Below are 57671 nucleotides of genomic sequence, written 5' to 3'. Positions count from 1 at the left end.
ATGTGCGTTTCTATTGTCGGGTACGCTTGCCGATTCCGGATTTCTCGGTTCCTGTTTCGAGGGAAGTTGTGCCTATGCGGCGCTTTTCATGGTGCTGCCCGTCACATGGTTCGTGCTTTTTGCGCTTTATGTCATGGCATTGCTGGTCTGGAGACGAAAACCTTTCCGGAACGGAAGGCTCTGAAATAGGTAAGACGGCGCCGTCGCTACCGGACGTTCGTTGACAGCCACCGAGACTTGCCGTTAACGTCCCGCCTGCTGGGGGATTCGCTGCCATTGATATACGGGCCTGCCCGATATCATAGGCCTCTGAATGTGCATGTTTCCGATTTGCGCGTCGCTTAACGACGTGCATGGCGGAAAACAGGGAGACCAAACGATGCGGGCCGCAATTAATTCTCCATCGCTTTCTATCGATACCATGGACTATAAGGCCGAGTGCCAGTTCGCGCTGGAGCCGTCCATTCAAGGGCTGATCGAAAAAGCGGAAGACGCTGGCTGGAACCGCCAGCAAGCCGCGCTTGCCATCGTCGCGCTCGCCAGTGAACATCTGAGTGACCTGCTTCCAGGCCTCACCGTACCCGATCAACGCCCCCTGTCCTGACAGCCTCCCGCCCGCCGGAGCTGATCAGCACCCGGCATGATTGCCAAAGCATCCCGAAAATTAATTGAGCAGGCCGGAGTATCCCCCGTCGCGCCCGCACGGGCCTTCGATGCTCCGTCGCAAGCGCGAGGGAGAAACGCTCCAGGCGACCCCTTCCCCCCTCAACGCAGCCCGTAGTGTCCCCGTCACAGACCATCTCTAGGGCATTTCAGCTGCCCCTATAAGTATCGCTGCCACAGTGTTGACATAAGCGCCCGATAATGAGAACATAAAGTGAACATTATGGAGGTCAGCGATGAACGAAGCAGACGCAACCATAGAAAATGCCCTGTCCGTGGTCGCTCGCTCCCGCGATATGCGCGAGCGCGCGCTCGAGAGACGACGGGAATTGCAGCGGCGAACGGAAGTCATCATCGCCCGGCCGCTCTACGTGCTGAAAAAGAATGAAGGCCCGAAGCAATTGTCGCTGAAACTCGACAGCTAGATGGCAAAAAGCAAATCCCGTGCGGATTACCTCACACACGGGATTTTCAGAATGAAACGATCATTGTCTCGTCTTATTGCATGCGTTGCATTGCGGCTTCGGGTTCGCCAGTCGTCGCAACGGTTGCCGCCGGAAGGCGATCGGTCTTTTTCAGTATGACGATGGGCTTGTCCACCGGATCCGTCGGCGGAACGATGCTTGCAGTTTTGAATTCACGGTCGACAGCAGGAACGGAAGCGTTGATCTTTTCATGACCTGCGCACTCCGCCAACGCTGCACTGGCGGAAAAACCAAGTACAGCGGCGATAATGAGAACTGATTTCATGTCATTCTCCCTTCGCTTTCGTGGCGATCTCCCAATCTAAGGGGAGACGGTCCGGATTGAAAATCACACTTTAGAGACATCTAAAGCTCTCTGTCATTGCGGCAGTCGTCATCGGCGGCGATGGGTGAGGCGTGCCGCTTTATTTTTTCCGCAAATCCAGCGGATTTTGGCAAAGCGGCCTGCGGAATATCATCGCCACATAACTTCCCTTCAGGGAAATCAGGCTAGGCTTGTAAGTTGTGGCCTGTGCCGCGTTGGCGGCCTTTATCGTTCGTCCATCTGGAGAATTATGCTGCATGGCACGCCTCCTTCCATGAGCGATAACGAAAAAACACCGGTCTTGTTCCGCAGCGGCGAAACGGCGGACAATTGAAAAGATAAGGCACCGCCGCGTGCTTCGTCTCCACGCCGGTGATACGGTGGCACGAATAGTCGCGTGAAGGCGAAGTCTCGCCGCATAACTCCGGCCTCGCCACCTCATCCCGCTCCCGCTGAGAAGAGCGCTCCCAAACCCAACCATGACCCAAGGCTTGAAATTTTGCCCGAAACCGCTATATGGCTTTGCGAGAGGACGACCTCGGCCATTATGGCGACAGCATGCGGGACGGCCCGGTCACATACCGGAGAATAAATTGCGTTCCCTGCCCGATCGTATCCGCCACGCTCTCAGCTTCGAAATCATCGGCCTTCTGCTGGTCGTGCCGCTGGGTGCATTCGTATTTCACATGCCCATGGAAGACATCGGCATTGTCGGCCTGGTCAGCGCCACGCTCGCCACCGCCTGGAACTATCTTTACAATCTCGGCTTCGACCATGCCATGCAGCGCCTGAAAGGCACGACGCTGAAGACGCCTGCTATCCGCGTCGCCCATGCCCTGCTGTTCGAACTGGGTCTGCTGATCGTGCTGATGCCCTTCATCGCCTGGTATCTCAGCATCAGCCTTGCCCAGGCGCTGGTGATGGATATCTCGTTTGCGCTGTTCTACGTAGTCTATGCCTTCGTCTTCAACTGGGGCTACGACCGGCTTTTCCCGCTGCCGGAATGGCAGTCGCAGGACGCCGTCTGATCGACGGCGGCACCGGCGTGTGCGTCAGCGTAGCGAAGCCGTTAAAAAGCGGATGACTTCGCTGTTCAGTCGACGATGAAACTCCGCCCGGTCAAACCCCGGAATATCGCCGCATATCTGGGCCAGGGCTTTTTCCATCTCGGCGGGGCAAGGTGTTATGAACGAAAAATGCCCTGCCCCTTTCACCGTCTGATAGTCCGGTTTTGCCGGCAGGTCGTCGCGCAGCCCTAAAATATCCTCCGGCGCCACACCGTCGCCGCCGCGCTCTGAACTCCAGAGCTGAACGGGGATTTTGATATCTCGCAGATCGGCCCGCCCTGGAAAGGCGTTGAGGGGGTCTGCAACAACCACAGCCTTCACCCGCGCATCGTAGACCCGGTCCTCAGGCGAAGCAGACCTTTCCAGCATCTGAGCACACACTGCCGCCTGCCCATCAGGGCACGGCAATCCGGTATTTGGAAAATCCGGAACGCCGCCGGCAAGTACCAGCGCCGTATAACCGCCGCGCGAAAATCCGAACACCCCGATCCTTCCGGCATCGATAAAACGGGCATCGTTCCAGTTCGCCAGCATATGGTCGAGCAGGCGGACGATATCGGCCGGTCGTTCGGTCAGCGCGGAAAGATCGCCTGCCCGCTTCATGTCGATGGCGTTATCGCCGGGATGATTGATCGCCGCGACGATGAAGCCGGCATCCGCCAGCGCCGCCGCGGTATCCCGATGGCTGAAATACGTACCGCCGAAACCGTGGGAGATGATGACGAGCGGATATTGCCCATCGACAACAGGGCAATCACGCACCGCTTGCAGAGCGAAGGGGCCGATGCGGGTCTCCACCGGAGTCGCCGCGCAGGGCGACCACACCGCCGCCCTCATGGAAGGCTTGCCGCCTGCCGAGGGAATCTCGATCAACCGAAGACCGGCTGCCAGAACGGTGCCCGTTCCGCACATGGCGGAAACAAGGGAAAGGCAAAGCAACACCAGAAATCGCATGACGGACCCGCGGATCGGAAACATTGAATGCAAGGCCGTCACCAACAGGCCTCACCCACAACATAGAGCAATCTCTTGTAGCGGAAATGACCGTCGTCAGGACTTAGAGCGACTTCAGCGTCCACGCCACGATTTCGCGGGTGGCGGCGGCGAAGGCCTGATCCAGCGCTTTGACGAAATTGGCATTTCCGGAACCGCTGACGCGTGCGCTGGCGCGGAATACTTCCTGCGCCTTTACCGTGCCGTTGCGATCGTTCAACAGCTTCACCGAAATCTCGATATCGGCGGTGTTTTTTGCCGTATCGATTTCGAAGGTGCGAATATCGCTGACCACCTGGTAATCGATCGCCAGCCCCTGCCCCGGCCGTCCGACGCCACCGAGCTTGCCGGTATCCTCGAAGGCTTGCACCAGCTTGGATTGCACCATGCGCGGCAGGCGGTCGCTCCATTGCGAATTGCCGAGATATTGCACTTCCGAGCCGGAAAGGCGCACCACGATGTTTTCGCTATCAAGCGCTTTCAGCGCCGTCGGATCGGCGATCAGCAATTGCCGGCCTTTGAGCGACGGCCCCTGCGTTACAGTCGCCGAAGAGACGGAAAGGTCGAACGTATCGTTCGATGGGGTTCCCGCACAGCCCGCCATCGCAACCGCAAGCAGCGGAGCCAGAAGCAGGGCACGGCGCTTATGGCCGTTCATCAATCGTGTCATTGGCCCATACCCCTTTTAGCGCCTTGTTCTGCCGTCATATTGTTTCACGGTTTCGCCGCCGAAAATCAACCGCTGCGGATCGCGGTCGATATTGGTGATCGCATTGTTGAGATTGTCGACCGTCTGCCGCGTGCTGCCGATAAGCGCCTGGAAATCCTTCAGGCCCGAACTGGAGAAGCGCGTGAGATTATCGGCAATCGGCCCGATTCGGGCATTGAGATTGTCGGCCACGGCCTTGAACGAGGTCAAAGTCTCGCGCGCCTTTGCAAACAGCGAATTGGCATCGTCGGTTCCAAGCATGCCGTCCACCTTGGCAAGAATGCCATCGACACGGCTTGAGGCAAGGTTCAGCTTGCGGCCCATGTCGGTGAAATCGGAGACCGCCTGGTCGATATCCGCCCGGCGCGCGCCGACATCGTCGGCAATTCGCTTGAAGTTCGCCACGGCATCACGCGCATCGGCAGTCGCTGCGGAAACATCACCCACCACGGTGCTGACCTTTGCGGGATCGACCGACGCCAAAAGCTCATCCGCGCGCTTCACCACCGTCTGCACTTCCGTGCTCGCCGCCTCGAAGTTGCGCGCCGTGCTCTGCACCGTTTCCATGATGCCCTGAATATCGCTCGAAGCGGAAGCGACGTCCTTCGTCACCTTGTCGACATTAGACAGGATGGAATCGATCTTGCCGGCATCCACCGCCTTCACCAGATCTTCGACAGCGGTCAGCGTGCCGTCCAGGCGCACCGAGACCGATTGAACGGTGGTGGAAAGCGAACTGAGGCTGGCGATGAAACTCTTGATACCATCGGAATTTGCGGCCAGCGCATCGGAGAATTTCTCGGCGTTACGCACCGTCTGCGTCAGCGGCCCACGGGCATCCTGCACGAAACCCTGCAATTCGCCGATGGCGCCATCGGCGCGTTTCAGGATCTTGTCGGCGGTGGCAAGAAGGTTGGTGACGCTGGAAAGATCGGCCGTCAGCTCAGCGGGAACGCCGCTCTCCACCGATTTCTGCAGAATGCGCTCACCATCCTTGTTGCCGCCGGAAAGCTCGATATAGGCAGCGCCCGTCAGGCCCTGAATTTCAAGCACGGCGCGGGTGGAGGGGAAAACCGGCGCGTCCGCCTGCACTTCGGTAAAGGCGATGGAATAGGCCGGATCGTCACGGTCGATCGCAAGACCGCGCACCGTGCCGACAGGAATGCCGTTGAAGCGTACCGGAGAGCCGACGGAAAGGCCGTTCGCCGAGCCGGGAATACGCACCACGAGCTGGGCCGTCGGTCCACCCCGGCCGAATTCCGCCATCCAGTAAACGAAGCCGAATGCGGCGGCGATCACGATCAGCGTGAAAATTCCGACTATGGTGTAGTTCGCCTTGGTTTCCATGCTTCTTGTTACTCCACCGGATTTTCGTGTCTGTCGTCCGGAAGAACGACAGAGCGCGCCCGTTTGCCACGGAAATAGGACTGCACCCAGGGGTCGTCACAGGCAAACATGTCCTGCAATGTCCCTTCCACCAGCACCTTCTTCTGCCCTAGCACCGCAATGCGGTCGCAGACGGAGAACAGGCTGTCGAGGTCGTGCGTCACCATATACACGGTCAAACCGAGCGAATCGCGCAAGCGCGCGATCAGCATATCAAATTCCGCCGCCCCGATGGGATCGAGGCCGGATGTCGGCTCATCGAGGAAGACAAGGTCGGGATCGAGCGACAGCGCGCGCGCAAGCGCCGCACGCTTGATCATGCCGCCGGAAAGCTCCGACGGGTATTTGTCACCCGCATCGGGCTTCAGGCCCACCATCTCGATCTTGAGATAGGCAAGCTCGTCCATCAGCTTTTTCGGCAGGTCCAGATATTCCCGCATCGGCAGCTGGATGTTTTCTTTCACCGTCAGGCCGGAAAACAGCGCCCCCTGCTGGAACAGCACGCCGAGCCGCTGGTCTAGCATCATGCGGTCGTCTTCGCTGGCCTTGTCGTAATCGGTGCCGAGAATGCGGATTGCACCCGCCTGGCGTGGCAGAAGCCTCAAGATCGCACGCATCAGGACGGATTTACCCGCGCCGGATGGGCCGATGAAGCCAAGGATTTCACCGCGATAGACATCCAGATCGAGATTCTCAAGCACGTTCCTGCCGTTGAAACCGACAGTCACACCCTCGACGGAAAGAACCGTCTCACGGCCGTCCTTTGCAGTTTTTGTCTCTTGCGGCTTCTGGTCCAAAGTTTCCAACGCGCCCTCCTTAAAAATCGATGGCTGCGTAGAAGATGGCAAAAAGGCCATCCACCAGAATGACGACGAAGATCGATTTGACCACCGACGACGTGACGTGTTTGCCGAGCGATTCCGCCGAACCGCCGACCTTCATACCCTCAACCGCCGCAACGATGCCGATGATCAGCGCCATGAACGGCGCCTTGATCATGCCGGCGGCGATGGTAGATTCCTCGACTGCGCCGTGCAGACGCGACAGAAACACTTCGAAGGTGATGCCGGAATAGAGAAGCGTGACGATGGCGGCGCCGAAAAGTGCGGCGAAATTGGCAAGGATGGTCAGAAGCGGCAGTGCGATTGTCAGCGCCACGAGACGCGGAAACACCAGGACGCCAACGGGGTTGAGACCGATCACCTTCAGCGCGTCGATTTCTTCGCGCATCTTCATCGAGCCGATTTCCGCCGTGATCGCACTGCCGGAGCGACCGGCGATCATGATTGCGGTCAGAAGCACGCCGATTTCTCGCAATTGCAGGATGCCGACGAGATCGACGACGAACACTTCCGCGCCGAAGTAACGCAGCTGGAAGGCGCCCTGCTGGGCGATGATGGCGCCGATCAAAAACGACATCAGCATGATGATCGGCACGGCGCGCACGCCCATATGGTCGATCTGGTTGACGATGGCCGCCGGCGATACGCCGCGTCCGCGCCCGAGCTTCATCTGCGCGCCGCGCACGGCGGAACCCAGAATATACATGCCCGCGAGGAAATCCGCACCATTCTGGACGACAGCTTGTCCGATCGGCGAGAAGAAGCGCTCGGCAAGTCCCACCTTGGCGGCAGGCTCGCCCTCCATCGCCGCTTTATCCGGCAATTGGCCGATCAGATCCTCGATTCGCTCGTTTCCGGTAAGCGTGACGGTAACGCCCTTCGCTTCCATATCTTCGCGCAATCGCCGGATGACCCAGGCGCCGGTCGTGTCGATTGCCTCCACCGAGGAAAGATCGATCTCCACCGGACCGGCAGGGCCGCTTTTCTCGATGTTTTCGAGGCTTGCAAAAATGCCGGAAAGATTGCTGTTGCGCCAGGAACCGCTCAAGGCATACCGCTGGCCGCCGCCGGAGACGGCGCCGTCTTCGGTGATTGCGGCCGGGTTCGCCTGTTGCCGTATATCCTGTTCTTGCATAATGCTCCGAGCGAGTGCAGCCGTCACGAGATTCTTAAAGGTTTCATAACGGTTTGGCCTTCGGCAAGCCACAGTGACAGCCGACAATTCGCGATAAATTTGGCGTCATGTGTCTTTTAACGCCTGTCAGGAAGTGAAAAAACATGCCCCGTTACCTTCAAGCCACAACAGAACGTTTCGCCGTTGCTGGCAGCTTCACTATTTCACGCGGCACTCGCACACATGCGGATGTCGTAACGTGCACCATCCGCGATGGTTCCTTTACCGGCAGAGGTGAATGTGTGCCCTACCCGCGTTATGGCGAAAGCATCGAAGGCGTTATCGCCGATATCGAAGCGATGGCTGAGCAGATTGCCGGCGGCCTGACACGGCATGAATTGCAGCAGGTGATGAAACCCGGCGCCGCCCGCAATGCAGTGGATTGCGCACTATGGGACCTCGAAGCCAAGATGAGTGGCAAAAGTGCTGCCGAACATAGTCTCGGACACGCGGCAAAACCGCTCGTTACCGCCTACACTATCTCGCTTGCCGATCCCGAGACCATGGCGGCGAAAACGGCGGAAAACGCTGGCCGCCCGCTGCTGAAGATCAAGACCGGAACGGCCGATGACGAGGCGCGCCTGCGGGCCGTGCGCACCGCAGCACCTGATGCGCGCATCATCATCGACGCCAATGAGGGCTGGAACGACGGTAATATCGAATATTATCTGAAACTCGCAGCGGAACTGAACATCGCGCTCATCGAACAGCCGCTTCCCGCCGGCAAGGACGCCATCCTGGCCCGCATCGACCACCCGGTCCCCATCTGCGCCGATGAAAGCGTGCATTCCACCAAGGACCTCGCCGACCTGCGCGACCGTTACGATGCGATCAACATCAAGCTGGACAAGACTGGCGGTCTCACGGAAGCACTTGTCATGAAGGCAGAGGCGGAGCGGCTAGGCTTCATCATCATGGTCGGCTGCATGCTCGGCACCTCGCTCGGCATGGCTCCCGCCGTTCTGGCCGCCCAGGGAGCCGCCTTCTCCGATCTCGACGGCCCGCTGATTCTCAGGCAGGACCGGCAGCCGGGCCTCGTTTACGAGGGTTCGCTGGTTTATCCGCCGCAGCCGGAGTTGTGGGGATAAGAGCCGTCGTTCGGGTTTCGTGTGAAAGCACTACGCCGCACATCGCAATAGTCTTTGCAGTATCACGTAAACTGTATGACCAGCCTTGCCTCACACTCGACGTCATCCTCGGGCTTGTCCCGAGGATCTATCCACGTCGCGCGAAATCAATCGGTTGCAGATCCTTGGGACAAGCCCAAGGATAACGACAGAGAGCTGAAACATCCCGCGCTTAGGGATCGCCCTGCCTGTTGAACCAACCCAATCAGGCCGCGTGCTTGCCAATCAGACCTGGAATATCCACCGGCTCCATCTCGTCCGATGTCTGCGAAGGGACATCGCTCGTCTGCATCCAGGTGATCAGCTCGAAAGTGCCATCGGCATTTTCGGCAATCGCCGTGCAGCTTTCCACCCAGTCGCCGGTGTTGATGTAGCGGATGCCGTCCATGTCTTCCATCACGGCGTGGTGGATATGGCCACAGATCACACCATCCACATTGTTGCGGCGCGCCTCGTCGGCCACTACGCGCTGGAACTCGCCGATGAAGTTGACGGCGTGTTTGACCTGCAATTTCGCCCAGGCCGAGAACGACCAGTAAGGCAGGCCGATGCGGCGGCGCACCGCAGCAAGGACGATGTTGATCGCAATCGCCGCGTCATAGGCCCAGTCACCGAGATAGGCGAGAAGGCGGGCATTGCGCACCACCACATCGAACTCGTCGCCATGGATGATGAGATATTTCTTGCCGTCTGCCGCCTCGTGGATCATGCGCTCGGCCACTTCGATACCGCCGAAATGCATGCCCGGAAACTCGCGCAGAAATTCATCGTGGTTGCCGGGAATGTAAACGATACGTGTTCCCTTGCGGGCCTTGCGCAACAACTTCTGCACCACGTCGTTGCAGCCCTGCGGCCAGTACCAGCTGCGGCGCAGGCGCCAGCCGTCGATGATGTCACCGACCAGGATGATCGTATCGGCCTCGTGATGTTTCAGGAAGTCGAGCAAAAAATCCGTCTTGGCCGCCTTGGAACCGAGATGGACATCCGAAATGAAAAGCGTTCTGAACTGTCTGGTTTCAATTTGACCGGCCACGGATTTAATCCCCTTGTTCGGTTGCGTCCCTGCGGCTTTCTTCCCTCTCAGAACCAGACTCGTGTTGCAGCAACATGACAATGGCCGGTTTTTGTATGGAATATGACTGATGGCATCACGAAAACGCGAATAAGCCATGCCCGCATTTGCATAAGGGGGCGGCAAATAACGGCTGTACCACGGGAAAGTTTGTTGTATTCAGAGGGCCGGAATTGAACCAGACATGACGGTGGAAGACATGACCTCTCACGATAAGAACAACACGCCCGCCAACACGGCAAAGGCCGACATCGAGGAACAGGCGCTCTTTTTCCACCGCTACCCGCGCCCCGGCAAGCTGGAAATCCAGGCCACCAAGCCCCTTGGCAACCAGCGCGATCTGGCGCTTGCCTACTCGCCGGGTGTCGCCGCCCCCTGCCTCGCCATCCATGAAAATCCGGAAATGGCGGCGGAATATACCGCCCGCGCCAATCTCGTTGCAGTGATTTCCAACGGTACGGCAGTGCTTGGCCTTGGCAATATCGGCCCGCTTGCGTCGAAGCCGGTCATGGAGGGCAAGGCCGTCCTCTTCAAGAAATTCGCCGGCATCGACGTTTTCGATATCGAGATCGATGCGCCCGGCATCAACGACATGGTCTCCACCATCGCAGCGCTGGAACCCACCTTCGGCGGCATCAACCTTGAAGACATCAAGGCGCCCGAATGTTTCGAGGTGGAGCGTCAGCTGCGCGAGAAGATGAACATCCCGGTCTTCCACGACGATCAGCACGGCACGGCGATCATCGTCGCCGCCGCCGTCACCAACGCGCTGGAACTGGCTGGAAAATCGCTTTCGAGCGTCAAGATCGTTGCGTCAGGCGCCGGTGCGGCAGCCCTTGCCTGCCTCAACCTGCTTGTCGCCATGGGCGCAAAGAAAGAAAACATCTGGGTCCACGATATCGAGGGCCTCGTTTATGACGGCCGCAACTCGCTGATGGACGAGTGGAAGGAAGTTTACGCGCAAAAGACCGACAAGCGGGTTCTGGCCGACTCGATCGACGGCGCCGATGTCTTCCTCGGTCTTTCGGCGGCAGGCGTGCTGAAGCCGGAACTTCTGGAGCGCATGGCGGAAAATCCGCTGATCCTGGCACTTGCCAACCCCAATCCGGAAATCATGCCGGAAGTGGCCCGTGCTGCCCGCCCGGATGCGATGATCTGCACCGGCCGTTCGGATTTCCCGAACCAGGTCAACAACGTGCTGTGCTTCCCCTATATCTTCCGCGGCGCGCTGGATTGCGGCGCAACCACGATCAACGAGGAAATGAAGATGGCCGCCGTGCAGGCCATTGCCGAGCTTGCCCGCGAAGAAGTCTCGGAAGTCGCCGCCAAGGCCTATAGCGGCGAAACGCCGATCTTCGGCCCGAACTACCTCATTCCCTCGCCTTTCGATCCGCGTCTCATCCTGCGCATCGCGCCGGCCGTTGCCCGTGCTGCCGCCGCAAGCGGCGTCGCCGCCCGGCCGATCAGCGATTTCGAAGCCTATCTCGACCAGCTGAACCGCTTCGTCTGGCGTTCCGGCTTCATCATGAAACCGGTCTTCAACGCCGCCAAGGTTGCCGAAAAGAAGCGCATCATCTTTGCTGAAGGCGAAGACGAGCGCGTGCTGCGCGCCGCACAGGTGCTTCTGGAAGAAGGCACCGGCATCCCGATCCTCATCGGTCGCCCGCAGATCATCGAAACGCGCCTGAAGCGCTTCGGCCTGCGTATCCGCCCGAATACCGATTTTGCGGTGGTCAATCCCGAAGACGATCCGCGTTACCGCGACTACGTCGATGATTATTTCGCCCTGGTCGGCCGCGCTGGCATCAACCCGGAGGCGGCCCGCACCATCGTGCGCACCAACTCCACGGTCATCGGCGCGCTGTCGGTGAAGCGTGGTGAGGCGGATGCGCTGATCTGCGGTCTGGAAGGCCGTTACGACCGGCACCTGCGCGACGTGAACCAGATCATCGGCAAGCAGGAAAGCGTTCGCTCTTTCGCAGGCCTCAGCCTGCTCATCACCCAGCAGGGCGCGCTGTTCCTCACCGACACCTTCGTCAACAACGATCCGACCTCCGAAGAAGTGGCTGAAATGGCCATTCTCGCGGCAAAGGAAATCCGCCGCTTCGGCATCACGCCGAAGATCGCGCTCGCCAGCCACTCCAATTTCGGGTCGCGCGATTCGGAAAGCGCCCGCAAGATGCGCCGCGCCCTGAAGATCGTGCAGGCAGCGGCACCCGAACTGGAAGTGGACGGCGAAATGCAGGGCGGCTCGGCACTTTCGGAAGCGCTGCGCAAGCGCGCCATGCCCAACAGCGTGCTGACCGGCGAAGCAAACCTGCTGGTCTTCCCGAACCTCGATGCCGCAAACATCACGCTCGGCGTCACCCGCACGCTGACGGAGGGCCTGCATGTCGGCCCCATCCTGCTTGGCACGGCACTTCCCGCCCATATCCTGTCGCCCAGCGTCACCTCGCGCGGCGTTGTCAACATGGCGGCCTTTGCCGTCGTGCAGGCATCGCACCCTTCGGTGTGATGAAGGCGCATTAACGCAGTTTTGAACATGCTGTTGCCGCATTGCGGCAACAGCTTATGTTATCTTCCTGAAACAAGGATTTCCCGAAGCATAACACCCTCGCCACCGGCCGGGGACATCGAACGGATCGCACCATTGACCCGGCGCCGCAGCATTATCGGCCTACTGCTTCCCCTTGTTTTCATCGCCCCGGCCGCTGCTTTCGCGGATCAGGTCTGCGATACGCTTTATGCGCAGCTGCGCGAACCGCCGCGTGTCATCGGCAACACAGCCGAGGTGCGGCGTTACGCCAATGCGCTCACCCGCCAGAACATCGAGATCCGCAGGATCAGGAACGATCTGCGCCGTTACGGCTGTTCATCCGCAAGCGTCACCGTTTATGGCAGCCCGAATGCCGAACTCTGCGCGGAAATCAGCGACGCGATGGCGGATGCGCAGAGCGAACGCGATGCCATCATCCGTGACCGCGACGATGCCATGGCGGCCCAGGGCAGCGATGATGGCGACATCAGACGCCAGCGCATTCTCGCCGCCCTTGACGCCAATGGCTGCAGCGCCATTCCGGAAACGGAAGCGCGCCAGCCGACGGCACCCGATGTGACACGTTACCCCGACGCCTTCGGCGAACAGAGCAATCCGCCGGGACAGGCAGAGCTTTCGCCCTACCCCAATGCCGCTGCTGAAGGCGGACTCAGGACGCTGTGCGTGCGCACCTGCGACGGCTCGTTTTTCCCCATCGCTTCCAATGCCTCGCCGCTCGATTTCCGTGCGCAGGCCGAACAATGCCAGAAAATGTGTCCGGGTACGCAGACGGAGCTTTATTTCCACTCCATGACGGAGCAGGAAACGGCTGACATGGTCTCGGCTGAAACAGGAAAGCCCTACAAGGACCTGCCGACCGCCTTTGCTTATCGAAATGCCTCAACGAAAGCCCCAGGCTGCGCCTGCAACATGGCCGCCTATCACGAGGAGATGAAGCAGCAGGAGGCTGCGCGGCCGGAAGCTGAGAAACCCTATTCCAGCATCACGACCATTCCATCACCGCAAGGTGACACCCCCAAAAAACCAACCGAACTGCAGCAGGCCGCAAAGCCGCCGGAACAACCGGTTCCGGAACGCGACTATGACCCGAACAACAGCAGGGTCCGCGTCATCGGCCCTAAATTCCTGCCCGACCAGACAGGCCGGATCGACCTGAAGAACCCGGCGCTGAAGGGCATTCAGCCGCAGCAATAGCTCCCATCAGGCACACGGTATGGAGTTGGCAACGCTCTGTCTCACTCACAAGACGGTCGCGTGTTCTCTTTACCGCCCGCCCCAGCGATTGCGAAACACCAGCTCGTCCAGCGGCACGCGCTGGCGCCACCCCTTCACCGCCAGTTCCGGCTCGGTATAAAGTGTATCGACGCGGCCGAGGCATAGCCAGGCGACGATCTCGATGTGGTCGGGAATCTCCAGAATGGTGCGAATGTCGCTATCGTGGAAAATGCTGACCCAGCCGACGCCGATGCCTTCGGCGCGCGCTGCAAGCCAGAGGTTCTGGATGGCGCAGACGGTGGAATAGACATCGGTGCGCGGATTGTGGGTACGGCCCAGCACCACCTTGCCGCCACGCGTCGGATCGCAGGTGACGCAGATGCTGAGCGGCGCCTTGCGGATGCCCTCAAGCTTGAGGCTGCGGTAAAGCGCCTGCTGCTCCCCCTCGAACATCGCCGCCGCCTCGCCATTGGCGCGGCTGAAGGCAACCCAGGTTGCCTGCCTGACCGCACCGTCAGTGACGAGCGTGAAATTCCACGGCTGCATGAAACCGACTGATGGCGCGGAATGCGCCGCCTTCAGCAAGCGCTCGACCACATCTTCCGGCAATGGATCCGGAAGGAACTGGTCGCGCACATCACGGCGGGTTTCGATGGCACGGTAGATCGCCTCTCGCTCCCCCTCGGAAAACGGGTAGGCGGGCGAAAGCGCGTGATCGAATGCATTGGCGTCAAGCGAACTGGTCGCGAGTGGATCGGTCGGCATCGTCTATCCCCAACAATGCTGGCGCGCCGCCACGAAAACCGGCTCCGGTTTTCACCTGCACGACGCGCTGCTGCAACAACCTGCCGCCGTCCACGCGGTCTGGTCTATCCTGTCAGGCCGGTCTTCTGACTCGGCTTCATCCGCCCACTTTCGCCTTCCCGAATGGATTCAGTGGCATCAAGAAAAAGGGCATCCGCCTCACAGCGCTGGGCACGTTCCGGTCTTGCACCGGATTCCCGATTCTCCCGCCCTAAAGGGCAGGCACCTGACGAAGAAGCTTATGAGCAACAAAGATTGCAAATACAAGTATCTTGCGCAGCGATGCGGCAATGTGACCGTGGCCACCTCACCGGCGTATTGCGGCCTTCAGCCGCCGCGCAGACGCGCGCCAGCTGAAGCACCCCTACCGCCTCACCCAACGGGAAAATACCGCACATAAGCGAACTCATCCCCGTCCGGTGACCAGTTGGGCGAATTCATCGTTCCCTGCCCGCCGAAAAGGTCAAACAGCGTTTCGGCATTGCCACCATCCATATCCATCAGCCGCACGCGCACGTTAAGGTCGCGCGGATGGTCGAAGACATCGGCGTCGTAGGAGACGAAGACGACTTTGTCACCGCTGGGAGACGGATGCGGGAACCAGTCGCCATAGACGCTGTCGGTGATACGCTCGACGGCCGAGCCATCCACCCGCACGCGCCAGATCTGCATCTGGCCGGTGCGGCTGGAGTTGAAATAGATCCATTCTCCATCCGGCGAATAATCCGGCCCGTCATTGCGGCCCTCACCATGGGTAAGGCGTGTCTCAACGCCGCTGTCTATGTCCATGGAATAAATATCGAAAACCTGATCGCGAATGCCGCAATAGGCGAAACCTTTCCCGTCCGGCGACCAGCCGTGCCAGTAGGAGGGAAGGTTCTTAGTCATCAGACGCGGCGTTCCGCCCGTCGAAGGCAGCAGATAGATGGCACTCTTGCCTAACTCCACCTTGTCGGAAATGGCATAAAGCGAACCATCAGGCGAAATGCCGTGGTCATTGTTGCAGATTGTCGCAAAGCCAGTATCGACCTTGTCCGGCGAAGGGTCGCCGGCAAGTGACAGGCGATAAAGCAGACCGTCGCAGTTCAGAAGCAGATATTTCCCGTCCGGCGACCAGTTCGGAGCCTCGAACAGCTCCGGCGTCTGCCAGACCACCCGCATCTGCCGAGTGCGGATGTTGAAGATTTCGATGGAACTGCGCATGCTGCCTCCCGGGCCTGTCGATCGTCTGGCGTGGAGCGTTGAATGGCACAAACATTCCGTTTGCATCCGCCACCGCCGTGATTATGATCCTATTGCCGCAGGCACCGCCCTGCAAATTCAAATAGGAAAAAACAGCAGCGTTCCGGCACCGCCCGCACCCCTGCCCGTTTCTTCCAGATCCGAGGTTCCGCGATGAACACCATCGCCGATCACGGCATCCGCTTCGGTCGGATCGCCGCAATGCTTCCTGTCAAGAATATCGAAAAGGCCCATGACTTTTATGTCCGTGTGCTGGGCTTCGAAAAGACCTTCGAAAACGGCAACCCTGTCGGTTTCATGATCCTGAAACAAGGTAATGCCGAGTTGCACCTGACATTGCAGTCGACGCACAAACCGGCCCCCTTCAATGTGGCGCATATGCTGGTCAGCGACGCCGACGCGTTGCACGCGCTTTGCAAAAGCCACGGGCTTCGCATCATCAAGAGTCTGCAGGACAAGGATTATGGCCTGCGGGCCTTCGTTTTCGAAGACCCGGATGGCAACCGCATCGATGTGGGGCAGGTCATTTAACAAAATAAGGAAACGGCGCGGCGTGTCCGCGCCGTTGGAGGAAAAGGATGCTTCTTCGCCATCGATATATGGCGAAGCCGCAGCATCCGCACTCCGTCACCCCGAACTAGATTCGGGGTCCAGCAAGCTCCCCCATGCCCTCCTTCGACTACCTGTCCCTGAAACGGTTGGTAATCGGATAACGGCGATCGCGGCCGAAGTTCTTCTTGGTGATCTTCACCCCGGGCGCGGATTGGCGGCGTTTGTATTCGGCGAGATAGAGCAGATGCTCGATCCGGTGCACCGTCGCGATATCATGGCCACGCGCGAGGATTTCCTCGACCGACATTTCCTTTTCCACCAGGCACTCCAGAATATCGTCCAGCACCGGATAGGGCGGCAGCGAATCCTGGTCTGTCTGGTTGGGTCGCAATTCGGCGGATGGCGCCTTGGAGATGATATTGGCGGGGATCACTTCGCCGGACGGCCCGAGCGCGCCCGGCGGCACATGGGAATTGCGCCAGCTGGAGATGGCGTAGACCTGCATCTTGTAGAGGTCCTTGATGGGATTGAAACCGCCATTCATGTCGCCATAAAGCGTCGCATACCCCACCGACATTTCCGACTTGTTGCCTGTTGTCACCACCATTGAGCCGAACTTGTTAGAAACGGCCATGAGAATGGTGCCGCGTGTACGGCTCTGCAGGTTTTCTTCGGTAATGCCTTCTTCCGTGCCTTCGAACATTTCCGAAAGCGCCGACAGGAACCCATCCACCGGTTCGGCAATGGGCACGATATCGTAACGGCAGCCAAGCGCTCTGGCGCAATCGGCTGCGTCCTTCAGCGAATCCTCGGAGGTGTAACGATAGGGCAGCATGATGCAGCGCACCCGCTCTTCGCCCAGCGCATCAACAGCAAGCGCAGCGCAGATCGCCGAATCGATACCGCCGGAAAGGCCGAGAACCACGCTCTTGAAGCCGTTCTTGTTGACGTAATCGCGAAAGCCCAGCATGCAGGCCCGGTAATCCGCCTCCTCGCCTTCAGGGATTTTCGAGAAAGGACCGCTCTCGCAGCGCCAGCCTTCTGCGGTGCGTTTCCAATCGGTAACGGCAAGGGTCGCCTCGAACTGGCTCATCTGGAAGGCAAGGGTCTTGTCGGCATTGAAACCGAAGCTCGCGCCGTCGAAAACCAGCTCGTCCTGCCCGCCAAGCTGATTGGCGAAGACCAGCGGCAAGCCGCTTTCGATTACCTGCTTCAGCGCCACCTGATGGCGCACATCCAGCTTGCCGCGATAATAGGGCGAACCATTCGGCACCAGCAGGATTTCCGCCCCGCTTTCGGCAAGCGTTTCGCACACCCCCATATCGTTCCAGATTTCCTCGCAGATCGGAATGCCGATCCTGACACCGCGGAAATTATAGGGACCGGAGATCGAACCTTCGGCGAAAACGCGTTTTTCATCGAACTCGCCGTAATTCGGCAGGTCGATCTTGTCACGCAGCGCGATGATCTTGCCGCCATCCAGAAGCGCAACCGAATTGTGCCGGCCCGTTTCGCCCTGACGCGGAAAACCGATGACGACGCCCGGCCCGCCATCGGCGGTTTCCGCCGCCAGTTCTTCCACGGCCTTCAGGCACGCTTTCAGAAAAGCCGGCTTCAATACCAGGTCTTCCGGCGGATAGCCGGATATGAACAGCTCGGTCAGAAGCAGGAGATCGGCACCCTGCGTCGCCGCATCGGCCCGTGCTTCGCGCGCCCTGGCGAGATTGCCCGCCACGTCGCCAACAGTCGGATTGAACTGCCCGACGGCAATTCGAAGATGGTTTTTGATGTCGTGTCTGTCGCTCATGGCTTTTCAATACCGCGCCCGTGCCCGCTCCGCAACGCGGCAATTGCATGCCGCACCACCTTGATAGGATGAAGCCGCAACCGGCATTCACGCTAAGGTTATCACCGCACCGGCCACACTCCGCAAAGTTCATGTCGCGTTCATCGCGCTTATGTGACAGTTACATGACAGTTTTGCGACGCCCCGATTCACCTCCCCGAATTGCGCGGTGTTGCCTCGTAATACCGGAGTATGAGTTTGAGAAATTCGGCGCCAAAAACAACGGCTTCCGAAAAGGCTGATTTTGTCTTTTCGCCTGCATGGACGCGGAGCCTTTCCAAGCTTTCGGGTAAGGCCTACACGCTTGCCAATCTGACATTTTCGTCGGTCGTGCTTGTCGTCGCGCTGGAATGGATCGCCCGCGGTTCGCTAGTTGATGTCGGCACCTTCCTCACCTCATCCGCCCGCCCCGGCATGACCACCATCGCCGCCGTGCTGCTGCTGCTCGTAGCGCTGGATTCCATCCTCGGCCGCCGTTACCTGTCGCTCATCGCCGTTGCGCCGCTTTGCGCGCTGACAGGGCTTATTTCCGCGCAGAAACAGACCTATCTCTCCGATCCGCTTTATCCCTCCGACCTGCTGTTCGGCCGGCAGATCCTCGAGCTTCTGCCCACCATGCTGAAAGCCCAGCCGGTGACGGCCGTGCTGGTCGGCCTTGGCCTTTGCGCCACGGTTGCGGCCCTTTCCACCCTGTGGCTGCTGGCGCGGCGTTATTCGCCGGGCTTGAGCTGGCGCGAACGCGCCGCAGGTCTTGTGCTGGCGCTGCCGCTTCTGGCCGGCCTCGCCTCGCTCATGGACTATTCGCATTATTCGTGGGTGCGCGATCGTCTCAACATCATCCCCATGATGTGGGATCAACAGGAGAATTACCGCCATAACGGTTTCCTGATGGCCTTTGCCTTCAATATTCCCATGGCCAACGTCTCGGCGCCGCAGGGTTACGGCGAAAACAGCATCGCAGACCTGACCTCGGAACCCGCCGCCTTTGCCGCCAACACGGGCGATTACCCTGATGTCATCATGTTGATGAGCGAATCGCTGTGGGATCCGACACGGCTTGAAAACTTGAAGCTCTCTGCCGATCCGATGCCCAACATCCGCGCCAAGCAATCCGGCAACGTGTTCTCGCCGGAATTCGGCGGCATGACGGCGAATGTGGAATTCGAGGCGCTGACCGGCTTTTCCAACGCCTTCCTGCCCTATGGCAGCATTCCTTATCAGCAATATATCCGCCGCCCGGTGCCCTCGCTTGCCAGCTTCTTCCGTGGCGAAGGATATTCGGCCATCGCCATGCATCCGTTTCAGGAATGGTTCTGGAACCGCAAGGAAGTCTACAGGAATTTCGGCTTCGAGGAGTTCCGCTCGGAAGAGACATTGCCGCCCATGGAAAAGCGCGGCAACTTCGCCTCCGACGACGCGCTGATGGACCAGATCATGGTGGCCGCGGACGATGCGCGCAACCCGCTCTTCCTCTTCGCCGTCACCCTGCAGGGACACGGACCTTACGAGGCGGGCCGTTATGCCGGCGACACCATCGGCGTAGAGGGCGATCTTTCCGCTTCCGCATCGCAGGCGCTTGGTACCTATGCGCAGGGCGTGGCGGAGGCCGACGACGCCCTTCTGAAGCTGATGCGCTGGGCAAAAAAGCGCGAGCGCGAAACCATCATCGTGCTCTTCGGCGATCACCTGCCGCCGCTTGGCCAGACATTCGTGGAAAGCGGCTACATGCCGGGCATGGTGGCCAGCCGCCGCGCGCCGCTGGAAATCATGAAAAAGGAACACGAGACGCCGCTTGTCGTCTGGTCCTCGAAGACGGGGGTGCGCAAGAATATCGGCACCATCAGCCCGGCGCTGTTGCCCTATCACGTACTGAAAACAGCCGGTTTCTCAGACCCCTTCTATACGGGGACTTTGGGTGAAGTGCAGAATGCGTTTTCCGTCGTCGACCGGCATATGCTGGTGGCAACGGATGGCAAGGCCCTGCCCGACTGGTCGATCTCACCCAATTCCATTCCGGACGTGGTGCGCAATTATCGTCTGCTGCAATTCGACATGATGTTCGGCGAGCAATATGGCCGAGAGCGCTTCTTCCCCGGCTTCAACTGGGTAAATGACGCTACACCCTCCGTCTGATGGGGCTGGATGGCTGAACGGCATGGCAGCGGAAATCGTTTGAATTCCTTTGCCATGCGGGTTTATCTCGACAGGGCCTTACCGAACCATCAGCACCACGAGAAGCACCGTGTCAGACATCTCCGACTATATCGTTTCGCACTTCAAGCGCTCCTCCCGGGAAATCGGCGAGGTGGAGCGTCGTATTCTGGAACTGTCGCACCAGAAAAAGCTGGTCTCGACCGACACCAATGCGGAATTTTCCGCCGGGGCAAACCTGGGCGACAGGCTGGCCGACAGCATTGCAAAGGTTGGCGGCTCCTGGGGATTTATCCTCAGCTTCTGCTTTTTCCTGGTGTTCTGGGCAATAATCAACACCATCGTACTGACGACGCGGGCCTTCGACCCCTACCCCTTCATCTTCCTCAATCTTCTGCTCTCCATGCTCGCGGCCATTCAGGCACCGATCATCATGATGTCGCAGAACCGGCAGGCCGCTCGTGACCGTTTCGAGGCCGCCAAGGATTATGAGGTGAACCTGAAAGCCGAGCTTGAGGTGCTGTCTCTGCACGAAAAGATCGACGTGAAGGTACTGGCCGAACTGGCAGCACTCAGGCAGGACCTCGCTGCCCTTCACCGCCATGTGACCCGGAAAGAAGACTGACGAGAAAGAACCGGCGCGCGAAAATCCATCCCCGCTTTTCCCCGCCCCGCCTTACCCTGTTATCTTGAATGCAGTCCTGCCGGGTAGACGCCAGACGTGGCGTAAACCGAAGGACGGTCCTGGTGGTGGGAACGGTGGCACGTTCATGGTGACAGGACCATTTCGCAAAAGGCCGTGCACTGCCTCTTGCGAAATACGGCTTTCTGGAAAGGCCCGGTCGCGCAAGCATCCGTCCACTCCAACCCCAATCAGAGCGTGACCGGGCACAACCCGTCTGAAACTGCGAAAACCCGACGGCGAAGGCCGTGCCGGGCGCAAAGGCGCATCTTTGCGTCGCAAAACGACAAGCGGACAAAACGGTTACGAATCCGTCAGATTATTGCGCTACAGATTGACGCAGGCGTTTGTTGCATTGCACTCTTGTGTGCAAGGCTGACAAGGGAATCACTTCCCCTGGTCAAAATGGCATCACGACCATTTCGCGGCAGCGCCATCCCGGATGCGACATCCGGTCATTGCAATACATTCTGTTCCGGGGTTTTCATGTACCAGTTCGATCTGATTGTTATCGGCAGCGGTCCGGCGGGAAGACGCGCCGCCATCCAGGCCGCCAAGCTCGAAAAGAGGGTTCTGGTCATCGAGAAGGGCAGCCGCGTCGGCGGCGTTTCGGTGCACACAGGTACCATCCCTTCCAAAACATTGCGCGAAACCGCGCTCAATCTCACCGGCTGGCGCGAACGCGGTTTTTATGGCCGCTCCTACCGCGTCAAGCAGGAGATCGACGCGGACGATCTGCGCCGCCGCCTGCTGATCACGCTCGACCACGAGGTCGAGGTGCTGGAACACCAGTTCGCCCGCAACCGCGTGCAGCACATTCGCGGCACGGCAAGCTTCGTCGATGCCAACACGGTGAAGGTGGTGAAGAACGACGGTGAAGTCATGAACGTCACCGGAGCTTCCATTCTGCTCGCCATCGGCACGCGGCCCTACCGGCCACCGCATATTCCCTTCGACGGCGCGGCAGTGCTCGATTCGGACGAGATACTCGAGATCAAGGAACTGCCGCGCTCCATGGTCGTTGTCGGCGCGGGCGTCATCGGCATCGAATATGCCACGATCTTCAGTGCGCTCGACACGCAGGTAACGGTGGTGGAACCGCGCGAAACCATGCTGGAATTCATCGACAAGGAAATCGTCGAGGACTTCACCTATCAGTTGCGCGACCGTAACATGAAGCTGATCTTCGGCCAGAAAGCGGAAAAGGTGGAGCGCGACGACAGCGGCAAGTGCCTCGTTTCGCTCAGCAACGGCCGCGTCCTTAAAGCCGAGACGGTGTTGTTCGCAGCCGGACGCGTCGGCGCAACCGATACGCTCAATCTTTCCGCCTGTGGGCTGGAAGCCGACAGCCGCGGCCGCCTAAAGGTCAATCCCGAGACCTTCCAGACAACAGTGCCGAACATTTACGCAGCCGGCGATATCATCGGTTTTCCGAGCCTCGCCTCCACCTCGATGGAACAGGGCCGTATCGCCGCCCGCCACGCGGTCGGTGCACCGGCCGGTGAACCGCCGCAGTTCTTCCCTTACGGCATCTATGCCGTTCCGGAAATCTCCACCTGCGGCCTGACGGAAGAAGAAGTCACCGAACGCCACATTCCCTACGAATGCGGCATCGCCCATTTCCGCGAAACCTCACGCGGCCATATCATGGGTCTCGATAGCGGGTTGCTGAAGATGATCTTCTCGCTGAAAACCCGCCGTCTGCTCGGCGTCCACATCGTCGGCGAAGGTGCCACCGAACTGGTGCATATCGGCCAGGCGGTGCTGAACCTGAAGGGTACGGTGGAGTATTTCGTCGAGAACACCTTCAACTACCCCACGCTTGCCGAGGCCTACAAGATTGCCGGTCTCGACGCGTGGAACCGCATGGGTGAGCTGAAGAAGGATTGAGGCTGGCTGTTGCGGGTGGAGATCGTTTGCAATGTGCGCAAACCTATCCTCCGTCATGCTCGGGCCTGTCCCGAGCATCTGCAACGTCACGATTTTATGCGACGTGATTAGATCCATGGGACAAGCACAAGGATGACGCCGAATGCGACGCAAGAACGTCCATCACCTTCTGCTCATCCATACGATAACCGGTGACGCCCCTCACCACCGAATACTATACCGCGCACTCACACCCGGCCGAAAATGATCCGCATATCCCTGATCGAGCGTTCCGCGCACTGTCAGGTGATCGCCGATCTTCTGCTCCACGGCCACGCCGCTGCTGAACTCGTTGAAGCTGTTGCGGCTTGCCCCCGTCAGCACGAAAGCGGTGCCGGTTTCCGAGCGGGAAAGGCGCAGCGACTGCGATACATCCAGCCCGTTCCATTGCTGCGCCGTGCCGTCATAACGCACCGTGAAATTGCGGTTGGCCTCGATATCCAGTTCCGGCGTAACGATGCGTTTCTGTCGTGACGTCATGGAAACGCTGCTCGACCCCGTCAACGCGTTGAAGAGGACGCCGACATCACGGGCAAGCGACACGCCGGGCAACTGTTCCGCCAAAAGCGTGACATTGCCCCACAACCTTACTGGCGTATCCACCACCTGCCCCGTCCTGGAGGCATTCATGCCCATTTCCAGCCCCGCCCGGATCGGCGTCTCGACCGGCAGCTTCGCACCGATACGCGCCGTATAGGAACGATCGGAATTCTTGACCGGCTTCCAGATCAAACCAGCCTCATCGGCATGGGCGTTGGTGCCAATCGCGGCGAACAGAGAGAACAACAGGGCGAAGCCCGTTCGTGGCGACATATCTTGTCCCCTGGCAAATTAAGGGCGCACCGGGTGAACCCGGCAGGCACGGTAAAAGCTTAAGGCCAAAGGTTTTGGCAGCGATGACAGCCGCGCGTTGGCGGCCATGTTTCCTTGACGGCTGCACCGGCAGCCAAGGCAAATCATGCTGCGCAGGGTGCCAGATGAACGGGAGATGAACAAGAGCAGATGCAGCAAAAAATCATGCTGCACTGCATTGTGATCAAAACGACGGTAACGGGAAGCGCAGCGTGTTAATTTCCTGCCTTCGGAACAACGCAACGAGCCAGAATATCATCCACCACCACTCCCAAAGACCTCGATGAATCAATGGCAGATGCACCGACTAGAAGGTCTTCTTTCGTTGCGTGGAGTTGCAGGACAAACTGTCTTTCGGCCAGATTGCCACCGAACTCATCCTCGGGCCTGGCAGCCAGCCGTCTTAGTAAGGTCGCTGCATCGACATCCAGAACGAAGACCTCATCGAACAGATCTATAAAGCGTCGAAAATTTCTCGATCCGCCACAGAAGAAGGTGACGGCGTGCTCTTGATCAGCCACAAGCTGCCGAACTTTTTCGACATTCCAGATGTGATGTCGGTGACGGAAGGCGATTTTTGTGTCGTCGCCCTGAAACAGCGCGACATCCATGGGTTCGCCCGTTTCGGGGTCGCCTTTGTAAGCCAGTTCACGGTCGCCGTGAATCACATGAAGGCCGCGTTGCTGAAGTTCCGTTGCAACCGAGGTTTTACCAGCCCCGGAGACACCCTCAATCAAATAATTTCTTCTGCCCATCGCCGCGACTGCCCAACGCCCTGTCATGCCTTCTGAAGATAATATTCGAGAAAGACGTGAAGATGTCGGAGTGTCGAATTCTCCGGTTCATGTAATGCGAAATTGCGGTAGCTTGACGACTCAACGTTTTCCCACTGATAGTGACAAAAAGGCGAAGCCTGCGCCTAACCTCCCAGACCTTCCCCAGCATGGTCTTGAACGGAGGCAAAGGGACTTTCGTTGTCTCTGGCTACTGTCTTGGTCCGATCGTTTCGGGCGGGTTGCTGGGGAATCGCGTCCGGGACGTGAAAGGCCTGATCATGACGCAAAATAATAATTTCAAACGCCGCGTAAGAGCTCGTGCAGCGAAAACCGGCGAGTCCTATACGGCGGCGCTCAAGCATATCCGCCGAACTCCCGACATGCCAGTTAGCCCTTCCTTACGAATGGCTGTCGCGCAAACGTCGCTGGTCGACGACCCTCGTATGGTTTCGGCACTGAAAGCAGCCGGGCAAGAAATACGTCGCCTCATGTGCGATGCCCATAAGGCCGGCGCCCGTCTCATCCATTTCCCGGAAGGGGCAACGTGCTGGCCCAATAAACGCATCATGTCCGAAACTGGGCCGAGAGAAATCGGGCCTTCCGACTGGACGCGCTTTGAATGGGAAACTCTGCGCAGAGAACTGGAAGCGAGCAGAAAACTGGCGCGAAGGCTGAAGATTTGGACGATTCTCGGGTCCGTCCATCAGCTTACTCCGCCACATCGACCGTATAACAGCCTGTACGTCATCTCCGATCGCGGGAAGCTTATAACTCGCTACGATGAGCGCCTGCTGTCGAACACCAAAATCTCGTTCATGTACTCGCCGGGAACTGTACCGGTGACGTTTGAAATCGATGGCTTCCGTTTTGGTTGCGCGCTCGGCATGGAGGCGCACTACCCAGAAATATTCATGGAATACGAGAAGCTGAACGTCGATTGCGTGCTGTTTTCCACCGCAGGTGATGGCCCGTCCAATGCCCCGGCATTTGCAGCCGAAATATTGGGGCATGCGGTGAGCAACACCTATTGGGCCAGCTATTCCACCTTGGCGGCTCAGAGTACAGCTGCTCCCTCGGGAATCGCCGCACCGGATGGCCGTTGGGTGGCGCAATGCCCGATGAACGGTTTACCGGCTATCGCAATAGCAGACATTGCTATCGATCGTGAAAATCCCGCACGACCATGGCGGCGAAAAGCCCGCAGCGATCTATATGCGCCTCATCAGGTGAATAATGATCCCAGAAGCGATAGCCGGGAGCAATTTTAACAGGCGAGATCGGTCAGCGGCGCGGTTTGGGCCCGCTGACCACCGCGCAAGGCGGATGGACCGCATCGCCCAGACGAAACAAAAAAGGCCGCAGCTTTCGCCACGGCCCTTCCATTCATTCAGCTTTCACCAGGCAAGATTATTCAGCGTCGGCCTCAGTGGCCTTCTTCTTGGCCGGAGCCTTCTTCTTCGGAGCGGCTTCTTCGCCTTCAGCGGCGTCGTCAGCCTTGGCAGCAGCCTTTTTCTTGGCAGGCGCCTTCTTCTTGGTTTCCGTTGCTTCTTCGCCGTCGTCAGCCAGAAGCTCTTCCTTGGAAACGGTCTTGTCCGTTACCGAGATTTCCGTGAGCAGCTTGTCGATGACCTTTTCTTCGAAGATCGGAGCGCGCAGCGAAGCGGAAGCGCCGGGGGTGTTGCGGAAGAAATCGAGGATTTCCTTCTGCTGGCCGGGGAACTGCTGCAGCTGCTGGAACAGCGCGCGCTGCATTTCTTCTTCGGTCACTTCGACGCCGGCCTTTTCGCCGATTTCGGAGAGAACGAGGCCGAGACGAACGCGGCGCTCAGCAAGCTTGCGATATTCTTCGCGGGCTTCTTCTTCCGTGGTGTCTTCGTCAGCGAAGGTCTTGCCGGACTGGGCAAGATCGGTGTTGATCTGGCGCCAGATGTTGTCGAATTCGGCATCGACGAGGCCAGCCGGCGTGTCGAACTTGTACATTTCGTCGAGCTGGTCGAGAATCTGACGCTTGACCTTCTGGCGGGTTACGTTGCCGTACTGGCTTTCGATCTGGCCGCGAACGATTTCCTTCAGCTTTTCAGCCGATTCGAGACCGAGCTTTTCCGCCAGTTCGTCGTTGATTTCAACAGCAGCGGCAGCAGCAACTTCCTTGACGGTGATGTCGAAGTTGGCTTCCTTGCCTGCGAGGTTCGCAGCCGGGTAGTCAGCCGGGAAAGTCACGGTGATGGTCTTTTCGTCGCCGGCCTTGACGCCAACGAGCTGGTCTTCGAAGCCGGGGATGAAGCGGCCAGAACCGAGAACCAGTTCAGCGTCTTCAGCAGCGCCGCCATCGAAGGCTTCGCCGTCAACCTTGCCGAGATAGTTCATGGTGACGCGGTCGCCCTCGGCGGCCTTGCCCTTCTTGGCTTCAAAGGTACGGGCGCTCTCAGCGATCTTGAGGATCTGCTCGTTGATTTCGTCTTCGGAGACTTCAACAACTTCGCGGGTAACCTTGATGCCGTCATTGGCCTTCAGTTCGATGGCCGGAATGATTTCGTAGGCAACGGTGAATTCGAAATCGGTTTCAGCCGAAAGGATCTTTTCGGCTTCCTGCTCGTCTTCGGTCATGGAGATGGCCGGCTGCGTTGCAGACTTCTCACCGCGGCTGGAAAGGATTTCGGAAGGCTTTTCACGAACCAGCTCGTTGACGAGGTCGGCCATGATGGACTTGCCATACATCTTCTTCAGATGGCCCATCGGCACCTTGCCGGGACGGAAACCGTTGATGCGAACCTTGTCCTTGGCGTCAACCAGGCGCTCGTCCAGACGGGCCTTCATGTCGGCAGCCGGGATAACGACCTTGAGTTCGCGCTTCAGGCCTTCAGCCAGCGTTTCGATAACCTGCATTTTCTCAAACCTTCACATCATGGCGGCGGTGCTCAGACAGCCGTTGGTTTACTTTCGAGCACTGCGCCGGAAACGTCGTTCCCCGGCCGTGGCTTCCATTATTTCTTCACACAAGCGCCTGCCGGACAAAATTGCGCTCGCGCCGGAGACAAGGGCGCGGAGGGGATGATGAACCCCGAAGCTCCCTGCATCACTAAGGATGCACTCTGGCACAAGCGTGGCACAGCCATGCTTTACTTGTGGTGCGGGTAGAGAGACTCGAACTCCCACGCCGAAGCGTTGGTACCTAAAACCAATGCGTCTACCAATTCCGCCATACCCGCACGTTGGGCGGCGGTATGTCACAATGTTCTGGAAGGGTCAAGCACGCCTTATCGCCGCGTCCCGTTTCGCCCGGACTTTTCTTGGGTCCCCGCCCCAGCCGCAAAAGCCGGCCGGTACGTTCTTGTCGTTTCGTGCCCGCACGAAAGGGAACGGCGCGCCCGGAGACGATGACACGAGGGGCCGCAAAGCTGCGCACGCCGTCTCACTCTTTCCCGTCCGGCTTCACATGTTCCGACAGGAAAAACGCGCAACATTTATGCGGCTACAGGACATTATATATAGGACACGCCGCCCGTCATTTTACGAGAATGCGCGCCTCCAGCCGAATCCCTTATACGAACGACCTTTGCATCCCCATCCTTGCCTCTGCCCTGCCCGACCCCTGGTATTCAGCCGGACCGCACGGCTTGGCAGCGACAGATGCCGCCAAGTTCACTAAAAGCACACAAATTGGTCACAAATTATGCAGTAGCCGCCGCAATTGGGGTCATTTGTCGGTTTGCTTTGCGTTCCATGCATAGGTGGCATCTTGCTTTGTCTGTTTTTGTTTTTATTAAACCGATTATATTCATGGTCATACAGAGATCGAGTTCAGCCCCGAGCCTAATCCTCCCAAGACGGGCCGGAAATGCTGGACAGCACGAAGAGGAAGATGACAATGAACATTACACGCTCGCTCACCAACTGGCGCAAGTATCGTCAGACCGTAACCGAACTCGGCCGCATGACCGACCGCGAACTGAATGACCTCGGCATTGGCCGTCAGGACATCCGTCGCGTCGCACGCACCGCCGTCGGCATCTAATACGCTCCGCCGCTTGAAGCGGCGGATGCGAGACGACCCTCCCAAAAGGCCAGAGGCTCCCGCCTCCGGCCTTTTTTTCGTTCTGGCACCCTCTCGGGATCGAGCCGCGCCGCCCACCGGCATGTGCGCGTGACAAACAGATGAAAAATGCATCGACTAGGCGGCTGCATCCGGCATGTCTGGAGAGCCCGAACGCCCTTCAAGCACCGCTGAGGGGAGCAAAAACCCTGTCCAACACCGCCAATGGCCGCAAACCCCTTCAAAACCGCCCGAAAGACAGGCATTTCCGCTCATATTTTGCTCATACGGTAGTCAAAGCCGCAAATTTAGCCGACATAGTGCACAAATGCATGGCAGTCGCCTAAATTCTGCACTGCACAACATGGCTCAATGTCTATATATAAAACCTCAACAGCCGAGAGCACAGAAACACTGAGCCGGCCGACGAAATCAAAGAAAGATTGAGGAAACGATCATGAACCCTATCCGCATCGCAAAGAACTGGATCTCCTACCGTCGCACGATCAACGAACTTGGCAGCCTGTCCAACCAGGCCCTGAGCGACATCGGCCTGACACGTTACGACATCCGTAACGTAGCTTCCCGTTCGTTCCGCTAAGGCGTAAAAGATCGTCCCGCTGCCCGACCTCCAGGGCGCGACGATTGAGCGACAGGTAAAAGAAAGCGGCGCCTCTGGCGCCGTTTTTGATTCTGGCGGTATTCGCCGGAGATTTTTGCCTTACAAGCATAGAGACCACATTCCCTCCGCCCCTATCGTCCCACCCGCAAAAACATTTGGCTGTCGCAGCCATGCATGGTAGTGCATCGCCCTGAAAAACGCGTCCTTCGGGACCCGCGCGGAACAATCACTCGAAAGACAGCCGCCGGAGGGGAGCTTTTGCCCCCACGCGGCCTATGGGCGCCAGCATGCAAGACAAGACCTATTCTCCCATTCACGTCGTGGGCGGCGGACTGGCCGGTTCGGAAGCCGCCTGGCAGATCGCTGAAAGCGGCGTTCCAGTCATCCTGCACGAAATGCGCGGCGTGCGCGGCACGGAAGCGCACAAGGGCGATACTCTCGCGGAACTGGTCTGTTCCAACTCCTTCCGCTCCGACGATGCGACCGCCAATGCAGTGGGCGTCATCCATGCGGAAATGCGGCTTGCCGGCTCGTTGATCATGGCCTGCGCCGACAGGCATCAGGTACCTGCCGGCGGCGCGCTTGCCGTCGATCGCGACGGATTTTCTCAGGCCGTAACAGACCGGCTCGAAAGTCACCCACTGGTGACGATCCTGCGCGAAGAGGTTTCCGGCCTGCCGCCGAAGGAATGGGGCAGCAGCATCATCGCCACCGGCCCGCTCACCTCGCCGGATCTGGCGGCGGCGGTTCAGGCCGAGACGGGTGAGGATGCCCTGGCATTCTTTGACGCCATTGCCCCCATCGTGCACCGCGACAGCATCAACATGGATATCTGCTGGTACCAGTCGCGTTACGACAAGGTTGGCCCCGGCGGCACAGGCAAGGACTACATCAACTGCCCGATGAACGAGGAGCAGTACAACGCCTTCATCGACGCGCTGATCGCCGGCGACACGGTGGGTTTCAAGGAATGGGAAGGCACACCCTATTTCGACGGCTGCCTGCCAATCGAGATCATGGCTGAACGCGGCCGCCAGACGCTGCGCCACGGCCCTATGAAACCGATGGGCCTGACCAACGCCCACAACCCCACCGTCAAGGCCTATGCCATGGTCCAGCTTCGCCAGGACAATGCGCTCGGCACGCTTTACAACATGGTGGGTTTCCAGACCAAACTGAAATACGGCGCGCAGGCGGATGTATTCCGCATGATCCCGGGTCTAGAAAATGCGGAATTCGCCCGTTTGGGCGGCCTGCACCGCAACACCTATATCGATTCCCCCATCCTGCTCGATCCATCGCTGAAGCTGAAATCCCGGCCTGACCTGCGTTTTGCAGGCCAGATCACCGGCTGCGAAGGGTATGTGGAAAGCGCCTCCGTCGGACTTCTGGCCGGACGCTTCGCTGCCGCCGAACGGAAAGGCGAGACCCCGAGCCTGCCGCCCGCAACGACAGCCCTCGGCTCACTTCTCAACCACATCACCGGCGGGCATCTTTCCTCGAATGATGAGCCGGGCAAACGTTCCTTCCAGCCGATGAACATCAATTTCGGCCTCTTCCCGGAACTGGAGCCAGGCTCCATCGTCAAGCCGGAAGGCGTGAAACGTTTTCGCGGCAAGGACAAGACAATCATGAAACGCCAGCTCGTTGCAGCGCGGGCGTTGAGGGATTGTGCAACGTGGTTGAACGGGGGCGAGGTCATCCTAGAAACCGTCACCGATCATTATCGCTGAAACGCCACGGCATTGGCTAGGGTGAAGCCCCTGACCAATGCCGTCAGCGAACATTCCAGAAAAGCCAGTCCGACTTTCCCTTCTGATATTTGTAGTGTCGGGAGAAATACGGGTTTACCGCCGTCACGTATTCGAACTCGATATCCGTATTGCCCAGCAACGAAATGAGCGGGCGGTATTTGTAACGCCCCGAAATTACGATTACCGCTTCTTCGGTCTTGAAGTTTCCTTGCGTCAATATCTTGTCCCACTTCACGTTTTCGGCGTTGCCAAAAAAATTGTATGGGGCGAACTCGGTCACGGCGACCCCACCCACAAGCTTGGCGCTTCTGAGCGTCAGATCAAGCTTTTCAGATTCGAGCGGGCGCCCGACAGCCATGACAAAGGATTTGACGCCCGTCCTGACGCGCTCCTCAAATTCCGGGAATCGGGCCGACCAACGGGCCGTATTGTCCACAACTGTTACGAAACGGTCATAGCTCATCCAGCCACGCCCGATTTCGATCACCATCGCCAGTACTAGAATGAGCAAAGGCATCAATAGCGCTAATTCCACCGCGGCAACGCCAGAGCGCGAACTTATCAGCGAGATGGATAGATATTTCAATCTCTTACCAATCATTCCGTCACCCGAACTGCGGTGATCGCCAGAGAGAGATTTTGCAATTGCGGCTTGCCCCCGGAACTGGGAACGAGCAGATGGGTGGTGGGAAGAATGAATTTCCAGTCATACCCCAGCGCCAGAAGATATTGCCCGGCGGCCTTGCTTGGCGCCTCGAATTTGTTCTCGACCGGAAATGTCACCGGTGTAGTAGCAAGGTTGGCATCAGCAATGGCAATGAGCGATATTTTCAGATCATCTTCAGTTGTCGCGAGCAGGAAATTCGAGGCAATAACCTTCCTGAACTCCGCCGCGGTGACGGACGTTCGGCCAGCCGCCGCCTTGCGCAGATATTCAGTCCCGGCAGTGGCCGCCGTCGACATATTGAGGCTGAAGAAAAGCACGAGACTAACTTCGATGATACCGAAGATCAGCAGGAGATAGACCGGCAAAAGCAAACCAAACTCAACGGCGGTAGCCGCACGGATATCCGTGGCAAGCGACCGGATGAGACTGGGGAAGTCACGATGCGATATCTTAAAACGAGTCAAGATAAGTGACCTCGAATGCCGTTATGATGCCACCCAGACTGTCGCTCGTTCCAGCGGCGGCGATCGACAGCTTGTACAGCGAATAAGTATCGACAGTGACCTCGTAGCTTCGGCGCTCCCATCGAATTTCATTCGCCTTCTGGCTCATCTGGATAATTTTTTTCTCTACACCCATTTGGGGCCGCAACACCTGCAGCGAAATATCGATGTCGTTCGAGCCTTCGTAACTTTGGTTTCGCCCGTTGTACCAGACCGAGATTTCGTATTTGCCGGGATGCATTTCCACATATTTGAAGATCGAGCTGTTGGCGTCGCGTCTTTTTTGCCCTTCCCAGTGACTGTCAAGTTCGACAGCGTAGCGGGTTGGCGGTATTCGCTCATTTTGGCCGTTGCGCATCGAGGGCGTGTTGTTCTTCTCTTCTGTAGTACACTGCTGCTCCTGCTCGGAATTCAAGGCGTCCTTGCCATCCGTTTGCGCCTTGCTGCCGTTTTTCGAATCGTTGTTTTCTTTGGGAAGAGTAGCCTGTGACTTTGGGGTGCATGTCATCCCGGCGCTTGTCTCTTTCTCCTTTTCCTGATCCCCGTAGCCCTGCCAGCCATAGTTCTTCCGGCAATCCGCATTGCTCCAATCCTGAAGTTCGATGCCCGGCCCCGTACCGCCATCCCACCCCAGTTCGGCATAGGTATAAACACCCCAGCAACCGTTGGGTGTTTTGGCGGTTCTGCCGTTTTTCAGCATACGTTCCGTGCCGTTCAGCGTCTTTTCGAAGGTGTTGTTGACAACGACCTCACCGTCATGCGGATAAGGTGGAATACCGCCGCAACGATATGACAGCTGATAGTCCAGTTTTTTCACCCCGAACATTCCACCGAACACGGTTTCGTAGCTGAACTTTGCGTCTATATCCGTCATAAGCCAGTCGATTTTAACATCGCGACTGACCACATCCTGTTTGGTGGAACGGATCAGTGCGTCGAACGTGTCGAGCACGTTTTTACGGCGCACCTCATCCAGGGGTACGTTCGTGCGCGTCGGTTTTGTCGAACGCTCACAGGCCTGTGCAACCACCCGCTTCGACTGGCTATAATAGGCCAACGCCCGGCCGCCTTCGAAAAGAAACCCGAAAAAAAGCAGGAAAACCGGCAACAGCAACGCCGTCATAATGACGAAACTGGCTCTCCGGTCGTGCAAAAACGCCCCGAAAATCTCCGCCAGACCGTCCAGTTTTGCCTTAAAATTCAACATTTGAAAATGCCGCTTCATGAAATTGGCTATCACCCGCCTTAAAATAAATCGCCCAGTTTCCCTCCACGCATCCGGACAGACACAACGCCACAGCCGGAGGGAATATTGGGGCAGCAGCAAACAAACTCAGCAAAGGCTGATGTACCGCGATCATGGCGGCACGCGGCAAATGAGCCGAGCCACTTGCAAGCAAGAGATGCAAAAACTAATAACAGCCGCCGAAATACAGCACCGACTGCGGGTTATGCTCCATTCGAAATTCTATAGTGTGGTATAAACACCAAATTTGTAAATTAATAGTCACCTTTATTCCGAAAAATATATGTAAAAACATACACTTAAATCACGTATTCATAATTTAGAATAGCTGAAGTAAACCATATAAAGACAACGCGAAACATTGCCCTGATGGCAGTTCCGCGACGATGCGAAAATTCCTCACAGGTGTGACGGGCATTGCCGTCTTTTGAATACGGCAAGACGGATTTGTACCTTGCCCCTGCCGCCAAGCTCGGGCAAAACAGCCCTATCCAATCACGAGACCATGCCAGGAGATAGAATATGGACGTTCGCGCCGCAGTTGCCATTCAGGCAGGAAAACCGCTTGAGGTCATGACCGTTCAACTCGAAGGTCCCCGCGCTGGCGAAGTGCTGGTCGAGGTCAAGGCGACAGGTATCTGCCACACCGATGATTTCACTCTCTCCGGTGCCGATCCCGAAGGTCTGTTTCCGGCCATCCTCGGCCATGAGGGTGCAGGCATCGTCGTTGATGTCGGTCCCGGCGTCACCTCGGTCAAGAAGGGCGATCATGTCATCCCGCTCTACACGCCGGAATGCCGCGAGTGCTATTCCTGCACATCGCGCAAGACCAATCTCTGCACCTCCATCCGCGCCACCCAGGGTCAGGGTGTGATGCCTGACGGCACCTCGCGCTTCTCGATCGGCAAGGACAAGATCCACCACTATATGGGCTGCTCGACCTTCTCGAACTTCACCGTCCTGCCCGAGATCGCTCTTGCCAAGATCAATCCCGATGCGCCCTTCGACAAGGTCTGCTACATCGGCTGTGGTGTGACGACCGGCATCGGCGCCGTCATCAACACCGCCAAGGTGGAGATCGGCTCGACGGCAATCGTCTTCGGTCTCGGCGGCATTGGTCTCAACGTTCTGCAAGGCCTGCGTCTTGCCGGCGCTGACATGATCATCGGTGTCGATATCAATAATGACCGCAAGGCCTGGGGCGAGAAGTTCGGCATGACCCACTTCGTCAACCCGAAGGAAGTGGGCGACGACATCGTGCCCTATCTCGTCAACATGACGAAGCGCAATGGCGACCTGATCGGCGGTGCGGATTATACATTCGACTGCACGGGCAATACCAAGGTCATGCGCCAGGCGCTGGAATCTTCGCATCGCGGCTGGGGCAAGTCTGTCATCATCGGCGTTGCCGGTGCGGGCCAGGAAATCTCCACGCGTCCGTTCCAGCTGGTCACCGGCCGCAACTGGATGGGCACGGCCTTCGGCGGCGCGCGTGGCCGCACCGACGTACCGAAGATCGTCGACTGGTACATGGAAGGCAAGATCCAGATCGATCCGATGATCACCCACACGATGCCGCTCGAAGACATCAACAAGGGCTTTGACCTGATGCACAAGGGCGAGAGCATCCGCGGCGTCGTGGTCTATTGATCGGCTGACAAAATGGCAGGCGCGCACCGCGCGTCTGCCATATGAATTGACCGACCTTTCCGCTTACAGCCGTGCCGATTAACGGGACGGTAAATCTATCGTCGTATGCCGATATTGCGCGGTGGAGTTGAAAAATCCCTCCCTGCCCGAAACGACGCCAGATAGCGGGAGCGACCTCTGAGAACCGTACCGATCGACAACGGAAACCGCGTCGCTGCCGTTGCACTTTTGACGAAAGGTTTTCCGGAAAAGAGCGAGGCTTTCTGGGCGCTCGGCGTGTCCCTTATAAGCGACCATCATCAGCGGCAGGATCTCGGCCCCATCGGGCAATTGCTGATGAAGGGCGACGATGCCGTGGGCGTTCTTCTGACGATCCGAAGCCGCCTGCCCGAGACCGGCAGGACAGTCGTCAACCTGTCCAGCTGGTATGTCGAACCTTCCAGCCGCTGGTTTGCACCGCGTATGCTGCAAATGGCGTCATCCTCCGAAGAAGACATCTTCACCGATCTCACCCCGTCTCCAGAAGCCTGCAAGCTGAACGAGAGACTGGGGTTCACAACGGTGACGAATTGCACGCTTTTCTATCCCCTGCCTTTAAAGGCATTCGGCCCGGCCAGGGCACGGCTGCGCCCGCTTGCCGAAGTGCCGCAGGGCACGCTGTCTGCCGCCACGCGCGACATGCTGGAAGATCATGCGCGTTTCGGCTGCATCGTGGCGGTCATGGAGGCGGACGGAAGCCATTATCCGCTGGTGTTTTTAAAAACCGTAACCAAAAGGCTGCCCTCCGCCCGCCTCATCTATTGCGAGGACAGGCAAGTCGCCCAGAGGCACATTTCGGCAATTGCCCGCCATCTTCTTGGCAAAGGCCGGCTTGCATTGACCATGGCGGCTTCCGATGAGAAGCGAGACGCCGGCGGATTTGCCATACTCAAATCCTCGCCAATACAAGTAAAGGGAGCATGGAACCCACGGTTTATTAACGAAACATATTCAGAATTGGTGTTATTGCCACCCTGGGTATTGGGACGCTCTTAAAAGACGCGCGCTTAAACCTTGCCTGAAAAGAAGAAAATGCGCTTCGGCCGAGACTAGTCCCGACTGCGCGAACGAGCGGAGAATAAGCATGCTTTCAGCGAAACCCAGGGAAGTCGATGTCTCCGAGACCATCTATTCCTACCTCTCGCAGCGTTTCCCGGCTCATGCACCGTTTTCCGCAGATACGCAATTGCTCGAAGGCGGCGTGATCGATTCGCTCGGTTTTCTCGAACTGATGATCTTTCTCGGCGAAGGTTTCGGCATCGTTCTCAATGATGAACATTTCACCCCGGAAAATCTCAGCACGCCGGCCGATCTGATTGCCTTCGTCACGCAGGAACGGCGCAGATGACAACCCACATCCTGCTGCACCACCTGCTCACCGCGCGGGCGGAAAGCGGCGATGAGGCGCTTGTCTACAAAGAAAAATCACTGAGCTATCGCGAATTTTCCGAAGCGGCCGCACGTTGTGCGGCGGCATTGCAGGAGGCCGGAACGGAGCGCGGCGACCGTGTCGTCATCTTCCTGCCGCGCGGCATCGAGGAATGCTGGTCGATCTTCGGCGTGAGCATGGCTTCCTGCGTCTTCGTGCCGGTCAATGCGCTTTTGAAGGCGCAGCAAATCCGCCATATCGTCGCGGATTGCGGCGCAAAAATCGTCATCAGCAGTGCTACGATGATGGATGAGCTAAACGCGGCTGTGGAAGACCTGCCCGAGGTCACTGTACTGCTGGCGGAACAAATCGACCGCCGCCCGCCCGTGCCTGCCAAAGTCTCCCCATCAATTGGCGAGGACCTTGCAGCAATCCTCTACACATCCGGCTCCACCGGCTCGCCCAAGGGCGTGATGCTGTCGCACCGTAATCTTCTGGCCGGAGCGCGCATCGTGCGCACCTATCTGGAGATCACCGGAAAAGACCGCCTTCTCTCCATTTTGCCCTTCAGTTTCGATTACGGCCTGAACCAGTTGCTGACGGCGGTTGAACAGGGTGCGACCACTGTTATCTCCACCTTCAGGCTCGGCGACGACATTGTCAGGGACTTGCGCGACCATGCCATTACCGGGCTTGCCGGCGTGCCGACCGTTTGGGCTATCCTGACGAGGGCCGCGCCGTTGCTGGCGAAAACGCCGTTGCCGCAGTTGCGTTACATCACCAACTCCGGCGGACGCGTGCCGCAGGAAACCGTGAGGGCGTTGCGCGAAAAGCTGCCGGACACCAAAATCTATCTGATGTATGGCCTGACCGAAGCCTTCCGCTCCACCTTCCTGCCGCCTGATGAAATCGACCGCCGCCCGACTTCCATCGGCAAGGCTATCCCCGAATGTGAAATCTTCATCGTCACCGCAGAGGGACAGAGGGCAAAACCGGGTGAGCCCGGCATTCTCGTCCATCGCGGCCCGACCGTGTCGCTGGGTTACTGGAACCGGCCGGAAGATACCGCCAAGGTGCTGCGCCCTCACCCTTTCATTCCGGCCGAACGCGGCGGCGAGACCGTGTGTTATTCCGGCGATTTGGCGGTGGAAGACGAGAACGGCTTCTTCAGTTTCGTTGCCCGCAACGATGCGATGATAAAATCGTCAGGCTATCGCATCAGCCCGACCGAGGTGGAGGAAAGCCTGATGTCGACTGGCCTTTTCCAGCAGGTCGCCGTCATCGGCCTGCCGGACCCCTTTGCAGGCGAGAAGGTGCATGCCGTGGCAACCGCCGCCAACGAGAATATCGATACCTCGGCAGCTCTCAAAAAAGCTGCCGAAATGCTTGCCCCCTTCATGATTCCGCGCGCCATCGAACTGGTCGACCGGCTTCCCGTCACGGCCAATGGCAAGGTGGATTACCGCGCGCTGGTGCGCGAACGGACGGACAATGGCGCCCACGGATAAACCCCAAAGCCACGGCCCTGCCCTTGCCGCCGCGCAATTCGCAGTCGACGAAAACGATCTTGTCATCGGCGGCCTTGCCGTGCGCGATATCGTCGCTGAGACCGGAACGCCGTGCTTCCTCTATGATGCCAGCGCCATGCGCCGCGCCTATCGCGATCTCGCAACCGCGCTCAGTGGTTTTGCCGATATCTACTATTCGGTGAAAGCCAATCCCCTGCCCGCCATCATCTCGCTTTTCCGTGAAGAAGGCGCTGGCGCAGAAATCGCCTCCGTCGGTGAATATCGCGCCGCCATCAAGGCAGGTGTGCCACCGGAAAAGATCATCTTTGCCGGTCCCGGCAAGCGCCAAGCTGAATTGCTTGAGGTGATCGAGAGCGGCATCGGCGAAATCCATATCGAGAGCGCCGAGGAAATTGCCCGCATCGAGGCGATCGGCAAACCGGTCAAGGCTTCGATCCGCATCAATCCGGTGCCGGATGCGCAGGCAGGCGCCATGCGCATGGGTGGCAAGGCCACCGCCTTCGGTTTCGACGAGGAAGAACTCGAAAACGTCCTGCCGCTGTTCAGGGACATCAGGCATATCAATCTCGTCGGTGTCCATATTTACGGTGGCACGCAAATCCTCGATGCCGACATGCTTGTCTCCCAATGGAGACACTCCATTTTGCTTGCCGCACGCATGGCCGAAATGCTCGGCAGGCCCCTTGAAACCATCGATCTCGGCGGCGGTCTCGGCATCCCCTATTTCGCCGGGGAGACGCCGCTCGATCTTGCAGCGGTCAGTGCCGCCATTCCCGACCTCAAGGCCTTGGTGCAGGCACATCCGCTGATCGCCGATGCCCATATCATTGTCGAACCCGGCCGCTTCCTCGCCGGTCCCGGCGGCATCTATGTGGCGGAAGTCAATTCGGTAAAGACCTCGCGCGGCACCACCTTCGTGGTGACGGATGGTGGCATGCATCACCATCTGGCAGCCTCCGGCAATCTCGGCCAGATCGTCAAGCGCAACTACCCCATCGTCGCACCGGCCATGATGCAGGCAGACTATGAGGAAACTGCAACCATAGTCGGCCCGCTCTGCACACCGCTCGACACGCTGGCACGCAATGCGGCCCTGCCGAAGCTGAAGGCTGGTGATCTCCTGGCAATCCTGCAATCGGGCGCCTATGGTGCAACCGCTAGCCCAGTGGGCTTCCTCAGCCACCCGGCGGCAACGGAAGTGCTGGTTGAGGATGGTGCGTTAGAGGTGATTGGGCGCTGAAGGAGTGGAATAGCAGGAAAGCGCCAGCATTGGCATCGGCCAGGCATCGAGCCACTCGACGCAAATTCCTCTCTAACAAAGATCACTTAGCGTTTAGCCAGAACGACGCGTCCCTTCTGCATCGTTTCATGAAGTTTGGCTTTGATCTGTTCGAAGAACTCCTGAGGGATCATGCCGTAGTCGTAACGATTCGGATCCGAAGACAGCGTCCTGAGGTGAATACCGGGCCATTCGAATCTATTGACCTCACTCACGCGGATCCAGTTGACATCATCATCCAGACCGAGCTGGCCACAGAGTTCGGCTGGAACCTCAATCGATGCGTCCTCCTCACCAAGGTCGGGAGGAGAATGCGTGATCGGCACGACGATCGTATCATTGGTTCTGGAATGATACACGATGATGGCACAAGGCCTGTCCTTGCTCCCCGCAGAAAGGCCTTCGCTTTTTTCCTTATACCACAGGTAGTTATATCGAATTACAAGGCCCGGAACCGGAGTAGGATAGCTCACTCTGATGCTTTGCCATATTCAGCGCTCATGATCGACGCCATAGTTTCGTCGTCCATCTCGCTTACTTTGATGACTTCACGTTCGCGTCTTTGCATGTCCCGATAGTGGTCGAGTTCAGATGCGGAAAGGAACGCACCAATCGTACGATTATGGGCTGTGACCTCAATCACGCCCGCCGATTGCACTTGCTCCCGGAACGTCGTGAATCGACGCGCGAATTCAGTCGCTGGAACTCTTATAGTTTGCGCCATAGTCAACGGTCTCCTTTTGTGTAAAATACGCATTTTACACATTTTATCAAGAGCGGGAACGCTTGCTCCTCGACGAGCGTGCAGAAAATCTCGGCATTGCTACCCGATCACCCCCGTAACAGCCTGTCCCCAACCGCAAATTTGGATTTCAGCAGACACTCATCATATTCCGACTCGGCATCCGAATCGAAAACGATGCCGCCGCCGACATTGAAGATCGCGCGGCCGCCATCGAACAGGGTCAGCGTGCGGATCGCCACCGAAAAACGCATTTCTCCATTCGGAGACATGAAACCGATAGCACCGCAATAGGCGTCGCGCGGCATCTGTTCCAGTTCGCGCAGGATCTTCATCGCCCACATTTTCGGCGCGCCGGTCACCGAACCGCAGGGAAAAAGCGCCGCGAAAATATCCTCCACCGTCACATCCGGCAAAAGCTTCGCGCGCACATGGCTGACCATCTGGTGCACGGTGGGATAGGTCTCGATATCGAACAGTCGCGGCACATGGAGGCTGCCGACCTCGGTGATGCGGGAAATATCGTTGCGCAGGAGATCGACGATCATGCGGTTTTCGGCAAGCGTCTTTTCATCCTCAAGCATCGCCGCGATGATCGCCCGGTCCTCTTGCGCATTCGCACCGCGCGGCGTCGTTCCCTTCATCGGATGGGTTTCGATGAAACCTTCCCCGTCAACTGAGAAAAACAGTTCCGGTGAGCGCGACAGGATCACCGGTCCACCGAGATCGACCAGCGCGCCATATTTGACCGGCTGGCGCGCGACCAGCGACCAGAAGGCCGTGAGCGGATCGCCGCTCCAGCGAGCGTGAACGGGCATCGTCAGATTGCCCTGATAACAGTCGCCGCGACGCAGATGCCCGTGCAGCCGCTCGAAGCGCTGGCAATAGTCTTCAAGGCTCCATGCGGGCGCGGGATCGGCCAGGAACGCATCGGCATCCGGCAGACTTTCGGGCCGCGCAAATCGCCCCTCATCCGGTTGTGGGCCGGAAAAGACGCCGAAGCGAAGGAACGGCACGTTGCGAGGCTCGGCAGCAAAGTCCGCAAGTTTCGGCTCGAACAGGAAACCCGCCTCGTAGGACATATAGCCGGCAAGGTATTTCCCGGCGCGGCGCAGCTGCTCCATGCGTTTCAGCGCCGCGAAAAACGCCTCTGGCTCATCCGCGACGATGATCTCCTCCGGCTCGGTGAAGGCTGTCACCGTGCCGGTCGTGTCATCCCGGAAAAGAACGTAAGGCGCATGTGCCAAGGAAAGCGTCCGAGCAGGAGAAAGGGTCGGGAAAAATCAGATCGGGTCTATGTCGCCCCGCGCCCACATCTCTATGGTTTCCGCATAAAAATCAGCGAAACGGCCTTCCTCGATCGACTTGCGGATACCCTGCATCAGCTCCTGATAATAGGCAAGATTGTGCCAGGAGAGCAGCATGCCGCCCAGCGCCTCGTTGGAGCGCGTGAGATGATGCAGATAGGCGCGGGAGTAATCACGCGAGGCCGGGCAGTTTGACTGCTCATCGAGCGGCCGCATATCCTCCGCATGGCGGGCATTGCGGATATTGACCCTGCCGCGACGGGTGAAGGCAAGCCCGTGACGACCGGAACGGGTCGGCATCACGCAGTCGAACATGTCGATGCCGCGCGCCACCGATTTCAGAATATCGTCAGGCGTACCGACGCCCATCAGGTAACGCGGCTTTTCGGTGGGCAGCACCGGCAGCGTGATGTCGAGCATGCCCAGCATCACATCCTGCGGCTCACCGACGGCAAGGCCGCCGACAGCGTAACCCTTGAGATCAAGCTGCTTCAGCCCTTCGGCGGAGCGAATGCGCAGATCCGGCTGGTCGCCGCCCTGCACAATGCCGAACATGGCCTTGCCGGGCTGTTCACCGAAGGCGACGCGGCAACGCTCCGCCCAGCGCAGCGACATTTCCATGGCGCGCTCGATTTCCTTGCGCTCGGCCGGCAGCGCGATGCACTCATCGAGCTGCATCTGGATGTCCGAATCAAGCATGCCCTGAATTTCGATCGAGCGTTCCGGCGACATATGGTGCAACGAACCGTCCACATGGCTCTTGAAGGTCACACCCTTCTCGTCCAGCTTGCGCAGTCCTGAAAGCGACATGACCTGGAAGCCACCGCTGTCGGTGAGGATCGGATGCGGCCAGCGGATAAGCTCATGCAACCCGCCAAGCCTTGCCACGCGCTCCGGGCCGGGCCGCAGCATCAGGTGATAGGTATTGCCGAGAATGATATCGGCCCCGAGCTCGCGCACCTGGTCGAGATACATGGCCTTGACAGTACCGACAGTGCCAACAGGCATGAAGGCAGGTGTGCGGATGACGCCGCGCGGCATGGCGACTTCGCCAAGGCGGGCGCCGCCGCTCGTGGCTTTCAGGGTAAAGGTGAATTTGTCGTGCATCAGTTCTTCCGGAACAACAGGCTTGAATCGCCATAGGAATAAAAACGGTATCCGGTTTCGATGGCATGCGCATAAGCGGCACGCATCGTCTCGAGACCGCAAAAAGCCGAAACGAGCATGAACAGCGTCGATTTCGGCAGGTGGAAATTGGTCATCAGAATATCGACCGCGCGGAAACGGTATCCGGGCGTGATGAAGATGCCCGTCGCGCCCGACCATGGCAGAATGACGCCATTCTCATCAGTGGCGCTTTCGATAAGCCGCAGCGAGGTGGTGCCGACAGAAACGATCCGCCCGCCGCGCGCCTTGACGGCATTGAGCTTTGCCGCAGTCTCCTGCGAAACATGGCCGATCTCGAAATGCATCTTGTGATCGTCGGTATCGTCGGCCTTAACTGGAAGGAAGGTGCCTGCCCCAACGTGAAGTGTCACGAAATGTCGCTCGATGCCGGCTTCGTCCAGCGCCGCAAACAGATCGGGTGTGAAATGCAGGCCGGCAGTTGGTGCGGCAACGGCGCCCTTCTCGCGGGCATAAATTGTCTGGTAATCGGTCTGGTCCTGCGCATCTTCCGGGCGCTTCGCGGCAATATAGGGCGGCAAAGGAATATGGCCGACGGAGGCGATCGCCTCGTCCAGAACAGGTCCGGAAACGTCGAACAGCAGCGTGATCTCGCCCTCCTCACCCTTTTCCTCGACGGTGGCCTCCAGATGGGCAAGGCCGCAGGCATTGTCGCGCTCATAACCGAAACGGATGCGGTCCCCCTGCTTGATGCGCTTGCCCGGCCGCGCGAAAGCCTTCCAGCGCGACTGGTCGGCGCGCATGTGCAGCGTGGCTGAAACTGCCGTTTCAGGCGCACCTTCGCGCAGCCGCACGCCTTCAAGCTGGGCTGGAATGACGCGGGTGTCGTTGAATACCAACGCGTCGCCGGGCTTCAGGAAGGAAGTCAGGTCGGATACGATGCGGTCTTCCATGTGGTTCGCATTCGGATCGACCACGAGAAGACGCGCACTATCGCGCGGGTTCGCCGGGCGAAGGGCGATATTCTCCTCGGGGAGATCGAAATCGAACAGGTCTACGCGCATTGCAAGGGCTCTCGAAATATCAAAACCCGCCCTGCATGGCATGGGGCGGGTGGTGGGTGACGACAAGGCTTCCGACTACACTCGACCTCATCCTCGGCTTGTCCCTAGGATGAGGTCTGAGAGGTTGGCGCCATCATCAATGTGAAACGCCCCGCAGTTTCCTGCGGAGCGGGTAAACACTTTATACGCTATTATCAGGCCGCCGAAGCAAGCTTCATCGAAACGATCGAATCGGGGTCCTTCACAGGCTCGCCGCGCTTGACTTTGTCGATGGCTTCCATGCCTTCGATGACCTGGCCCCATACGGTGTACTGCTTGTTCAGCCAAGGCGAATCGGTGAAGCAGATGAAGAACTGCGAGTTGGCGGAGTTCGGGCTCTGCGAACGGGCCATCGAGCAGGTGCCGCGTACGTGGGAAATAGCCGAGAATTCAGCCTTGAGGTCAGGCTTCTCGGAGCCGCCCATGCCGGCGCGGGCCGGGTTGAAGCTCTCCGAACCCTTCTTGCCGAACTTCACATCGCCCGTCTGGGCCATGAAGTCTTCGATGACGCGGTGGAACACGACGCCGTCGTAAGCGCCTTCCGATACCAGTTCCTTGATACGGGCAACGTGGCCCGGAGCAACTTCCGGAAGCAGCTGGATCACGACCTTGCCGGTCGTCGTTTCCATGATGATGGTGTTTTCCGGATCCTTGATCTCGGCCATGATTATTCTCCTCTGTTCGGGCTCTATTGCCCTACCTTACTTCTTGCCGACGGTGACCTTGATCATCCGGTCGGGGTTGGAAACTTCGCCGTTGCCGCCGGCGCCGCGCTTGATCTTGTCTACGGCTTCCATGCCGGACACGACCTTGCCGACCACGGTGTACTGGCCGTTCAGGAACGGACCGTCGGCAAACATGACGAAGAACTGCGAATTGGCGGAATTCGGATCGCTGGAACGGGCCATGCCGACAACGCCGCGCGTGAATGGTGTCTTGGAGAACTCAGCCGGAATGTCGGCCAGGTCAGAGCCGCCGGTGCCGGCACGCTGGGCGTTGAAGCCCTTCTCCATGTTGCCGTACTGCACATCGCCGGTCTGCGCCATGAAACCGTCAATGACGCGGTGGAAGGCCACGTTGTCATAGGCGCCCTTTTTCGCCAGCGCTTCAATCTGCGCCACGTGCTTGGGCGCGACTTCCGGCATCAGTTCGATGACGACGGGGCCGTCCTTCAGCTGGACGGTCAGGAATTCGGCAGCCGAAGCGAAGGTGCTGGCGGCAAGCGCGCCCGCAAACAGGGCGCCGGCAAAGGCAAATCGAACGAGTTTCATTGGATTGGCTCCGGAATGTGAGGCTGAAGTCAGCGCTTCAGCTTGGCGTTGAGGGCTTCAAGCACGGCTTTGGGAACGAAGGCATCCACATTGCCGCCCATGGCGGCGATCTGCCGGACCAATGTGGCTGTAATGGGTCGCGACGACGTACCCGCCGGTAGGAACACGGTCTGTATATCAGGTGCCATCTGGCGGTTCATGCCGGCCATCTGCATTTCATAATCGAGATCGGTGCCGTCACGCAGGCCGCGCAGAAGAAGGCGCGCGCCATGTTGACGGGCTGCATCGACGACCAGATTGTCGAAGGAAACGACCTCAACGCGCGCCGCCTCACCAGGCAGGCTTTCAGAAAGCGCCCGGCTTATCAGCGTCGCCCGCTCCTCGAAGCTGAACAGCGGTGCTTTTCCGGGATGGATGCCGACGGCGACGATGACTTTGGACGCCACGTTCAGCGCCTGGATAAGCACATCCAGATGTCCGTTGGTCATCGGATCGAAGGATCCTGGATAAAAGGCAATCGTCATATCGCTCTCAAGTGGTGGGCGTTATGTGCCGCCTTTTGTCACGGAGATGGGCGCGGCGCAAGACTTTTACAACCCGGACGCCCTCCCGGTGCGGTCTGAACAACGGATGAATGCGCCGTTCAGTGCGGTTTCAGGGCTCATTTATATAAATACACGGCATCGGGAAACCGAAATGCCCCTCACCTCGTTAAGCCCCCGGAGAAACGAAAATGCTGGCCTTTATGATCGTCTTTTCGGTCATCGCATCATTCGCAGCCGAGTATCTTTTCCTCGAATGAGGCCAGTCGCCGGTTTCCTGAACGCCAGATGAACAAGCCATTCAAGGAAGTTTCACAGGCGCGATGCTAATCGATTTTTAAGGTTGACGCGGAACATGATTGGACGTGGCGCGTTAATATCAAACCAAAGGAACAGACAGATGTTTGTAAGAGAAAAACAGTCTACTTCGGCGAAAATCAGCGTCATCAGCACCGCCTGGACAGTACTGGTCATCGCAATGGTAGCAACAACGTTTAGCCTTTATGATCAGAAGCCTGCCGCCCAGGGACCGGACTATCCACAGATGACCGCCCGCTACCAGTCCATGACCTATTACTGATGAGGAACTAGGATTTCCTCGCTACCAACGGAGATGATATCATGTTCACATTCCTGACTCTGCTTCTTGCCCTGATCAGCATCATGTTCGTGACATCAATGATCTCCGCTGTCGCCGAGATGCGACGTGAAGACGAGGAATTCAAGGCCTCGGTAAGACGCAACCGCGCGTTCTGACCGCAACCATCAGACTTAGCCGTCTTTCAGAATATGATTCTCCGCAACCGCCTGGACGCTCCGGGCGGTTTTATTTTGCCGCCTTAAGGGCCAGTATGGCGAAGATGAAGGCGTAAAAACCTAGCCCCAATCACATAAGCGTTTTCAAAACCCCGTTTTTCCAAGGCAAATTCCCTTCAATTTCCCATTGGATTGATTTAAGGAACGCCGATACGTTGCGGGCCGGACGGCTGGCGACCGCAATGACGTTCCTGTGAGGTTTGCATAACGATGCTCGATTCCCTGAGAAATGCTTCTCGAACCATGGCAGCCAAGCTGCTGCTTCTCCTGCTTGTTGTTTCGTTTGGCGTCTGGGGCGTCTCCGCATCACTCGTCACCTCCAATTCGCATGCGGTCATGACCGTCGGCGACCAGACGGTCAGCCCGCAGGAATTCCGCCTCGCCTATCAGCGTCAGGTTTCCGATCTCAGCCGCCAGTTCGGCGCGAGACTGACCACCGAACAGGCCAAGGCCTTCGGCATCGACCGTCAGGTGTTCAGCCAGCTTGCGGCGGGTGCCTCGCTGGATGAACTGGCGTCGAAGATGAATCTCGGCCTTTCGGAAGACCGCCTCGCCAATCTCATCGCCGAAGACCCGGCATTCAAATCGGTTAATGGCCAGTTCGATCGCACCCTGTTCACCGAACGGCTGCGCAATTCCGGCCTGCGCGAAGACGACTATATCAAGGAACGCAGCAAGGTAGCGGTCAGAAGCCAGATCGTTGAAGCCGTTTCCGATGGTTTCAAGGCACCGCAGGTACTGGTGGACGCACTCAAGCAATACCGCAACGAACAGCGCTCGGTCGATTACGTCATCCTGTCCAACGCCGTCATTGCGCCGGTCAAGGCGCCGGGCGACGACGTGCTTGCACCCTGGTTTGAAACCAACAAGGCGAAATATCGCGCGCCCGAATTCCGCAAGTTCACCTATGTGAAGCTGGAACCATCGGACATTGCCGATCAGGCTTCGGTGACGGATGCGCAGATCGCCGACTATTACAACAGCCACAAGGACAGCTTCCGCACCGCCGGTCGCCGCACCGTCGAGCAGCTGACCTTCCCGGAAAAGGAAATGGCAGAAGCCGCCGCGGAGCAGATCCGCCTCGGCAACACCACCTATGATCAGGTGGTTAAGGATCAAGGCAAGACCGCCTCCGACGTGACGCTTGGCGAATTCACCAAGGACACGATCCCCGACCAGTCGATTGCCGATGCTGCTTTCGCCGTCCAGAAAGATGGCGGCGTGTCTCCGGTCGTGGCAGGCTCCTTCGGCCCGGTCATCCTGCGCATCACCGGCATCAAGCCGGAAACCACCCGCACGCTGGAAGAAGCGAAAGAGGACATCCGCAAGGACCTCGCCACCGCTGCTGCAGCCGAAGAAGTCACCAATGTGCATGATCGTTACGAAGACCTGCGTGCCGGCGGCTCCTCGCTTGCCGATGCGGCAAAGCAGCTGAACCTCAAGCCCGTCACCATCGACGCCATCGATGCCGCCGGTCTTGATGAAAAGGGCGACGCCATTCAGGACCTGCCCTCGCCGCAGCTTGCCCAGGAAGTCTTCAAGACCGAACCCGGCACCGAAGCCCTGCCGATCAATCTTGGCCGCGAAGGCTACATCTGGTTCGACGTCGATCAGATCATCCCCGCCCGCGACCGCACGCTTGCCGAAGTGCGCGACGATGTCGTGGCCGACTGGACGGCAGAGCAGCAGCGCACGGCGCTTGCCACCAAGGCCGACGAGTTGAAGGCACGCGTTGAAAAGGGCGAGACACTGGCAGCGGTGGCTGGCGAACTCGGCCTTGCCGTCGAGCAGAAATCCGGCCTGCGCCGCACCAGCGAGGACGCGATTTTCGGTCGCCAGACGATTACGGCGGTATTCTCCGGCGCTGAAGGCATGACGGGCACAGCGGCAGACGCCGATGGTTCCAGCCGCATCCTCTTCAAGGTCACGGCAGTCGACACCAACGCGCCTGCCGATGCGCTTGCCAATGACGATCAGCAGTTCGCCGCCATCGCCCGCGCGGCAGGCGATGACATGCTCGACCAGATGGTCAACCGCCTGCAGAACGACTACGGTGTGACCATCAATCAGGCCCTCGCCGATCAGGCGATGGTCGGCTTCTAACCGGGGGGCGGAAACGATGGCCGAACTGAAACCGCTGATCGCAAAGGTCGCAAGCGGGGAAAGCCTGAACCGTGAGGAATCGCGGGCCGCTTTCGACATTCTGATGTCGGGCGAAGCAACCCCGTCGCAGATCGGCGGTTTCCTGATGGCACTGCGCGTGCGCGGCGAGACGGTGGACGAGATTGTCGGCGCCGTCTCCTCCATGCGCGCGCGCATGCTGCCGGTTTCGGCCCCCGAAAACGCGATCGACATCGTCGGAACCGGCGGTGACGGCATCGGCACCTACAATATCTCGACGCTCGCCTCGATCATCGTTGCCGGCACGGGCCTTCCCGTTGCCAAGCACGGTAACCGGGCGCTAAGCTCCAAATCCGGCACGGCGGATGCGCTGTCCGCACTCGGCGTGAAGCTGGATATCGGCCCTGACCTTATCGCCCGCTGCATCAGTGAGGCGGGACTCGGCTTCATGTTCGCGCAGCTGCACCATTCCGCCATGCGCCATGTCGGTCCAAGCCGCGTCGAACTTGGCACGCGCACCATCTTCAACCTGCTCGGCCCGCTTTCCAACCCGGCGGGCGCGAAGCGCCAATTGCTCGGCGTCTTTTCGCCGCGCTGGCTGGTGCCGCTTGCCGAAGTGCTGCGCGATCTTGGCTCGGAAAGCATCTGGGTCGTACATGGCGACGGCATGGATGAAGTCACGACGACAGGCGTCACCCATGTGGCGGCGCTTGAAAACGGCAAGATCCGCACCTTCGACCTGACGCCGAAGGATTTCGGTGTTGAACCCGCTTCCATGGCAGACCTCAAGGGTGGCGACGGCATTGCCAATGCAGCGGCACTTCGCGAGGTTCTGTCCGGCAAGCGCAACGCCTATCGCGACGTATCGCTGTGCAACGCCGCGGCAGCCCTCGTCATTGCCGGCAAGGCCGAAACGCTTGGCGAGGCGATGACGACCGTGAGCCAAGCGCTCGACAGCGGCGCGGCGGCAGCAGCGCTCGACCGCCTGGTCGCCGTCTCCAATGAAACAGTCTCCGGGCAGGCCGACCACTAAAAGGAATGAGAGCGAAACCATGAGCGACATTCTGAAAAATATCGAGATCTACAAGCGCGAGGAAATTGCCGCCGCCAAGGCCAGGGTTTCACTTGCCGATCTCAAGGCGATGGCCGCAGGCCAGACTGCGCCGCGCGGTTTTTACAAAGCGCTGCGGACAAAGCAGGCTGAGGGCAAATTCGGTCTGATTGCCGAAATCAAGAAGGCCAGCCCCTCCAAGGGGCTGATCCGCCCGGATTTCGATCCGCCGGCACTGGCCGCCGCCTATGAGGCTGGTGGCGCCGCCTGTCTTTCCGTGCTGACGGACACGCCGAGCTTTCAGGGTGCGCCGGAATTTCTGACGGCTGCCCGCAATGCCTGCGCGCTGCCTGCGCTGCGGAAGGATTTCATGTTCGATACCTATCAGGTGCATGAGGCCCGCGCCTGGGGCGCGGACTGCATCCTGCTCATCATGGCGTCTCTTTCCGACGATGAGGCGAAACGCCTTGAAGACGAGGCTTTTTCACTCGGCATGGACGTGCTGGTCGAGGTGCATGATGCGGAAGAAACCGAACGGGCGCTGAAGCTCGCCTCGCCGCTTCTCGGCATCAATAACCGCAATCTGCGCACTTTCGAGGTCAGCCTCGAAACCAGCGAGAAACTGGCTGGCCTCGTGCCCGCCGAAAAGCTGCTTGTCGGCGAAAGCGGCATCTTCACCTATGAGGATTGCCAGCGCCTCGAAAAGAGCGGCATCAGCACCTTCCTCGTCGGCGAAAGCCTGATGCGCAAGGACGATGTGACGGCGGCTACCAAAACCCTGCTAACCGGCCAATCCGGCGTTCTGGCGGCGGAATGATGCGCCGATGAGCGAGGCGACAAAGCTCACCCATATCGATGCGAGCGGCGAGGCCCATATGGTCGATGTCGGCGACAAAGCCGAGACCGTCCGTGTCGCCGTTGCCGAAGGCTTCGTGAAGATGAAGCCGGAAACGCTGGCGCTCATCCGCGATGGCAATGCCAAGAAGGGTGACGTCATCGGCACAGCCCGGCTCGCGGGCATCATGGCAGCCAAGCAGACGGCAAACCTCATTCCGCTCTGCCACCCGCTGATGCTGACCAAGGTTGCGGTGGACATTACCGAAGACGCTGCCCTGCCCGGCCTGCGGGTGGAGGCCATGGTGAAGCTCTCCGGCAAGACGGGCGTGGAGATGGAGGCGCTGACCGCCGTGTCCATCGCCTGCCTGACCATTTACGACATGGCCAAAGCCGCCGACAAGGCGATGGAGATCGTCAATATCCGCCTTCTCGAAAAGAGCGGCGGCAAGTCGGGCGATTTCCGGCGACAGGAGACATGAATGAAGCCACTGCTGCCCGTGGATGAGGCCGTAACGCGCCTTCTGGAGGCGGCGGTTCCTGTGGTTGACAGCGAAACCCTTCCGCTCGCCGAATGCGATGGCCGCGTCCTTGCGGCTGACCTTGCGGCGCGTCTGACCCAGCCGCCTTTCGATGCCTCGGCCATGGACGGCTATGCGCTGCGCAGTGCCGATGCGCCACAAATCGGGTCAGTCCTCACCGTCATAGGCCAGGCTGCCGCAGGCCACGCTTTCGCGGGCACGGTGGGTAAAGGCGAGGCCGTGCGTATCTTTACCGGCGCACCGGTGCCAGCGGGTGCGGATGCCATTCTCATTCAGGAAGATGCCGAGCTTTTCGGCGAGGGCAAAATCCGCACCGCTTTCGACATCACCGCCGGGCGACACATTCGCCCGCGCGGACAGGATTTTGCCGAGGGCGACACGGTTTTGAAGTCCGGGCGCGAACTCGGCTTCACCGATCTCACCGTTGCGGCGGCGATGAATCACGCAACGCTTGCCGTCTATCGCAAGCCACTGGTCGCCATCCTTGCCACCGGCGACGAATTGCTACCGCCCGGAAGCACGCCCCTTCCCGCCCAGATCATCGCCTCGAACACCTTCGGTGTCGCCGCACTTGCGCGGGCAGCCGGTGCGGAGGTTCTCGATCTCGGGATTATACCCGACAACGACACGCTGATCCGCGCCACCATCGGCAAGGCTGTCGCGGCAAAGGCCGATGTGCTCGTGACGCTCGGCGGCGCCTCTGTCGGCGACCATGATCTCGTTCAGGCGGCGCTTAAGGCCGAAGGCATGCAGCTCGATTTCTGGCGCATTGCCATGCGTCCTGGAAAACCGCTGATGGTGGGCACCATCGATGCCATGCAGGTTCTGGGCCTGCCAGGAAATCCAGTCGCGAGCCTCGTCTGCGGCCTGCTGTTCCTCGAGCCACTGCTCCACAGAATCGCCCGCCGCATTCCGCCGCAACGCGTCACCACAGCCCGAACCGCCACACCGCTGAAGGCGAACGATCACCGGCAGGATTATCTTCGCTCCCGTTTCAGCGCCGATGACAACGGCGCTCTGGTGGCGCAAGCCTATGCCAAACAGGATTCATCCATGATGAACATACTGGCACATTCAGACGGCCTGATCGTGCGCCCGCCAAATGCGCCGGCAGTTGACGCAGGTGCGGAATGCTCGGTGATACGGCTTAGAGCCTGACGGGACATATTCCGGCGGCGCACAAAACAACGCATTGTTTCAAAATCTTGCGCAATTTCCACCGCAAGTAGTCACAGAAATGAGACGAACTGCAGCCACTCCTGTTGAGACGACGTAATAAAAACTGTAACGTTGCTGTATCCGGACATGCGCGAAGAAGTTCGTTACTTATAAGCGGCGTCTCGCCAGATGAAAAACTCCGTGCCTCAACCATCTCCCGATTATCACCCTACGTTGTTGTGCCGAAATAAATCACCCTAAAATCACTATCGGGATTGACAGAATAAATACGAAGCTGGTACCAAGACGAGCAGTAGAAATCAAAAAACTCCGGAACTTCCTCGAAATGAGAATTACTTATAATTATCAGCTAAATAAGATAAAAATTGCCGAAGATCAAATTTCAGGGAACAAAAATTAGTTTCCCATAAATTAAGCTTTTCAAAACGGCCTACATAATAATAATCATAGTCGATAAGCAGACTCACTGGAGTTTCTTGATGAACACGGCATCCACGCCCAAATCCACGGGGCCCGACATCGCCGGGCAGATTGCCTACGCAATGCGGAGCATGGGTGTGTCGCCGATCCCGCGCAACTATAGCCTTTTTTACGAAGCCTATATTGGCTCGAACCCGGCGCTGACGAGAGATCTGGCGGCACTGGGAAACCGGGTGACGCAGGAGGATCTGGACGAATTGTCCGCGCGGTACGGGGAAGGCAATCCCATTGCCTCGATCGACGACGCGCACGAGAAGCTGCGGCGTGAACTGGAGGCACTTCTCGGAACGCTGAGGCGCGAACAGTCCTCCATCGAGAACTACAACAGAATTCTCGGCGAGACCCGTCAGCGCATTGACGACAAGACCGTATCGAGCACCAATATCCTGAAAAATGCGGTCTCGCTGCTGGCCGAGGCCACCGGCTCGAAAATCATCGATGGCGAAAAGGCGTTCAACGACGTCAACCGCCATGCCGAGGAAATGCAACAGGTGCGTCTGGAGCTGGATGGATACAAGCGCATCGCCAATACCGATTCGCTGACGCGCCTTTCCAACCGTCGCGCTTTCGATGACAGGCTGGCCTCCGTCTACAACAGCTCCATCGGCCTGCAATATACGACGCTCATCCTGCTCGACATCGACCATTTCAAGCGGATCAACGATACGTTCGGCCACCCGGTCGGCGACAAGATACTGGCCACAGTCGCCTCCGTCATCCGCGCCAATGTCCGCAAGGACGGCTTCGTCGCCAGAAGCGGCGGCGAGGAATTCGCCATCATTCTTGATGGCAACACGCCGGAAGAAGTCATGGTGATCTGTGAGCGCATCCGCCTGTCGCTGGAAAGCACACCGTTCCGCAATTCAAGATCGGGCGCCGACTACGGTACGGTGACGATCTCGATAGGCTTCGCCTCCGCCTCGCAGGCAAACAATCCGGGCGAACTTTACGGACATGCCGATATGGCACTTTACCACGCCAAGGAAACCGGCAGGAACCGTTCCGTTATTTACGAGGACGGCATGCAGAAGAACTATATCGGCAAGAACTGGCTGATTTATCGGACGTGAGAAGGATGGCGCCGGTTAGGGAGCATAGTGAATGCAGTGCTCCCTCCGCCCCCACGCCCTGTTACGTGAGCACCTGTTGCTGCGGCAAAAGACACGTCACCACATGGTCTTCGCCGCCCGAACCGCCCATTCGCGGTCATAAGTCTCCTGATCGAACTCCGCCTTGGCGGCTTTGAGCAGGCTGCCTGGTGTGGGCAGTGACGCGGGTTCCACGAAGTTGTCGGGGTTCCACAGTTCCGAACGCATCAAGGCCCTCGCGCACTGGAAATAGACCTCATCGATTTCGACCACAATGACGGTGCGCGGGTGTTTTCCCTCCATTTCGAAGCTTTGCAGCAGATCGGGTGCGACCGAAACGACAGCGCGGCCGTTGATGCGCATCGTTGTATTCGAGCCCGGGATCAGGAACATCAGCGCCACGCGTGGATCGCGGACGATGTTCAAAAGCGAATCGACGCGGTTGTTGCCGCGCCAGTCGGGCAAAAGCACCGTCCTGTCGTCGGCCACCCTTACCACACCGCCCTTGTCGCCGCGCGGCGAACAGTCCATGCCTTCCGGCCCGACAGTCGCCAGCGCCAGAAATGGCGAAGCCTCGATCATCTGCCGGTATTCGGCGGTCAGCGTGGCTGTCACCTTCGCGATAGATGCCTCGCTTGTGCCATCGTAAATGGCCTTCAATTCCTCAACCGTGCGAATGACCGTCATTGTGCGCTCCAACTCCTGCAATCAATCTGCCCCCCATAAATCAGGGCGCGTTATTCCTCTGCCGCTTCCGCTTTTTCCCGCTCCGCCCGTTCGCGCGCGGTGCGTGCAGCAACGAGGTCCGCCGGCTGGGAATTGCCGCGGATCAGCGACCGGCCCGCATAAATACCGCCGACGACTTCCATTGCGAAACGTTCCTCATCGCGGTCGCGGAATTCCTCCACCAAGCGGGCAGCATCTTCCCGCTCCTCGCCCATGGCGCCAAGCACTTCCTCGCTGAAATTCATCGCCGATTCCAGCGTCTCGCGGATCTGGTAATCCACGCCGGCCTTCACAAGATCGATTGCGTGGCCACGGTCATAGGCACGGGCAAGAACGGGAACCAGCGGAAACTCATGCTTGACGATCTCCGCGATCCGCACAGCGGCTTCCTTGTCGTCGACGCAGATCAGCACCGCACGCGCGGTGCTTGCCCCGGCGGCATGCAGGATTTCCGCGCGTGAACCATCGCCATAATAGACCTTGAAACCGAATTCCGCAGCATCGCGCACAAAGTCGGCATCCTTGTCGATTAGCGACAGCGTGTAGCCACGCGCGAGAAGCGGCTGGCTGACAATCTGGCCGAAACGCCCGAAACCGATCAGCAGAATGCTGCCCTCGACATTTTCCGGCACATCGAGATCATCGGTCTTGGGAACGGCCGCCGGCACCAGCCGGTCGTGCAGAATGACCATCAGCGGCGTCAGCACCATCGAGATGATGATGGTCGCCGTCAGGATGGCGTTGGCTTCGCGGTCGAGGATGCCGGCGCTGACAGCGGCGGAATAGAGCACGAAGGCGAATTCGCCACCCTGCGCCATCAACACGGCCCGCTCCAGGCTTTCGCGCCTGGTGGTGCCGAGCGCCCGCGCCACGCCGTAGATCAGGAATGCCTTGAGCAGCATGTAACCTGCGACGCTGACGACCACGAGCTGCCAGTTCGACGCAATGACGGCAAGATCGATCGCCATGCCGACGCCGAGAAAGAACAGGCCGAGCAGAATGCCGCGAAACGGCTCGATATCCGCTTCCAGCTGATGGCGGAACGACGATTCGGACAGCAGCACACCAGCCAGAAACGCGCCCATCGCCATGGAAAGACCGCTGACCTGCATCAACAGCGCCGAACCGAGCACCACGAGCAGGGCCGCGGCCGTCATTACCTCGCGCGCACCAGACGCCGCCAGCAGGCGGAAGAACGGGTTGAGAAGATAACGCCCGGCCAGAATGAGCGCGCCGACGGCGGCAAGCGCGATGCCGACGGAAATCCAGCGCTCCGAGGGTGTGACGTGCTCACCACCAGCACCGAGGAAGGCAACGAGCGCCAAAAGCGGCACGATGGCGAGATCCTCAAACAGCAGGATGGCGATGATGCGCTGGCCCTTGAGGCTGGACATGCTGTTGCGTTCCTGCAGCATCTGCATGACGATTGCCGTGGAAGTCAGCACGAAGCCGGTACCGGCGACGAATGACATGATGAGCGGAAAGCCGAGACTGACGCCAACCATCGTCAGACCCGCCATACAGACCAGCACCTGCAACGCGCCAAGCCCGAAAATATCCTGCCGCATGGACCACAGCCGTGACGGCTGCATTTCAAGGCCGATGATGAACAGGAACATCACCACGCCGAGTTCGGCGATATGAAGGATCGCCTGCGAATCGGAGAAGAAGCCGAAGCCATATGGCCCGATCACCAGGCCGGCGGCCAGATAACCCAGCACCGAACCGAGGCCGATGCGCTTGAAAATCGGCGCGGCCACCACGCCCGCCGCCAAAAGCACGACCACCTGGGCCAGATCATTCCCGTTCGCTTCGACCGCCACACATCACCCCGTTTAAATTGATAGAACGAGGGTGTTCCCTCCCTCACTTCCTAGCGCATCAGTATGAAAATCGAAAATGATTTTACAGAAAGACGATGCGCAGATTCAACGGGTTATTTGTCCATAAGGCATGCGGGCTCCAGACGCCGCTGCCCTCCTCCCCTCATTTCTGTGCTTGTCACAGGAATGAGGGTGGGGAGTGTCCGCAGGCCTTGCGCCCGCCTACCGGGACAGCGGTTCCCTGCTCAAGCCCTTTTCGGCGAGCTGTCGCTCATAATCGGCAAACGATGCATCGCCGGTCTCTCCCAGTTCCTTCAGATATCTCCAGGTAAAGATGCCGCTGTCATGGCCGTCGTCGAAGACGATGCGCACGGCATAATTGCCCGTCGCCATCATGGAGCGGATCGTCACGTTGCGCTTGCCGGGAACAGTGACCTTCTGGCCCGGCCCGTGGCCCTGCACTTCCGCGGAGGGTGAAAGCACGCGCAGCATCTCGGCACCGAGCCGATAGACGCTTCCATCATCGAAGGAAACGGTCAGTTGCCGCCGGTCTTTCGACACAAGCAGTTCAGTCGGCCAGGCATCACTCATTTTTCACTTCCGCAAGCTCGTCTTATGCGTCAGAATTACGGACTTGCCTCGCGATAGGCAAGTCACTACATCACCTGTAAAGCACATGCCCGGCAATCTTGTGCCCGGCGCATCGCGCAGTGAGGACGGAGACGTGAACAGTTTCCCCGGATCGCTCGAAAGAGCGCAGTCCCTGACGGAAAACAATGCACCGATGGTGGACCCTTTCGGCCGGTCCATAACCTATCTGCGCGTTTCCGTGACAGACCGCTGCGATTTCCGCTGTACCTACTGCATGTCCGAACACATGACCTTCCTGCCGAAGAAGGACCTTCTGACGCTGGAGGAACTCGACCGGCTCTGTTCCGTCTTCATTCAACGGGGCGTGCGCAAGCTGAGGCTGACCGGCGGCGAGCCGCTGGTGCGCAAGAACATCATGATGCTGGTGAGGAACCTCGGCCACCATATTGGCACCGGCGCGCTGGATGAGCTGACGCTGACCACCAACGGTTCGCAGCTTGCGAAATTCGCCGCCGAACTCGCCGATTGCGGCGTGCGGCGTATCAACGTCTCGCTCGATACGCTGGACCCGCAGAAATTCCGCGAGATCACCCGCTGGGGCGATATCGACCGTGTGATGGAAGGGCTGGATGCCGCACAGGCCGCCGGCATCAAGGTCAAGCTCAATGCCGTCGCGCTGAAGGACTTCAACGAGACTGAAATTCCCGAGCTGATGCGTTTCGCCCATGGTCGCGGTATGGACCTGACTGTCATCGAGACCATGCCGATGGGCGAGATCGAGGAAGATCGTACCGATCGCTACCTGCCGCTTTCCAGGCTGCGCGCCGATCTGGAACAAAGCTTCACGCTTGTTGACAACGACTACCAGACCGGCGGCCCTGCCCGCTACGTGACGGTGAAGGAAACCGGTGGCAGGCTCGGTTTCATCACACCCATGACCCATAATTTCTGCGAAAGCTGCAACCGCGTCCGCCTCACCTGCACCGGTACGCTCTATATGTGTCTCGGGCAGGACGATGCCGCCGACCTTCGCACGGCGCTGCGCGCTTCCGACAGCGACGCCTATCTCTCGGGCGCCATAGACGAGGCCATTCTGCGTAAGCCGAAAGGGCATGATTTCATCATTGACCGCACCCACAAGCGCCCCGCTGTCGCCCGCCATATGAGTGTGACCGGCGGCTGAACCTGTTTCTCGTCCACCCACCCATTTA

The 57671-nt window shown here is 58.8% G+C and carries 57 protein-coding genes, 1 tRNA gene and 1 riboswitch (1 of these 59 cut by a window edge); of the genes, 29 read left to right on the top strand and 29 right to left on the bottom strand.

Features of this window, described 5'->3' with window-relative positions:
* The 3 genes from T18_RS01485 to T18_RS01475 form a co-directional block, all read left to right on the top strand.
* Positions 1-184, top strand: partial view of a hypothetical protein gene (locus T18_RS01485; protein WP_003515464.1) — the 3' portion only. Its footprint begins 68 nt before the window's first position; 184 of the gene's 252 nt are visible here — the last part of the coding sequence; its start codon lies off the left edge, out of view; it ends in the stop codon at positions 182-184.
* 195 nt (positions 185-379) lie between these two features.
* Positions 380-604, top strand: coding sequence for a hypothetical protein (locus T18_RS01480; RefSeq protein ID WP_038491134.1), 225 nt, complete (start codon positions 380-382; stop codon positions 602-604).
* 295 nt (positions 605-899) lie between these two features.
* Complete coding sequence (locus tag T18_RS01475) at positions 900-1088, top strand: hypothetical protein (RefSeq protein ID WP_038491136.1); 189 nt, start codon at positions 900-902, stop codon at positions 1086-1088.
* Positions 1089-1161: 73 nt separating this feature from the next.
* On the opposite strand, the gene T18_RS01470 is transcribed toward T18_RS01475, so the two are convergent.
* Positions 1162-1413: a hypothetical protein gene (locus T18_RS01470; RefSeq protein WP_003515471.1), complete on the bottom strand. Its 252-nt coding sequence runs from the start codon at positions 1411-1413 to the stop codon at positions 1162-1164.
* Positions 1414-1552: 139 nt separating this feature from the next.
* Positions 1553-1711: a hypothetical protein gene (locus T18_RS27095; protein WP_162993578.1), complete on the bottom strand. Its 159-nt coding sequence runs from the start codon at positions 1709-1711 to the stop codon at positions 1553-1555.
* A gap of 334 nt (positions 1712-2045) precedes the next feature.
* Here T18_RS27095 and T18_RS01460 point away from each other — a divergent pair, with 334 nt between their 5' ends.
* Positions 2046-2480 (top strand): PACE efflux transporter, encoded by a 435-nt coding sequence (locus tag T18_RS01460; protein ID WP_013636234.1) that lies wholly within the window; start codon positions 2046-2048, stop codon positions 2478-2480.
* A 24-nt stretch (positions 2481-2504) separates the two neighbouring features.
* On the opposite strand, the gene T18_RS01455 is transcribed toward T18_RS01460, so the two are convergent.
* The 5 genes from T18_RS01455 to T18_RS01435 all read right to left on the bottom strand — a co-directional run bounded on the left by T18_RS01455 (position 2505) and on the right by T18_RS01435 (position 7584).
* Complete coding sequence (locus tag T18_RS01455) at positions 2505-3473, bottom strand: alpha/beta hydrolase family protein (protein ID WP_038492832.1); 969 nt, start codon at positions 3471-3473, stop codon at positions 2505-2507.
* Positions 3474-3576: 103 nt separating this feature from the next.
* Positions 3577-4182, bottom strand: a complete 606-nt coding sequence (locus T18_RS01450; RefSeq protein ID WP_019566194.1) for an ABC-type transport auxiliary lipoprotein family protein — start codon at positions 4180-4182, stop codon at positions 3577-3579.
* Positions 4183-4197: 15 nt separating this feature from the next.
* The gene (locus tag T18_RS01445) at positions 4198-5568 is read right to left on the bottom strand and encodes an MCE family protein (RefSeq protein ID WP_003515479.1); all 1371 of its coding nucleotides are present in this window, start codon (positions 5566-5568) and stop codon (positions 4198-4200) included.
* A gap of 8 nt (positions 5569-5576) precedes the next feature.
* On the bottom strand, positions 5577-6413 hold the full coding sequence (locus T18_RS01440) for an ABC transporter ATP-binding protein (RefSeq protein WP_003515481.1): 837 nt from the start codon (positions 6411-6413) through the stop codon (positions 5577-5579).
* Positions 6414-6423: 10 nt separating this feature from the next.
* Positions 6424-7584 carry an ABC transporter permease gene (locus T18_RS01435; RefSeq protein WP_038491139.1) on the bottom strand — a complete coding sequence of 387 codons (1161 nt, stop codon included), beginning with the start codon at positions 7582-7584 and terminating at the stop codon, positions 6424-6426.
* Between the two features lie 143 nt (positions 7585-7727).
* Between T18_RS01435 and dgcA the strand changes: the two genes are divergently transcribed.
* Positions 7728-8711 carry an N-acetyl-D-Glu racemase DgcA gene (gene dgcA / locus T18_RS01430; RefSeq protein ID WP_038491142.1) on the top strand — a complete coding sequence of 328 codons (984 nt, stop codon included), beginning with the start codon at positions 7728-7730 and terminating at the stop codon, positions 8709-8711.
* Between the two features lie 244 nt (positions 8712-8955).
* On the opposite strand, the gene T18_RS01420 is transcribed toward dgcA, so the two are convergent.
* Positions 8956-9792, bottom strand: a complete 837-nt coding sequence (locus T18_RS01420) for a UDP-2,3-diacylglucosamine diphosphatase (RefSeq protein ID WP_025593573.1) — start codon at positions 9790-9792, stop codon at positions 8956-8958.
* 229 nt (positions 9793-10021) lie between these two features.
* Between T18_RS01420 and T18_RS01415 the strand changes: the two genes are divergently transcribed.
* Positions 10022-12337: an NADP-dependent malic enzyme gene (locus tag T18_RS01415; protein WP_003515491.1), complete on the top strand. Its 2316-nt coding sequence runs from the start codon at positions 10022-10024 to the stop codon at positions 12335-12337.
* Positions 12338-12472: 135 nt separating this feature from the next.
* Complete coding sequence (locus T18_RS01410) at positions 12473-13573, top strand: DUF2865 domain-containing protein (RefSeq protein ID WP_038492835.1); 1101 nt, start codon at positions 12473-12475, stop codon at positions 13571-13573.
* 69 nt (positions 13574-13642) lie between these two features.
* Here T18_RS01410 and bluB read toward each other — a convergent pair whose 3' ends face one another.
* Positions 13643-14359 carry a 5,6-dimethylbenzimidazole synthase gene (gene bluB / locus T18_RS01405; RefSeq protein WP_038491147.1) on the bottom strand — a complete coding sequence of 239 codons (717 nt, stop codon included), beginning with the start codon at positions 14357-14359 and terminating at the stop codon, positions 13643-13645.
* 97 nt (positions 14360-14456) lie between these two features.
* Positions 14457-14643, bottom strand: a riboswitch (cobalamin riboswitch).
* A gap of 127 nt (positions 14644-14770) precedes the next feature.
* A complete protein-coding gene (locus T18_RS01400; protein ID WP_038491150.1) occupies positions 14771-15601 on the bottom strand; it encodes a TolB family protein in 831 nt (276 codons plus the stop codon).
* A 192-nt stretch (positions 15602-15793) separates the two neighbouring features.
* Here T18_RS01400 and T18_RS01395 point away from each other — a divergent pair, with 192 nt between their 5' ends.
* Entirely contained in the window at positions 15794-16171 is a 378-nt protein-coding gene (locus T18_RS01395) for a VOC family protein (RefSeq protein WP_003515498.1), read from the top strand.
* Positions 16172-16319: 148 nt separating this feature from the next.
* Here the strand turns inward: T18_RS01395 and T18_RS01390 are convergent, their stop codons facing one another.
* Complete coding sequence (locus tag T18_RS01390; protein ID WP_013636243.1) at positions 16320-17999, bottom strand: NAD+ synthase; 1680 nt, start codon at positions 17997-17999, stop codon at positions 16320-16322.
* A 231-nt stretch (positions 18000-18230) separates the two neighbouring features.
* Between T18_RS01390 and T18_RS01385 the strand changes: the two genes are divergently transcribed.
* From T18_RS01385 to sthA, 3 genes are all read left to right on the top strand, one after another.
* Positions 18231-20171, top strand: a complete 1941-nt coding sequence (locus T18_RS01385; RefSeq protein ID WP_038491159.1) for an LTA synthase family protein — start codon at positions 18231-18233, stop codon at positions 20169-20171.
* A 109-nt stretch (positions 20172-20280) separates the two neighbouring features.
* Positions 20281-20814 (top strand): DUF1003 domain-containing protein, encoded by a 534-nt coding sequence (locus T18_RS01380; protein WP_038491162.1) that lies wholly within the window; start codon positions 20281-20283, stop codon positions 20812-20814.
* A 543-nt stretch (positions 20815-21357) separates the two neighbouring features.
* A complete protein-coding gene (gene sthA / locus T18_RS01375) occupies positions 21358-22761 on the top strand; it encodes a Si-specific NAD(P)(+) transhydrogenase (RefSeq protein WP_003515506.1) in 1404 nt (467 codons plus the stop codon).
* Between the two features lie 201 nt (positions 22762-22962).
* On the opposite strand, the gene T18_RS01370 is transcribed toward sthA, so the two are convergent.
* Together T18_RS01370 and T18_RS01365 are read right to left on the bottom strand one after the other, a co-directional pair.
* Positions 22963-23613: a hypothetical protein gene (locus T18_RS01370; protein WP_003515508.1), complete on the bottom strand. Its 651-nt coding sequence runs from the start codon at positions 23611-23613 to the stop codon at positions 22963-22965.
* A gap of 254 nt (positions 23614-23867) precedes the next feature.
* The gene (locus tag T18_RS01365; protein ID WP_038491164.1) at positions 23868-24407 is read right to left on the bottom strand and encodes an AAA family ATPase; all 540 of its coding nucleotides are present in this window, start codon (positions 24405-24407) and stop codon (positions 23868-23870) included.
* A 299-nt stretch (positions 24408-24706) separates the two neighbouring features.
* Between T18_RS01365 and T18_RS01360 the strand changes: the two genes are divergently transcribed.
* A complete protein-coding gene (locus T18_RS01360; RefSeq protein WP_075807532.1) occupies positions 24707-25696 on the top strand; it encodes a carbon-nitrogen hydrolase family protein in 990 nt (329 codons plus the stop codon).
* A 139-nt stretch (positions 25697-25835) separates the two neighbouring features.
* On the opposite strand, the gene tig is transcribed toward T18_RS01360, so the two are convergent.
* A complete protein-coding gene (gene tig, locus T18_RS01355) occupies positions 25836-27314 on the bottom strand; it encodes a trigger factor (protein WP_003515514.1) in 1479 nt (492 codons plus the stop codon).
* A gap of 240 nt (positions 27315-27554) precedes the next feature.
* Positions 27555-27637 (bottom strand) — tRNA-Leu (locus T18_RS01350).
* A 659-nt stretch (positions 27638-28296) separates the two neighbouring features.
* On the opposite strand from T18_RS01350, the gene T18_RS01345 reads away from it, so the two are divergent.
* From T18_RS01345 to trmFO, 3 genes are all read left to right on the top strand, one after another.
* A complete protein-coding gene (locus T18_RS01345) occupies positions 28297-28443 on the top strand; it encodes a DUF1127 domain-containing protein (RefSeq protein ID WP_003502992.1) in 147 nt (48 codons plus the stop codon).
* A gap of 475 nt (positions 28444-28918) precedes the next feature.
* The gene (locus T18_RS01340; RefSeq protein WP_003515516.1) at positions 28919-29062 is read left to right on the top strand and encodes a DUF1127 domain-containing protein; all 144 of its coding nucleotides are present in this window, start codon (positions 28919-28921) and stop codon (positions 29060-29062) included.
* A 296-nt stretch (positions 29063-29358) separates the two neighbouring features.
* Positions 29359-30816, top strand: coding sequence for a methylenetetrahydrofolate--tRNA-(uracil(54)-C(5))-methyltransferase (FADH(2)-oxidizing) TrmFO (gene trmFO / locus T18_RS01335; RefSeq protein WP_038491168.1), 1458 nt, complete (start codon positions 29359-29361; stop codon positions 30814-30816).
* Positions 30817-30859: 43 nt separating this feature from the next.
* On the opposite strand, the gene T18_RS01330 is transcribed toward trmFO, so the two are convergent.
* Genes T18_RS01330 through T18_RS01320 form a run of 3 tightly spaced genes read right to left on the bottom strand, consistent with a single transcriptional unit; the run spans position 30860 to position 33232 of the window.
* Positions 30860-31438, bottom strand: coding sequence for a TadE/TadG family type IV pilus assembly protein (locus tag T18_RS01330; protein WP_038491171.1), 579 nt, complete (start codon positions 31436-31438; stop codon positions 30860-30862).
* Positions 31435-31968, bottom strand: coding sequence for a TadE/TadG family type IV pilus assembly protein (locus T18_RS01325; protein WP_038491175.1), 534 nt, complete (start codon positions 31966-31968; stop codon positions 31435-31437). Before T18_RS01325 ends, T18_RS01330 begins: the two co-directional genes overlap by 4 nt.
* On the bottom strand, positions 31955-33232 hold the full coding sequence (locus tag T18_RS01320) for a pilus assembly protein (protein ID WP_233283651.1): 1278 nt from the start codon (positions 33230-33232) through the stop codon (positions 31955-31957). The genes T18_RS01325 and T18_RS01320 overlap by 14 nt, the downstream gene beginning before the upstream one ends.
* 543 nt (positions 33233-33775) lie before the next feature.
* On the opposite strand from T18_RS01320, the gene T18_RS01310 reads away from it, so the two are divergent.
* From T18_RS01310 to T18_RS01290, 5 genes are all read left to right on the top strand, one after another.
* Positions 33776-34903: an S-(hydroxymethyl)glutathione dehydrogenase/class III alcohol dehydrogenase gene (locus T18_RS01310; RefSeq protein ID WP_013636254.1), complete on the top strand. Its 1128-nt coding sequence runs from the start codon at positions 33776-33778 to the stop codon at positions 34901-34903.
* A 276-nt stretch (positions 34904-35179) separates the two neighbouring features.
* Positions 35180-35938 carry a hypothetical protein gene (locus tag T18_RS01305; protein ID WP_038492841.1) on the top strand — a complete coding sequence of 253 codons (759 nt, stop codon included), beginning with the start codon at positions 35180-35182 and terminating at the stop codon, positions 35936-35938.
* A gap of 88 nt (positions 35939-36026) precedes the next feature.
* Positions 36027-36290, top strand: a complete 264-nt coding sequence (locus T18_RS01300) for an acyl carrier protein (protein ID WP_003515534.1) — start codon at positions 36027-36029, stop codon at positions 36288-36290.
* Positions 36287-37819 (top strand): AMP-binding protein, encoded by a 1533-nt coding sequence (locus T18_RS01295; RefSeq protein WP_025593602.1) that lies wholly within the window; start codon positions 36287-36289, stop codon positions 37817-37819. The genes T18_RS01300 and T18_RS01295 overlap by 4 nt, the downstream gene beginning before the upstream one ends.
* A complete protein-coding gene (locus T18_RS01290) occupies positions 37803-39080 on the top strand; it encodes a type III PLP-dependent enzyme (protein WP_038491182.1) in 1278 nt (425 codons plus the stop codon). Before T18_RS01295 ends, T18_RS01290 begins: the two co-directional genes overlap by 17 nt.
* 86 nt (positions 39081-39166) lie before the next feature.
* Here T18_RS01290 and T18_RS01285 read toward each other — a convergent pair whose 3' ends face one another.
* From T18_RS01285 to coaD, 8 genes are all read right to left on the bottom strand, one after another.
* Entirely contained in the window at positions 39167-39592 is a 426-nt protein-coding gene (locus tag T18_RS01285; protein ID WP_038491185.1) for a hypothetical protein, read from the bottom strand.
* A complete protein-coding gene (locus T18_RS01280; RefSeq protein ID WP_038491188.1) occupies positions 39589-39843 on the bottom strand; it encodes a hypothetical protein in 255 nt (84 codons plus the stop codon). Before T18_RS01280 ends, T18_RS01285 begins: the two co-directional genes overlap by 4 nt.
* Before the next feature lie 107 nt (positions 39844-39950).
* Positions 39951-41108 (bottom strand): aminodeoxychorismate synthase component I, encoded by a 1158-nt coding sequence (locus tag T18_RS01275; RefSeq protein WP_038491191.1) that lies wholly within the window; start codon positions 41106-41108, stop codon positions 39951-39953.
* 36 nt (positions 41109-41144) lie between these two features.
* A complete protein-coding gene (tgt, locus tag T18_RS01270; protein ID WP_003515541.1) occupies positions 41145-42275 on the bottom strand; it encodes a tRNA guanosine(34) transglycosylase Tgt in 1131 nt (376 codons plus the stop codon).
* Positions 42275-43357 carry a tRNA preQ1(34) S-adenosylmethionine ribosyltransferase-isomerase QueA gene (gene queA, locus T18_RS01265; protein ID WP_038491194.1) on the bottom strand — a complete coding sequence of 361 codons (1083 nt, stop codon included), beginning with the start codon at positions 43355-43357 and terminating at the stop codon, positions 42275-42277. Before queA ends, tgt begins: the two co-directional genes overlap by 1 nt.
* A gap of 194 nt (positions 43358-43551) precedes the next feature.
* On the bottom strand, positions 43552-44061 hold the full coding sequence (locus T18_RS01260) for a peptidylprolyl isomerase (RefSeq protein WP_003515547.1): 510 nt from the start codon (positions 44059-44061) through the stop codon (positions 43552-43554).
* A gap of 36 nt (positions 44062-44097) precedes the next feature.
* Positions 44098-44667 carry a peptidylprolyl isomerase gene (locus T18_RS01255; protein ID WP_038491197.1) on the bottom strand — a complete coding sequence of 190 codons (570 nt, stop codon included), beginning with the start codon at positions 44665-44667 and terminating at the stop codon, positions 44098-44100.
* A gap of 29 nt (positions 44668-44696) precedes the next feature.
* Positions 44697-45191, bottom strand: a complete 495-nt coding sequence (coaD, locus tag T18_RS01250) for a pantetheine-phosphate adenylyltransferase (protein ID WP_003515552.1) — start codon at positions 45189-45191, stop codon at positions 44697-44699.
* 418 nt (positions 45192-45609) lie between these two features.
* On the opposite strand from coaD, the gene T18_RS01245 reads away from it, so the two are divergent.
* From T18_RS01245 to T18_RS01210, 8 genes are all read left to right on the top strand, one after another.
* A complete protein-coding gene (locus tag T18_RS01245) occupies positions 45610-45789 on the top strand; it encodes a hypothetical protein (protein WP_003515553.1) in 180 nt (59 codons plus the stop codon).
* Positions 45790-45830: 41 nt separating this feature from the next.
* Complete coding sequence (locus tag T18_RS27415) at positions 45831-45965, top strand: hypothetical protein (RefSeq protein ID WP_003515556.1); 135 nt, start codon at positions 45831-45833, stop codon at positions 45963-45965.
* Positions 45966-46235: 270 nt separating this feature from the next.
* Entirely contained in the window at positions 46236-48128 is a 1893-nt protein-coding gene (locus T18_RS01235) for a peptidylprolyl isomerase (protein ID WP_013636263.1), read from the top strand.
* A gap of 16 nt (positions 48129-48144) precedes the next feature.
* Positions 48145-49179, top strand: coding sequence for an anthranilate phosphoribosyltransferase (trpD, locus tag T18_RS01230; RefSeq protein WP_038491201.1), 1035 nt, complete (start codon positions 48145-48147; stop codon positions 49177-49179).
* Positions 49180-49198: 19 nt separating this feature from the next.
* Positions 49199-50014, top strand: a complete 816-nt coding sequence (trpC, locus tag T18_RS01225) for an indole-3-glycerol phosphate synthase TrpC (protein ID WP_038491204.1) — start codon at positions 49199-49201, stop codon at positions 50012-50014.
* 7 nt (positions 50015-50021) lie between these two features.
* Positions 50022-50513, top strand: coding sequence for a cyclic pyranopterin monophosphate synthase MoaC (gene moaC / locus T18_RS01220; RefSeq protein ID WP_003515564.1), 492 nt, complete (start codon positions 50022-50024; stop codon positions 50511-50513).
* Positions 50514-51731, top strand: coding sequence for a gephyrin-like molybdotransferase Glp (gene glp, locus T18_RS01215; protein WP_038491207.1), 1218 nt, complete (start codon positions 50514-50516; stop codon positions 51729-51731). It abuts the gene before it with no gap.
* 500 nt (positions 51732-52231) lie between these two features.
* The gene (locus T18_RS01210; RefSeq protein ID WP_038491212.1) at positions 52232-53302 is read left to right on the top strand and encodes a GGDEF domain-containing protein; all 1071 of its coding nucleotides are present in this window, start codon (positions 52232-52234) and stop codon (positions 53300-53302) included.
* A gap of 96 nt (positions 53303-53398) precedes the next feature.
* Here T18_RS01210 and T18_RS01205 read toward each other — a convergent pair whose 3' ends face one another.
* The 3 genes from T18_RS01205 to T18_RS01195 all read right to left on the bottom strand — a co-directional run bounded on the left by T18_RS01205 (position 53399) and on the right by T18_RS01195 (position 56460).
* Positions 53399-54007: a pyridoxamine 5'-phosphate oxidase family protein gene (locus tag T18_RS01205; RefSeq protein WP_038491215.1), complete on the bottom strand. Its 609-nt coding sequence runs from the start codon at positions 54005-54007 to the stop codon at positions 53399-53401.
* A gap of 50 nt (positions 54008-54057) precedes the next feature.
* Positions 54058-55869 carry a monovalent cation:proton antiporter-2 (CPA2) family protein gene (locus tag T18_RS01200; protein ID WP_019566167.1) on the bottom strand — a complete coding sequence of 604 codons (1812 nt, stop codon included), beginning with the start codon at positions 55867-55869 and terminating at the stop codon, positions 54058-54060.
* Positions 55870-56091: 222 nt separating this feature from the next.
* Positions 56092-56460, bottom strand: coding sequence for a gamma-butyrobetaine hydroxylase-like domain-containing protein (locus T18_RS01195; protein ID WP_003515573.1), 369 nt, complete (start codon positions 56458-56460; stop codon positions 56092-56094).
* Between the two features lie 85 nt (positions 56461-56545).
* Here T18_RS01195 and moaA point away from each other — a divergent pair, with 85 nt between their 5' ends.
* Positions 56546-57643 carry a GTP 3',8-cyclase MoaA gene (moaA, locus tag T18_RS01190; RefSeq protein ID WP_003515576.1) on the top strand — a complete coding sequence of 366 codons (1098 nt, stop codon included), beginning with the start codon at positions 56546-56548 and terminating at the stop codon, positions 57641-57643.
* The last annotated feature ends 28 nt before the right edge of the window (positions 57644-57671 follow it).

It is taken from the genome of Rhizobium sp. TBD182 (genome assembly GCF_001950375.1).
In the GTDB taxonomy this organism is placed as follows: Bacteria; Pseudomonadota; Alphaproteobacteria; order Rhizobiales; family Rhizobiaceae; genus Agrobacterium; species Agrobacterium tumefaciens.
The sequence above is the reverse complement of the archived record's forward strand: the minus strand, read 5'-3'. Positions and strand labels throughout refer to the sequence as shown.

Coding starts and splice junctions, on each gene's coding strand:
- T18_RS01480 (WP_038491134.1), top strand. CDS start 380: ATGCGGGCCGCAATTAATTCTCCATCGCTTTCTATCGATACCATGGAC.
- T18_RS01475 (WP_038491136.1), top strand. CDS start 900: ATGAACGAAGCAGACGCAACCATAGAAAATGCCCTGTCCGTGGTCGCT.
- T18_RS01470 (WP_003515471.1), bottom strand. CDS start 1,413: ATGAAATCAGTTCTCATTATCGCCGCTGTACTTGGTTTTTCCGCCAGT.
- T18_RS27095 (WP_162993578.1), bottom strand. CDS start 1,711: ATGCAGCATAATTCTCCAGATGGACGAACGATAAAGGCCGCCAACGCG.
- T18_RS01455 (WP_038492832.1), bottom strand. CDS start 3,473: ATGCGATTTCTGGTGTTGCTTTGCCTTTCCCTTGTTTCCGCCATGTGC.
- T18_RS01450 (WP_019566194.1), bottom strand. CDS start 4,182: ATGACACGATTGATGAACGGCCATAAGCGCCGTGCCCTGCTTCTGGCT.
- T18_RS01445 (WP_003515479.1), bottom strand. CDS start 5,568: ATGGAAACCAAGGCGAACTACACCATAGTCGGAATTTTCACGCTGATC.
- T18_RS01435 (WP_038491139.1), bottom strand. CDS start 7,584: ATGCAAGAACAGGATATACGGCAACAGGCGAACCCGGCCGCAATCACC.
- dgcA (WP_038491142.1), top strand. CDS start 7,728: ATGCCCCGTTACCTTCAAGCCACAACAGAACGTTTCGCCGTTGCTGGC.
- T18_RS01415 (WP_003515491.1), top strand. CDS start 10,022: ATGACCTCTCACGATAAGAACAACACGCCCGCCAACACGGCAAAGGCC.
- bluB (WP_038491147.1), bottom strand. CDS start 14,359: ATGCCGACCGATCCACTCGCGACCAGTTCGCTTGACGCCAATGCATTC.
- T18_RS01400 (WP_038491150.1), bottom strand. CDS start 15,601: ATGCGCAGTTCCATCGAAATCTTCAACATCCGCACTCGGCAGATGCGG.
- T18_RS01395 (WP_003515498.1), top strand. CDS start 15,794: ATGAACACCATCGCCGATCACGGCATCCGCTTCGGTCGGATCGCCGCA.
- T18_RS01390 (WP_013636243.1), bottom strand. CDS start 17,999: ATGAGCGACAGACACGACATCAAAAACCATCTTCGAATTGCCGTCGGG.
- T18_RS01385 (WP_038491159.1), top strand. CDS start 18,231: ATGAGTTTGAGAAATTCGGCGCCAAAAACAACGGCTTCCGAAAAGGCT.
- sthA (WP_003515506.1), top strand. CDS start 21,358: ATGTACCAGTTCGATCTGATTGTTATCGGCAGCGGTCCGGCGGGAAGA.
- T18_RS01370 (WP_003515508.1), bottom strand. CDS start 23,613: ATGTCGCCACGAACGGGCTTCGCCCTGTTGTTCTCTCTGTTCGCCGCG.
- T18_RS01365 (WP_038491164.1), bottom strand. CDS start 24,407: ATGGGCAGAAGAAATTATTTGATTGAGGGTGTCTCCGGGGCTGGTAAA.
- T18_RS01360 (WP_075807532.1), top strand. CDS start 24,707: ATGACGCAAAATAATAATTTCAAACGCCGCGTAAGAGCTCGTGCAGCG.
- tig (WP_003515514.1), bottom strand. CDS start 27,314: ATGCAGGTTATCGAAACGCTGGCTGAAGGCCTGAAGCGCGAACTCAAG.
- T18_RS01345 (WP_003502992.1), top strand. CDS start 28,297: ATGAACATTACACGCTCGCTCACCAACTGGCGCAAGTATCGTCAGACC.
- T18_RS01340 (WP_003515516.1), top strand. CDS start 28,919: ATGAACCCTATCCGCATCGCAAAGAACTGGATCTCCTACCGTCGCACG.
- trmFO (WP_038491168.1), top strand. CDS start 29,359: ATGGGCGCCAGCATGCAAGACAAGACCTATTCTCCCATTCACGTCGTG.
- T18_RS01330 (WP_038491171.1), bottom strand. CDS start 31,438: ATGATTGGTAAGAGATTGAAATATCTATCCATCTCGCTGATAAGTTCG.
- T18_RS01320 (WP_233283651.1), bottom strand. CDS start 33,232: ATGAAGCGGCATTTTCAAATGTTGAATTTTAAGGCAAAACTGGACGGT.
- T18_RS01310 (WP_013636254.1), top strand. CDS start 33,776: ATGGACGTTCGCGCCGCAGTTGCCATTCAGGCAGGAAAACCGCTTGAG.
- T18_RS01300 (WP_003515534.1), top strand. CDS start 36,027: ATGCTTTCAGCGAAACCCAGGGAAGTCGATGTCTCCGAGACCATCTAT.
- T18_RS01295 (WP_025593602.1), top strand. CDS start 36,287: ATGACAACCCACATCCTGCTGCACCACCTGCTCACCGCGCGGGCGGAA.
- T18_RS01290 (WP_038491182.1), top strand. CDS start 37,803: ATGGCGCCCACGGATAAACCCCAAAGCCACGGCCCTGCCCTTGCCGCC.
- T18_RS01280 (WP_038491188.1), bottom strand. CDS start 39,843: ATGGCGCAAACTATAAGAGTTCCAGCGACTGAATTCGCGCGTCGATTC.
- tgt (WP_003515541.1), bottom strand. CDS start 42,275: ATGCACGACAAATTCACCTTTACCCTGAAAGCCACGAGCGGCGGCGCC.
- queA (WP_038491194.1), bottom strand. CDS start 43,357: ATGCGCGTAGACCTGTTCGATTTCGATCTCCCCGAGGAGAATATCGCC.
- T18_RS01260 (WP_003515547.1), bottom strand. CDS start 44,061: ATGGCCGAGATCAAGGATCCGGAAAACACCATCATCATGGAAACGACG.
- T18_RS01255 (WP_038491197.1), bottom strand. CDS start 44,667: ATGAAACTCGTTCGATTTGCCTTTGCCGGCGCCCTGTTTGCGGGCGCG.
- coaD (WP_003515552.1), bottom strand. CDS start 45,191: ATGACGATTGCCTTTTATCCAGGATCCTTCGATCCGATGACCAACGGA.
- T18_RS01245 (WP_003515553.1), top strand. CDS start 45,610: ATGTTTGTAAGAGAAAAACAGTCTACTTCGGCGAAAATCAGCGTCATC.
- T18_RS27415 (WP_003515556.1), top strand. CDS start 45,831: ATGTTCACATTCCTGACTCTGCTTCTTGCCCTGATCAGCATCATGTTC.
- T18_RS01235 (WP_013636263.1), top strand. CDS start 46,236: ATGCTCGATTCCCTGAGAAATGCTTCTCGAACCATGGCAGCCAAGCTG.
- trpD (WP_038491201.1), top strand. CDS start 48,145: ATGGCCGAACTGAAACCGCTGATCGCAAAGGTCGCAAGCGGGGAAAGC.
- trpC (WP_038491204.1), top strand. CDS start 49,199: ATGAGCGACATTCTGAAAAATATCGAGATCTACAAGCGCGAGGAAATT.
- moaC (WP_003515564.1), top strand. CDS start 50,022: ATGAGCGAGGCGACAAAGCTCACCCATATCGATGCGAGCGGCGAGGCC.
- glp (WP_038491207.1), top strand. CDS start 50,514: ATGAAGCCACTGCTGCCCGTGGATGAGGCCGTAACGCGCCTTCTGGAG.
- T18_RS01210 (WP_038491212.1), top strand. CDS start 52,232: ATGAACACGGCATCCACGCCCAAATCCACGGGGCCCGACATCGCCGGG.
- T18_RS01205 (WP_038491215.1), bottom strand. CDS start 54,007: ATGACGGTCATTCGCACGGTTGAGGAATTGAAGGCCATTTACGATGGC.
- T18_RS01195 (WP_003515573.1), bottom strand. CDS start 56,460: ATGAGTGATGCCTGGCCGACTGAACTGCTTGTGTCGAAAGACCGGCGG.
- moaA (WP_003515576.1), top strand. CDS start 56,546: ATGCCCGGCAATCTTGTGCCCGGCGCATCGCGCAGTGAGGACGGAGAC.